The organism is Microbacterium testaceum (genome assembly GCF_006539145.1).
In the GTDB taxonomy this organism is placed as follows: domain Bacteria; phylum Actinomycetota; class Actinomycetes; order Actinomycetales; family Microbacteriaceae; genus Microbacterium; species Microbacterium testaceum.
Genome location: NZ_BJML01000010.1, coordinates 1 through 57671, shown reverse-complemented (window position 1 = coordinate 57671; position 57671 = coordinate 1). Strand labels below are relative to the sequence as shown.

General features: G+C 69.7%; 46 protein-coding genes and 2 tRNA genes (1 of these 48 running past the window's edge). 23 read left to right on the top strand and 25 right to left on the bottom strand.

The features are described from left to right. A protein-coding gene (locus MTE01_RS13990; protein ID WP_141378099.1) for a LysR family transcriptional regulator crosses the window boundary here: on the bottom strand, positions 1 to 545 show its 5' portion. It extends 379 nt beyond the left edge of the window; 545 of the gene's 924 nt are visible here — the first part of the coding sequence; it begins with the start codon at positions 543 to 545; its stop codon lies beyond the left edge, outside the window. Positions 546 to 616: 71 nt separating this feature from the next. On the opposite strand from MTE01_RS13990, the gene MTE01_RS13985 reads away from it, so the two are divergent. Next, entirely contained in the window at positions 617 to 1594 is a 978-nt protein-coding gene (locus tag MTE01_RS13985; protein WP_141378098.1) for a DMT family transporter, read from the top strand. Here MTE01_RS13985 and MTE01_RS13980 read toward each other — a convergent pair. The 3 genes from MTE01_RS13980 to MTE01_RS13970 are packed head-to-tail and all read right to left on the bottom strand — an operon-like array spanning position 1542 to position 3426. Continuing rightward, the gene (locus MTE01_RS13980; protein ID WP_103208369.1) at positions 1542 to 1802 is read right to left on the bottom strand and encodes a hypothetical protein; all 261 of its coding nucleotides are present in this window, start codon (positions 1800 to 1802) and stop codon (positions 1542 to 1544) included. The genes MTE01_RS13985 and MTE01_RS13980 overlap by 53 nt on opposite strands. Next, a complete protein-coding gene (locus MTE01_RS13975) occupies positions 1799 to 2809 on the bottom strand; it encodes a WxL protein peptidoglycan domain-containing protein (RefSeq protein WP_141378131.1) in 1011 nt (336 codons plus the stop codon). Before MTE01_RS13975 ends, MTE01_RS13980 begins: the two co-directional genes overlap by 4 nt. An 8-nt stretch (positions 2810 to 2817) precedes the next feature. Then, the gene (locus tag MTE01_RS13970) at positions 2818 to 3426 is read right to left on the bottom strand and encodes a hypothetical protein (protein WP_103208373.1); all 609 of its coding nucleotides are present in this window, start codon (positions 3424 to 3426) and stop codon (positions 2818 to 2820) included. A gap of 461 nt (positions 3427 to 3887) precedes the next feature. Between MTE01_RS13970 and MTE01_RS13965 the strand changes: the two genes are divergently transcribed. From MTE01_RS13965 to MTE01_RS13945, 5 genes are all read left to right on the top strand, one after another. Continuing rightward, on the top strand, positions 3888 to 7235 hold the full coding sequence (locus tag MTE01_RS13965) for a 3-keto-alpha-glucoside-1,2-lyase-like domain-containing protein (protein WP_141378097.1): 3348 nt from the start codon (positions 3888 to 3890) through the stop codon (positions 7233 to 7235). A gap of 72 nt (positions 7236 to 7307) precedes the next feature. Beyond that, positions 7308 to 9461, top strand: a complete 2154-nt coding sequence (locus MTE01_RS13960) for an MMPL family transporter (RefSeq protein ID WP_170210713.1) — start codon at positions 7308 to 7310, stop codon at positions 9459 to 9461. 85 nt (positions 9462 to 9546) lie between these two features. Then, entirely contained in the window at positions 9547 to 10596 is a 1050-nt protein-coding gene (gene lplAB / locus MTE01_RS13955) for a lipoate-protein ligase LplAB (protein WP_103208378.1), read from the top strand. After that, positions 10593 to 11546: a DNA-methyltransferase gene (locus MTE01_RS13950; RefSeq protein WP_246078315.1), complete on the top strand. Its 954-nt coding sequence runs from the start codon at positions 10593 to 10595 to the stop codon at positions 11544 to 11546. The genes lplAB and MTE01_RS13950 overlap by 4 nt, the downstream gene beginning before the upstream one ends. Before the next feature lie 154 nt (positions 11547 to 11700). Beyond that, positions 11701 to 12684 (top strand): LLM class F420-dependent oxidoreductase, encoded by a 984-nt coding sequence (locus tag MTE01_RS13945; protein ID WP_141378095.1) that lies wholly within the window; start codon positions 11701 to 11703, stop codon positions 12682 to 12684. A 250-nt stretch (positions 12685 to 12934) separates the two neighbouring features. Here MTE01_RS13945 and MTE01_RS13940 read toward each other — a convergent pair whose 3' ends face one another. From MTE01_RS13940 to galT, 3 genes are all read right to left on the bottom strand, one after another. Continuing rightward, positions 12935 to 14395, bottom strand: coding sequence for a carboxylesterase/lipase family protein (locus MTE01_RS13940; protein ID WP_141378094.1), 1461 nt, complete (start codon positions 14393 to 14395; stop codon positions 12935 to 12937). 253 nt (positions 14396 to 14648) lie between these two features. Beyond that, on the bottom strand, positions 14649 to 15812 hold the full coding sequence (galK, locus tag MTE01_RS13935; protein ID WP_103208384.1) for a galactokinase: 1164 nt from the start codon (positions 15810 to 15812) through the stop codon (positions 14649 to 14651). Further along, positions 15809 to 16900: a galactose-1-phosphate uridylyltransferase gene (galT, locus tag MTE01_RS13930; RefSeq protein WP_246078317.1), complete on the bottom strand. Its 1092-nt coding sequence runs from the start codon at positions 16898 to 16900 to the stop codon at positions 15809 to 15811. The genes galK and galT overlap by 4 nt, the downstream gene beginning before the upstream one ends. Before the next feature lie 146 nt (positions 16901 to 17046). On the opposite strand from galT, the gene MTE01_RS13925 reads away from it, so the two are divergent. Continuing rightward, positions 17047 to 18000, top strand: a complete 954-nt coding sequence (locus MTE01_RS13925) for a LacI family DNA-binding transcriptional regulator (protein WP_170210712.1) — start codon at positions 17047 to 17049, stop codon at positions 17998 to 18000. Beyond that, positions 17997 to 18248, top strand: a complete 252-nt coding sequence (locus tag MTE01_RS13920) for a CGNR zinc finger domain-containing protein (RefSeq protein ID WP_141378093.1) — start codon at positions 17997 to 17999, stop codon at positions 18246 to 18248. Before MTE01_RS13925 ends, MTE01_RS13920 begins: the two co-directional genes overlap by 4 nt. A 13-nt stretch (positions 18249 to 18261) precedes the next feature. Here MTE01_RS13920 and MTE01_RS13915 read toward each other — a convergent pair whose 3' ends face one another. From MTE01_RS13915 to MTE01_RS13885, 7 genes are all read right to left on the bottom strand, one after another. Beyond that, the gene (locus tag MTE01_RS13915) at positions 18262 to 18702 is read right to left on the bottom strand and encodes a cupin domain-containing protein (RefSeq protein ID WP_103208398.1); all 441 of its coding nucleotides are present in this window, start codon (positions 18700 to 18702) and stop codon (positions 18262 to 18264) included. Then, positions 18699 to 19268, bottom strand: coding sequence for a pyridoxamine 5'-phosphate oxidase family protein (locus tag MTE01_RS13910; protein ID WP_141378092.1), 570 nt, complete (start codon positions 19266 to 19268; stop codon positions 18699 to 18701). The genes MTE01_RS13915 and MTE01_RS13910 overlap by 4 nt, the downstream gene beginning before the upstream one ends. Before the next feature lie 193 nt (positions 19269 to 19461). Then, positions 19462 to 21183, bottom strand: coding sequence for a glycoside hydrolase family 35 protein (locus tag MTE01_RS13905; RefSeq protein ID WP_141378091.1), 1722 nt, complete (start codon positions 21181 to 21183; stop codon positions 19462 to 19464). Between the two features lie 13 nt (positions 21184 to 21196). Beyond that, positions 21197 to 22717 carry an alpha-N-arabinofuranosidase gene (locus MTE01_RS13900; RefSeq protein ID WP_141378090.1) on the bottom strand — a complete coding sequence of 507 codons (1521 nt, stop codon included), beginning with the start codon at positions 22715 to 22717 and terminating at the stop codon, positions 21197 to 21199. 74 nt (positions 22718 to 22791) lie between these two features. Continuing rightward, a complete protein-coding gene (locus MTE01_RS13895) occupies positions 22792 to 24132 on the bottom strand; it encodes an ABC transporter substrate-binding protein (protein WP_103208619.1) in 1341 nt (446 codons plus the stop codon). A 143-nt stretch (positions 24133 to 24275) separates the two neighbouring features. Next, complete coding sequence (locus tag MTE01_RS13890) at positions 24276 to 25211, bottom strand: carbohydrate ABC transporter permease (protein WP_371861627.1); 936 nt, start codon at positions 25209 to 25211, stop codon at positions 24276 to 24278. Next, the gene (locus tag MTE01_RS13885; RefSeq protein WP_056224355.1) at positions 25208 to 26131 is read right to left on the bottom strand and encodes a carbohydrate ABC transporter permease; all 924 of its coding nucleotides are present in this window, start codon (positions 26129 to 26131) and stop codon (positions 25208 to 25210) included. Before MTE01_RS13885 ends, MTE01_RS13890 begins: the two co-directional genes overlap by 4 nt. Positions 26132 to 26242: 111 nt before the next feature. Between MTE01_RS13885 and MTE01_RS13880 the strand changes: the two genes are divergently transcribed. The 3 genes from MTE01_RS13880 (at position 26243) to MTE01_RS13870 (ending at position 32557) form a co-directional block, all read left to right on the top strand. Continuing rightward, positions 26243 to 27289, top strand: coding sequence for a LacI family DNA-binding transcriptional regulator (locus MTE01_RS13880; RefSeq protein ID WP_170210711.1), 1047 nt, complete (start codon positions 26243 to 26245; stop codon positions 27287 to 27289). 180 nt (positions 27290 to 27469) lie between these two features. Further along, positions 27470 to 31330 carry a glycoside hydrolase gene (locus MTE01_RS13875; protein ID WP_246078314.1) on the top strand — a complete coding sequence of 1287 codons (3861 nt, stop codon included), beginning with the start codon at positions 27470 to 27472 and terminating at the stop codon, positions 31328 to 31330. A 180-nt stretch (positions 31331 to 31510) separates the two neighbouring features. Further along, on the top strand, positions 31511 to 32557 hold the full coding sequence (locus MTE01_RS13870; protein ID WP_141378089.1) for an NAD(P)-dependent alcohol dehydrogenase: 1047 nt from the start codon (positions 31511 to 31513) through the stop codon (positions 32555 to 32557). A gap of 403 nt (positions 32558 to 32960) precedes the next feature. On the opposite strand, the gene pgm is transcribed toward MTE01_RS13870, so the two are convergent. Further along, positions 32961 to 34607 (bottom strand): phosphoglucomutase (alpha-D-glucose-1,6-bisphosphate-dependent), encoded by a 1647-nt coding sequence (gene pgm / locus MTE01_RS13865; RefSeq protein WP_103208430.1) that lies wholly within the window; start codon positions 34605 to 34607, stop codon positions 32961 to 32963. A gap of 101 nt (positions 34608 to 34708) precedes the next feature. On the opposite strand from pgm, the gene pheA reads away from it, so the two are divergent. Further along, positions 34709 to 35671 (top strand): prephenate dehydratase, encoded by a 963-nt coding sequence (gene pheA, locus MTE01_RS13860; protein ID WP_141378088.1) that lies wholly within the window; start codon positions 34709 to 34711, stop codon positions 35669 to 35671. A 195-nt stretch (positions 35672 to 35866) separates the two neighbouring features. Here pheA and MTE01_RS13855 read toward each other — a convergent pair whose 3' ends face one another. Continuing rightward, positions 35867 to 36904: an LLM class flavin-dependent oxidoreductase gene (locus MTE01_RS13855; protein ID WP_174799704.1), complete on the bottom strand. Its 1038-nt coding sequence runs from the start codon at positions 36902 to 36904 to the stop codon at positions 35867 to 35869. A gap of 169 nt (positions 36905 to 37073) precedes the next feature. Between MTE01_RS13855 and MTE01_RS13850 the strand changes: the two genes are divergently transcribed. Beyond that, on the top strand, positions 37074 to 37496 hold the full coding sequence (locus MTE01_RS13850; protein WP_103208438.1) for an Asp23/Gls24 family envelope stress response protein: 423 nt from the start codon (positions 37074 to 37076) through the stop codon (positions 37494 to 37496). Between the two features lie 92 nt (positions 37497 to 37588). Here MTE01_RS13850 and MTE01_RS13845 read toward each other — a convergent pair whose 3' ends face one another. Both MTE01_RS13845 and MTE01_RS13840 read right to left on the bottom strand, forming a co-directional pair. Continuing rightward, positions 37589 to 38959 (bottom strand): cryptochrome/photolyase family protein, encoded by a 1371-nt coding sequence (locus MTE01_RS13845; protein WP_141378087.1) that lies wholly within the window; start codon positions 38957 to 38959, stop codon positions 37589 to 37591. Between the two features lie 170 nt (positions 38960 to 39129). Then, positions 39130 to 40419 carry a diacylglycerol/lipid kinase family protein gene (locus MTE01_RS13840; RefSeq protein WP_174799703.1) on the bottom strand — a complete coding sequence of 430 codons (1290 nt, stop codon included), beginning with the start codon at positions 40417 to 40419 and terminating at the stop codon, positions 39130 to 39132. A gap of 175 nt (positions 40420 to 40594) precedes the next feature. On the opposite strand from MTE01_RS13840, the gene serS reads away from it, so the two are divergent. Both serS and MTE01_RS13830 read left to right on the top strand, forming a co-directional pair. Then, positions 40595 to 41860 (top strand): serine--tRNA ligase, encoded by a 1266-nt coding sequence (gene serS, locus MTE01_RS13835; RefSeq protein WP_103208442.1) that lies wholly within the window; start codon positions 40595 to 40597, stop codon positions 41858 to 41860. Further along, the gene (locus tag MTE01_RS13830) at positions 41857 to 42756 is read left to right on the top strand and encodes an HAD family hydrolase (protein ID WP_174799702.1); all 900 of its coding nucleotides are present in this window, start codon (positions 41857 to 41859) and stop codon (positions 42754 to 42756) included. The genes serS and MTE01_RS13830 overlap by 4 nt, the downstream gene beginning before the upstream one ends. A gap of 66 nt (positions 42757 to 42822) precedes the next feature. Here the strand turns inward: MTE01_RS13830 and MTE01_RS13825 are convergent, their stop codons facing one another. Then, positions 42823 to 43113, bottom strand: a complete 291-nt coding sequence (locus tag MTE01_RS13825; protein WP_103208444.1) for a PLDc N-terminal domain-containing protein — start codon at positions 43111 to 43113, stop codon at positions 42823 to 42825. Between the two features lie 129 nt (positions 43114 to 43242). After that, positions 43243 to 44502, bottom strand: coding sequence for a DUF2254 domain-containing protein (locus tag MTE01_RS13820; RefSeq protein WP_141378086.1), 1260 nt, complete (start codon positions 44500 to 44502; stop codon positions 43243 to 43245). A gap of 229 nt (positions 44503 to 44731) precedes the next feature. Here MTE01_RS13820 and MTE01_RS13815 point away from each other — a divergent pair, with 229 nt between their 5' ends. The 4 genes from MTE01_RS13815 to MTE01_RS13800 all read left to right on the top strand — a co-directional run bounded on the left by MTE01_RS13815 (position 44732) and on the right by MTE01_RS13800 (position 49368). After that, entirely contained in the window at positions 44732 to 45478 is a 747-nt protein-coding gene (locus tag MTE01_RS13815; protein WP_170210710.1) for a cohesin domain-containing protein, read from the top strand. A 41-nt stretch (positions 45479 to 45519) separates the two neighbouring features. Beyond that, on the top strand, positions 45520 to 47343 hold the full coding sequence (locus MTE01_RS13810; protein WP_141378085.1) for an amidase family protein: 1824 nt from the start codon (positions 45520 to 45522) through the stop codon (positions 47341 to 47343). Between the two features lie 96 nt (positions 47344 to 47439). After that, positions 47440 to 47527: transfer RNA gene (locus MTE01_RS13805), tRNA-Ser, on the top strand. Between the two features lie 263 nt (positions 47528 to 47790). Then, positions 47791 to 49368 carry an LA2681 family HEPN domain-containing protein gene (locus MTE01_RS13800; protein WP_141378084.1) on the top strand — a complete coding sequence of 526 codons (1578 nt, stop codon included), beginning with the start codon at positions 47791 to 47793 and terminating at the stop codon, positions 49366 to 49368. 237 nt (positions 49369 to 49605) lie between these two features. Here MTE01_RS13800 and MTE01_RS13795 read toward each other — a convergent pair whose 3' ends face one another. Continuing rightward, positions 49606 to 50529: a hypothetical protein gene (locus MTE01_RS13795; protein WP_170210709.1), complete on the bottom strand. Its 924-nt coding sequence runs from the start codon at positions 50527 to 50529 to the stop codon at positions 49606 to 49608. 22 nt (positions 50530 to 50551) lie between these two features. Continuing rightward, positions 50552 to 51067: a hypothetical protein gene (locus tag MTE01_RS13790; protein WP_141378082.1), complete on the bottom strand. Its 516-nt coding sequence runs from the start codon at positions 51065 to 51067 to the stop codon at positions 50552 to 50554. A gap of 488 nt (positions 51068 to 51555) precedes the next feature. Between MTE01_RS13790 and MTE01_RS13785 the strand changes: the two genes are divergently transcribed. Together MTE01_RS13785 and MTE01_RS13780 are read left to right on the top strand one after the other, a co-directional pair. Next, positions 51556 to 52845, top strand: coding sequence for an LCP family glycopolymer transferase (locus MTE01_RS13785; RefSeq protein ID WP_141378081.1), 1290 nt, complete (start codon positions 51556 to 51558; stop codon positions 52843 to 52845). A 95-nt stretch (positions 52846 to 52940) separates the two neighbouring features. Next, positions 52941 to 53029 (top strand) — tRNA-Ser (locus MTE01_RS13780). Between the two features lie 198 nt (positions 53030 to 53227). Here MTE01_RS13780 and MTE01_RS13775 read toward each other — a convergent pair. After that, positions 53228 to 53959 carry an FAD-binding oxidoreductase gene (locus tag MTE01_RS13775; protein ID WP_141378080.1) on the bottom strand — a complete coding sequence of 244 codons (732 nt, stop codon included), beginning with the start codon at positions 53957 to 53959 and terminating at the stop codon, positions 53228 to 53230. Then, on the bottom strand, positions 53956 to 54546 hold the full coding sequence (locus tag MTE01_RS13770; RefSeq protein ID WP_116239384.1) for a molybdopterin-dependent oxidoreductase: 591 nt from the start codon (positions 54544 to 54546) through the stop codon (positions 53956 to 53958). The genes MTE01_RS13775 and MTE01_RS13770 overlap by 4 nt, the downstream gene beginning before the upstream one ends. 251 nt (positions 54547 to 54797) lie before the next feature. Between MTE01_RS13770 and MTE01_RS13765 the strand changes: the two genes are divergently transcribed. Then, positions 54798 to 55685 (top strand): DUF808 domain-containing protein, encoded by an 888-nt coding sequence (locus tag MTE01_RS13765; RefSeq protein ID WP_141378079.1) that lies wholly within the window; start codon positions 54798 to 54800, stop codon positions 55683 to 55685. An 81-nt stretch (positions 55686 to 55766) separates the two neighbouring features. On the opposite strand, the gene MTE01_RS13760 is transcribed toward MTE01_RS13765, so the two are convergent. Then, positions 55767 to 56330, bottom strand: coding sequence for a flavin reductase family protein (locus MTE01_RS13760; protein WP_141378078.1), 564 nt, complete (start codon positions 56328 to 56330; stop codon positions 55767 to 55769). Positions 56331 to 56577: 247 nt separating this feature from the next. Here MTE01_RS13760 and MTE01_RS13755 point away from each other — a divergent pair, with 247 nt between their 5' ends. Continuing rightward, positions 56578 to 57561: an ABC transporter substrate-binding protein gene (locus MTE01_RS13755; RefSeq protein WP_103208477.1), complete on the top strand. Its 984-nt coding sequence runs from the start codon at positions 56578 to 56580 to the stop codon at positions 57559 to 57561. The last annotated feature ends 110 nt before the right edge of the window (positions 57562 to 57671 follow it).

Here is a 57671-nt window from a genome sequence, read left to right as displayed (position 1 = left end):
TCGTCGCGTCGGGCCAGCGGGTGGTCGGCCGGCAGGGCGATGTCGAGCGGCTCCTCGAGCAGCGGCACCGTGACCACGCGGTCCACGGGCCACGGTTCGTCGTGCGCGAGGCGGTGTGCCACGACGATGTCGTGGTCGGCCGTCAGTCCCGGAAAGTCGCGGTGTGCCACATCGGCGTCGGCGAGGCGCAGCGGTGGCGTGCCGTCGAGCTCGCGCAGGAGATTCCCGAAGAGCGCGAGAGCGGCACTGTGGAAGGCCGAGACGCGCACCGGGCGGTCGCTCGTGTCGAGGAAGGCGCCCACGGCCTCTCGGGCCGAGACCAGGGCCTCGTCGACCCGCGTCCCGGCGGCGGCGAGGGCCTGGCCGGCGGGTGTGAGGGCGAGGGTGCGCCCGCGCCGGGTGGTCAGCGGAACGGGTACGTGCGCCTGGAGCGCCGAGAGCTGCTGCGACACCGCCGACGCCGAGACGTGCAGCGACTCCGCCACGGCCGCCACGCTTCCCCGGTCGCGGAGTTCGCGCAGCAGGCGCAAGTGGGCCACATCCATAAGGGAGAACTTACGTCACAGTGAAGAAAGTGCCCGTTGATCTTCTGTCTGCAGCCAGCGACGGTAGGCGTATGGCCCGCCGCGTCCCCGAAATCGTCGTCGACCTCCTCCTCGTCGCGGTCGCCGCGGTCTGGGGTGCCAGCTTCCTCGCCGCGAAGGAGCTGGTGGCCGAGACCGGCGTCGCCTCCGGCGTGGCGCTGCGCTTCGTCGTGGCCGCGATCGCCCTCGGCATCCTGTGCCTGATGAGACGGGAACGGATGCCGCGGGGGCGCGGCCTCGCGATCGCCGCTCTGCTCGGCTGCTCGCAGGCGGCGATCATCGGGCTCGAGACCGCGGGCGTGCACCTCACCTCGGCGACCAACGCCGGGCTCCTCATCAGTCTCGCCCTCGTCTTCACCCCGGTGCTGGAGAGCGTCGCCGCGCGCTCGTGGCTCCCGCGGACGTACTTCGTCGCGGCCGTGGCTGCGGTGGTCGGCGTGGCCCTGCTCGTCTCAGAGGGCGGCCTCCGTACCCCCAACCTGGGCGACGCTCTCGTCATCGCCGCGGCGGTCGTCCGCGCCGTGCACGTCACCGCGAGCGGGCACCTCACCCGCGGCCGACACGACAGCACCCTCGCCGTCGTCTTCGTCCAACTGGTCGTGTGCGCCCTGGCCTCGTCGGCCGTGGCCGGCGCCGACCTGCCGCGTGCGGCCGCGGGGCTCTCGGCATCCGGATGGGTCGACGTGCTCTTCCTCGGACTGCTGTGCTCGGTCTTCGCGTTCGTGGTGCAGTTGTGGGCGGTGCGGCGCACCTCGGCGACCCGCGCGAGCATCCTCATGGGTACCGAGCCCGTGTGGGCGCTCGCCGTGGGTGTCGCCATCGGCGGCGAGGCGGTCGGCGCGCCCGGGATGATCGGCGCCGTGCTCATCATCGCCGCGTCGTACGCGGGGCAGGCGATCGAACGCCGACACCGCCGCTCGCGTGACGAAGCGAGCGGCGGCGCCGGCGACGAGCCGGTCAGTTCCGGTCGGGCCTCGGTCGCCGCCATCGCGCCCACACCGTCGCCGTGAGTCCCGCGGCCACGAGCGCCGCGGCGAGCAGGATCGAGGCGATGTCGCCACCGGTCATGGCGAGCCCGCCGCCCGGGGATCCCGGGCCCGCGCCGGGCGGCGGGGAGCAGTCCACGGTGCAGGTGGCCGTCGGCTGAGGGGTGATCTCGACGGTCACGCCGACGCCGTCGTCGGCGACGGCGGCGCTCAGGAACACGACGTCGCTCATGAGAGCGTCACCGCCTCGCGCCGACCCTCTTCGCGCGCCTGCGCCACGAGGTCGTCGAGGCGGCGTCGCGAGCGACGGCGACCCGAGGCGACGGCCGCGACGATGAGGGCGACCCCGATCGCCGCCGCGAGGTGCAGCCACGGCACCGCCCAGACGGTGACGCTGTGCGTCACGGGGGTCGCGGTGAGTGTCGCGTCGGGCACCGCGGCATCCACCGTCACGTCCTTCGCAAGCAGGAAGGTCGGCCACGCGGGCTGCGCCTCGGTGTGCACCTGACGCGATTCCCCGGGGAGCAGCACGCCGCGTTCCCCGGTGGCCCCATCGATCACGTCGGTCACGACGAGGGCGGTGTTGCCGGTGTTCTCGGCGGTGTACGAGTACGCCAGCGACCCCGGTGCGAAGAGGTTCCACGACGGCGTGTACTCCGCGCGGACCTCGCCGACGCCCACCGCGGGTGCGAGCTCGCCCGTCACCCGGGTCGAGACGCGGAAGCCGACCCGGCTGTCGACGCCCACCTTCGTGCCGTCGTTCCCCGCGGAAGTGGATCGAACCGAAGCCGAGACCCCGGCCGCGTGATCGCCCGGGGTGGCGTTGTTCGGAACCGCGATTTCGAACGCGACGATCCGCGTCTCGTTGGGGGCGAGGGTGACCGACGGTTCGACGGCGATCCAGGTGCCCGCGTCGACCGAGGTGCGGTCGGCGGGGAGCATCGTGAAGCGCCCGGTCTCGGTGTAGTAGCCGTCCGCCGCGGTGAGGGCGAAGGTCGCCTCGCGCTCGCTGAAGTTCTTGACCGCGAGGTGCTCGGTCGTCCGCTGACCCGGATCGAGTTCGACCTGCATGACGCGACGGCCGTCCGCCCCCTCCGCTGAGGCCGGGGTCACCGACCAGGTGACCGCCGCGTCGGCGGCGTCGTCCGCCGTGGCGGGAGGCGCCGAGACGAGTGCGGCCGCGACCCCGAAGAGCACCGCCAGGGTGGCGGATCCTCCTCGCGCGACCGTCGTCCTCATCGTGACGCTCACCCCTCGAGGAGGGTCAGGGTGATGGTGGCCGAGTAGGAGCCGGGTGCGACCGTGGCCGGGGTCTGCAGCAACAGGCCCGCCGAGGCCGAATACGACCCGCCCGCGGCGGCGGCGGAGGTGTCGGCGTTGGCGAGCAGTTCGGCGTCGACGAAGCCGCCGATGCCCGGGTCGACGTCGTCACCGGGCGCCACGAGGCTGCTGTCGCCCGCGACGATGGTGGGGTACCAGCCGAAGCTGTCGGCCGACGAGATCGCGGGCTGACCTGCGGTGCCGGTGAAGTCGCTGATGGCGCCCATGACGTACCAGTACGCCTCGGGGTCGACGTTCTCGGCCAGGCGGGTGTCGGTGACGGTGACCGTCGGCAGGGTGCCGGTGAAGGTGCGGTCGGTTCCCGACGGCTCTCCCTCCGTGAGGGCGGTGGCCTCACCGGCGACGGTCAGGGCGAGCACTCCGGGCTCGGCCGCCGGGGCGATCTCGACCTGCACGTCGACGGTGTCCTCGTCGGCCGCGAACGCACTGCCGCTACCCGCGGCGGCCAGGATGCCGACGCCGAGGGCTGCGACTCCGATGCGGGCCGACAGGCCGCGACGGGAGGTGGGGGACATGGGTGCTCCGTTCTTCCACCGCGAGGGGTGGAGTCGTCGGCGGGCGCCGGCGGGTGGTCGGGACGACCGGCGTCCAGCCGATCGGTGAACGTGGGATGCCGTCGTTTCGAGCGGGCGCGGCGGACTCGGGGGAGCCTCGTGGCGGCGCTGTCACGGGTCGGTTCTGCGGGTTCGTTGCGACAGTAGTGCGGCTTCCGCGGGTCGTCAAGCAAAAGTTGCACGGTGCTCGGACTGCTTCTCGTTCGCTCTTTTATTGCCCTCATCGGGAAATTTGGTACGTCTCGCGGGCGCTACTGTCTTCGGTGGGCCGTGCGTGGGCCAGATTTCAGCAGTTCTTCACGCAAATTAGTCAGGTTTTGTAGACGTATCGACAAAAGACTCCTACAGTGACCACGGTCGAGGGCGACCTGTGCGGTCCGAGCGGACGCCGTCACCCCCGCCGCTGATCCGAAGGAGCAATGATGCCCGTACCCGCTGTCTTGTCCGGCCCCCGCTGGCGCAGCACCCGCGTCGCGAGAACCCTCGCGGCCGGTCTCCTGGGCGGAGCACTGGTGGCCACAGGAGCGATCCTGCCCGCCGGTGCCGCCGTCGCCCCCGCCGTCAATACGCCGGCGGACCTGCCCAAACAAGAACCGGGGGTGACGCTTCGCACGTACTCCACCCCGCCCCTCACCGAGCTCTGCACGCTCAAGTCGGGCCAGACCCCCAACGTCGACAAGCTCATGTCGACCATCGACTGGAGCACCGACGAGCAGTTCGGCGCGGGCGACAACTTCATCACGCACGCCCTGGCCAATCTGACCATCAGCACCCCCGGTCAGTACGTCTTCCGCCTGACGAGCGACGACGGTTCACGCCTCACGCTCGACGGCACGCAGCTGATCGACAACGACGGCCTCCACGGAGCGGAATCCGTCGAGGGCACCGTCACGCTCGACGTGGGCGTGCACGACCTCTTCGTCGAGATGTTCGAGGCCACCAACGGCCAGCAACTCACCGTCGAATGGAAGGTCCCGGGCTCCTCGAGCTTCACCGTCATCCCCAACAGCGTGCTCAGCACCGAGGCGGGTGTCGTCCGCGTGACCGCCCCCGGGACGAAGTACTGCGAGGGCAGCACCGACTCCGCCGGAGACGGTCTGCGCCTGGATGCCGTGAACCCCGACTACACGCTCGTGAACCTGCGCCCCGAGGGCTTCACCCCGAAGGTCTCGGGTCTGGCCTTCCTCGGCAACGGCGACCTCGCCGTGCTGACCACCGGTTCGGTCAACTCCGGCGGGTGGGACACCTCCACCCCCGGCAAGGTCTTCGTGCTCAAGGGCGCCCAGGCGGCCGACGGCCCCGAGGACGTCACCGTCGTCGAGGCGGCCGGCGGTCTGCTCAACCCCATGGGCATCGATGTCATCGACGACAAGATCTACGTCTCCGAGCGCTACCAGCTCACCGAGCTCAGCGACACGAACGGCGACGGCTCGTACGAGACGAAGCGCAAGGTCGCGGAGTACCCCTCGGGCAACAACTTCCACGAGTTCGCCTTCGGCCTGATCCACGACGAGGACAACTTCTACGTCAACCTCTCGGTGGCGATCGACAACGGCGGGGCCACCACCAACCCGCAGCCCGCGAAGAACCGCGGCACCTCAGTGAAGATCGACCGGGCCACCGGAGCGATCAGCTACGTCGCCGGGGGTCTCCGCACGCCCAACGGCGTGGCCTTCGGCCCCGAGAACGAACTGTTCGCGATGGACAACCAGGGTGCCTGGCTGCCCGCGAACAAGCTCGTCAACATCAAGCAGGACCGGTTCTTCAACCACTACACGAACCCCGCCGGGCCCTTCGACGCCAACCCGGTGACCCCGCCGGTGGTGTGGATCCCGCAGAACGAGATCGGCAACTCGCCGAGCACGCCCATCATGCTGAAGGACGGCCCCTTCGCCGGCCAGATGATGTTCGGCGACGTCACCTACGGCGGCCTGCAGCGCGCCTTCCTCGAAAAGGTCGACGGCGAGTTCCAGGGGGCGGTGTTCCGCCACTCCGCGGGCTTCGAGGTCGGCGTGAACCGCGTCATCGAGGGCCCCGACAAGTCGCTCTACATCGGCGGCACGGGTGAGGGCGGCAACTGGGGCGAGGCGGGCAAGCTCACCTACGGCCTGCAGAAGCTCGTCCCGAAGACCACGCAGAACACGTTCGACATGACCTCGATGAAGGTCGTCGAGGGCGGTTTCGAGATCGAGTACACCCAGCCCCTGTCCGACGAGACGGTGGCGAACCTCGCCACGGCATACCGCGCCGAGCAGTGGCGCTACCTGCCGACCTCCACCTACGGCGGTCCCAAGGTCGACGAAGAGATCCTTTCGCTGACGAGCGCCACGGCATCCGCCGACCGCAAGACGGTCACAGTGACCTTCGACGGTCTCAAGCAGGGCCGCGTCGTGCACCTGCGCTCCCCGCAGCCCTTCGCCGCCGCCAGTGGCGACAAGCTGTGGAGCACCGAGGCCTGGTACACGCTCAACTCCCTGCCGGGCTACGTCTCGCCGGCCGACCAGGGCTGGTACGAGGCCGAAGAGGCCCGCCTGATCGGCGGTGCCAAGTTCGACGTGGAGCACAGCGGCTACTCGGGTGCCGGTTTCGCCGGTGGCCTGTGGCAGGCCGGTTCCGCGTTCGAGTTCACGGTGAACGCCGAAGCCGCGGGCACCGTTCCGGTCAACGTGCGCTACTCCAACGGGCCGAACCCCGCGCCCGGCACCAAGGATGTGAACCTGTACGTCAACGGCCAGAACCTCGGCAAGTGGGACTTCCCCTCGACCGGTGACTGGAAGACCTGGGCCACGATCACGCGTGACATGCCGCTGGTCGCCGGGGCGAACACGATCGCGCTGAAGTACGAGTCGGGCAACAAGGGCAACATCAACGTCGACGTCCTCTCGATCGGCACCGCCGACATCTGCGCTCCGGCGCAGGTCGAGGACGGGTACCGCTCGCTGTTCGACGGCACTCTCGAGAGCCTGAACGCCGGCTGGCGCATGGCGGGCCCCGGGGGCTTCGGTCGACAGAACGACTGCAGCATCCGCGGCGAGGGGGGAATGGGTCTGCTCTGGCACAAGGCGCAGGAGTTGAACGAGTACAGCCTCAAGCTGGACTGGAAGCTCATCGCCGATCACAACGGCGGCGTCTTCGTCGGCTTCCCCGACCCGCAGAACGACCCGTGGGTCGCGGTCAACCAGGGCTATGAGATCCAGATCGACGCCACCGACGCCGCCGACCGCACCACCGGTGCGATCTACACCTTCCAGGGTGCGGATGCCGCGGCGGTCGAGGCTGCGCTCAAGCCCGTCGGCTCGTGGAACGCGTACGAGATCGTCGTGAAGGGGCAGACCATCAAGATCTACCTCAACGGCACGCTGGTGAACGACTTCACCAGCACCGATCCGGCGCGTGACCTCTCGCAGGGCTTCATCGGCCTGCAGAACCACGGCGGGGGCGAAGCGGTGTCGTACCGCAACGTTCGGGTCAAGGACATCGACGAGCCGGCACCCCTCGCGGTGACGGCCTCCGCCGAGGTCCGTTGCATGGCGAAGAAGGCGACGCTGACGGTGCGCGCGACCAACACCGACACGGTGCCGGTCGACGTGACCCTCACGACGGCGTGGGGCGAGCGGGTCATCCCCGCCGTCCAGCCCGGGGCGACGGTGTTCCACACCTTCACCACCCGTGCCGTCTCGGTCCCCGCCGGCGAAGCGACGGTGTCGGCGACCGGCGACGGTCGCACCGGAGAGGCCACGGCCTCGTACGCGGCCAAGAGCTGCGGCTGATCCCCCCGGCGCCCCCGGCGGCGGACTCGCGTCCGTCGCCGGGGGCGCTCCCTCATGTCCCAGAGGTTCCCCATGCTGTTCTCCCTCGGTCGCCGCGTCAGCCGGCATCGCCTGTTCGTCCTCCTCGTGTGGGCAGTGCTGGTCGTCGGCGGTGGTGCCCTCGCCGGCGACGCCTTCGACCGCACGGTCTCGGTCGCCGACGCTCCCGCCGGGAGCGAGTCACTGCGCGCGAGCGACCGCCTCGATGCCCTCGACCCCGAGGGCGAGATCGTCACCGCCGTCCTCCGCGGGGAGGACTTCTTCTCCCCGACGCTGCGCGACAGCGCGACCGCGGCGATGTCGTCCATCCGCTCCCTGCCCGGGGTCGCCGAGGTCACCGACGCCTACACGGCCGGCGGGGCGATCGGCGACGACGGACGCTCGTCGCTGGTCGTCGTCGAACTGGCCGTCGGCCTCAGCGGCGACGAGGCCGTCGCCACGGCATCCGCCGTCTCCGGCCTGCTGCACGGGATCGACGCTCCCGAGGTGCTCGTCGGTGGCCCTCTGCTGGCCGAAGAGGCCTTCGTCGACCGCGCCACCGCCGACGCCGCCCTCGGTGAGGGCGCCGCGATCCTCGTCCTCGTCGTGCTGCTCACCCTCGCGCTCGGGTCGCTGCGCATCGCGATGATCCCCGTGGTCGCCGCCCTCGCGGCGATCGCCCCGACGCTGGCGGCCCTGGGCCTGCTCGCCCGCGTCGTCGACGTCAACGAGTTCGCGGTCAACGTCGTCACGATCCTGGGTCTCGGCCTCGCGGTCGACTACAGCCTCCTGGTGGTGCTGCGCCTCCGCGAGGAGCGCACCGCCGACCCCACCGTCCCCCTCGACGAGCTGATCGCCCGCACCGTCGCCGGCGCCGGTCGCGCGGTGCTCGTGTCGGGTCTCGCCGTGACGGTGGCCCTCGTCGGCATCCTGGCGCTCGGCGACCCGCTGTTGTCGGGCATGGCGCTCGGCGGAGCCGTGGTCGTCGTCATCTCGACCCTCGCGGGCCTCACCCTCGTTCCCGCCACGCTCTCGCTCCTGCACCGCGCCCTCCCCTCCGCCGAAGCGCGCACCTGGGCTCGCCCCTGGGCCGGTCGCGCCGCGCGCGAGGGCGTGCTCGTTCGTTCCACGCGCTTCGCGCAACGGCGCCCGGGCGTCGCCGCCGTCGCCGCCGCGGCTCTGCTGATGCTGTTCGCCGCTCCCGTGGCATCCCTCGCCCTCGACGACTCCGACATCCGTTCTCTCCCCGCGGCCGCGGAGGAGCGCCGGGCGTACGAGGCGACGACGACCGGCTTCACCGGGATCGGGATCGAGCCCGTCACGGTCGTCCTCGATGGAACGATCCGGGATGCCGCGGTCACCGGCGTCCTCGATCGGATCGCCGCCCTGCCCGAGGTCGCCGACGCCGACGTGGTCCAGGGCCTGCCGCCCGAGGTCACCGCGGTCGCCTTCACGCCCACCGGCGACAGTGCGACGGGGCCGGCGGCGCAGAGCCTCGTGCACGCGGTGCGCGGTCTGGACTCCCCGGTGCCGCTCGAGGTCACGGGTCCCGCCGCTTCGCTCATCGACACGCGCGACCACCTGGCCTCGCGCCTGCCGTGGGCGCTCTTCATCGTCGCCGCGGCCAGCTTCGCGCTGCTGTTCGCCCTCACCCGCTCCGTCGTCGTGCCGGCGAAAGCGCTCGTGCTCGCCGGCCTCACCGTGGCCTCGACCCTGGGCGTGCTGACCGCCGTCTTCGGGTGGGGCTGGGGCGCGCCCCTGCTCGGGTTCGAGCCGACGGGCACGCTCGATGTCACCACCCCGCTGCTCATCGGACTCCTCGCCTTCGGCCTGACCATGGACTACGAGGTGTTCCTGCTCGCCCGCATCACCGAACGCTGGCGCGCGCGCGACCTCTTCGCCGACCCGCGGTCCGCGAACGCCGAGGCCGTGCGCCACGGCATCGCCCGCACGGGTCCGGTGGTGACGCTGGCCGCCGTGGCCATCTGCATCGTCTTCCTCGGCTTCGCGTTCGGCGAGCTCGTGGCGATGAAAGAGATCGGGGTGGGGATGGTCGTGGCCGTGATCCTCGACGTCACGGTCGTGCGCGGGCTCCTTCTACCCGCTCTGATGACGCTCCTCGGCCGCGCGAACTGGTGGCCGGGCGCGCGCTCGGTCCCCCTCGTGATGCCCGAGGGCCTCCCGAGCCTCGAGACCGCCTCCCGCTGACGCCTCGGCGCCGAGCGGCACCGTCTCGCGCTCCGCGCCGTCTTGGGCCGCCGCGTGTGCGGCCGCACCGCCGTAGGCTGGAGCCATGCACGGCGAGTACAAGGTCCCCGGGGGAAAACTGGTCGTCGTCGACCTCGAAGAGCGCGAGGGCCGTATCCACGGCTTCCACCTCGCGGGCGACTTCTTCCTCGAGCCCGACGACGCCCTCGACGACATCGACGCGGCCGTCAACGGTCTTCCGGTCGAGTCCGACGTCCCCACGATCGCCGCGGCGATCCGCGCGGCCCTTCCCGAGGGGGCGCAGCTTCTCGGCTTCACGCCCGAATCGGTGGCGACCGCGATCCGCCGCGCGCTGGTGACCGCTCCCGGCTGGGCCGACTTCGAGTGGGAGGTCGTGCACGACGAGCCCGTCTCGCCCCGCATGAACCTCGCCCTCGACGAGGTGCTCACCACCCGCGTGGGCGCGGGGCTGCGCAAGCCCACCCTGCGCCTCTGGGAGTGGGACGAGAGCGCCGTCGTCATCGGCTCGTTCCAGTCGCTGCGCAACGAGGTCGACCCGGCGGGCGCCGAGAAGCACGGCTTCGACATCGTCCGCCGTATCTCGGGCGGTGGCGCGATGATGATGGCGGCCAACTCGATCGTGACCTACTCGCTGTACGTCCCGGCATCCCTCGTCGCCGGTATGACCTTCGCCGACTCGTACGCGTTCCTCGACGACTGGGTGCTCCAGGCGCTGCGCTCGCTCGGCATCGACGCGGTGTACCAGCCGCTCAACGACATCGCGGGTCCCCACGGCAAGATCGGCGGCGCCGCCCAGAAGCGCCTCGCCAACGGCGGGGTGCTGCACCACGCGACCCTCAGCTACGACATGGACGGCCAGGTGCTCACCGAGGTGCTGCGCATCGGCCGCGAGAAGCTCAGCGATAAGGGCACCGTGTCGGCCGCCAAGCGCGTCGACCCGCTGCGCAGCCAGACCGGTCTTCCCCGGGCCGAGGTCATCGAGCGCTTCATCCAGACCTTCACCACGCTGTACGGGGCGACCCCGGGGCACATCAGCGACGAGGAGTACGCCGAGGCCCAGGCGCTCGTCGACTCGAAGTTCGCCACCGACGCGTGGCTGCAGCGCGTCCCGTGAGCGCCGAGATCCCCGCCGACGCGCCCGCTCCGGGCGGCGTCGAGATCCACCACGCCGACAACCTCAGCGTCACCCCGAACTATCCCGATGGGTCGTTCGCGCTCGTCTACCTCGATCCGCCCTTCAACACCGGGCGCACGCGTTCGAAGGCCGTCGAGTCGGCGACGCGCCGAGCATCGGTGGAGGAGGCCCCGGATGCCGCCCCGCCCGAGGCCGCGGCATCCCTCGACGATCCGAACATGCTCGAGTTCCCCGAAGAGGAGCCGCCCCCGCCCCCGGTGGTCCAGCGCGGCTTCCACGGGCGCGAGTACGCGCGCCTGCGCGGCGATCTGCGTACCTACGACGACCGTTTCGACGACTACTGGGGCTTCCTCGAGCCGCGGCTCGTCGAGGCGTGGCGCCTGCTCGCCGACGACGGCACCCTCTACCTGCACCTGGACTACCGCGAGGTCCACTACGCCAAGGTCATGTGCGATGCACTGTTCGGGCGCGACAAGTTCCTCAACGAGCTGATCTGGGCGTACGACTACGGCGCCAAGACGAAGCGTCGCTGGCCCACCAAGCACGAGACGATCCTGGTGTACGTCAAGAACCCCGCGAAGTACTTCTTCGACTCGGACGCCGTGGACCGCGAGCCGTACATGGCCCCGGGTCTCGTCACCGCCGAGAAGGCCGCGCGCGGCAAGATGCCCACCGACGTGTGGTGGCACACGATCGTGCCGACCACCGGTCGCGAGAAGACGGGGTACCCGACGCAGAAGCCCGAGGGCGTCCTGCGCCGCATGGTGCAGGCGTCCTCGCGCCCCGGCGATCGCGTCCTCGACATGTTCGCCGGCAGTGGCACGCTCGGCGCCGTCGCCGCCCCCCTGGGCCGGCACTCGGTGCTCATCGACGACAACGCCGATGCCGTGGCCGTGATGCGAGGGCGCCTGGAGCCGTTCGCCGGCTGAGCCGTCTTCGGCGTCGCTGTCGTCGGCCGGCCCGGCTGCCTCCGCGCGCATCGCGCCGCACCGCGTCAGGGCGCGCGCCGCGCATCGTGCCCCACCCCGGGCGGGTTCCGCACGAACGGCCCGCGATGCCGGCGCCCCCGCCTAGGGTGAGCCCATGGACTTCGGCATCTTCGTTCCGCAGGGCTGGCGCTTCGACCTCGTGGGGATCGACCCCGCGGAGCACTGGCGGGTGATGAACTCCCTCGCCCAGAGCGCCGACGACGGTCCGTGGGCCTCGCTGTGGGTGTACGACCACTTCCACACCACGCCGGTTCCCAGCACGGAGGCCACCCACGAGGCGTGGACGCTCATGGCTGCCTTCGCCGCCGCGACCGACCGCGTCCGCCTCGGCCAGATGTGCACGTGCATGGGCTACCGCAACCCCGCGTACCTCGCCAAGGTCGCGGCCACGGTCGACGCGATCTCGGGCGGCCGCGCCGAAATGGGCATCGGCGGCGGCTGGTATGAGCACGAGTGGAAGGCCTACGGCTATGGCTTCCCGCCCATCGCGGAGCGTCTCGGGCGACTGCGCGAGGGAGTCGAGATCATGCACCAGGCCTGGACCACCGGCGAGGCGACCCTGTCGGGGAAGTACTACGAGGTCGACGGCGCGATCGTGCAGCCGAAGCCCCTTCAGCCCGGCGGCATCCCGCTCTGGATCGCCGGCGGCGGCGAGAAGGTCACGCTCAAGATCGCGGCGAAGTACGCCTCGTACACGAACTTCGGCGGCTCGCTCGAGGAGTTCGACCACAAGTCCGAGGTGCTGCGCGGGCACTGCGAGACCCTCGGTCGCGACGCGTCGGAGATCACCCGCTCGACGAACTTCAACACGATCGTCGCCGAGACCGAGGCCGAGGCATCCGACCGTCTGGCCGCCGTCGTCGCGCGGCTGCGCCCGCACGTGGGCGACGAGCGGGCGGATGCCATCGAGGCCGATTACCGCTCGTCCGACGCTTTCGGCACGCCCGCGCAGATCGTCGAGCGCCTGCGCGAGCGCGCGGATCACGGCCTCGGCTACGCGATCCACTACTTCCCCGAGGCTGCCTACGACACCTCCGGCATCTCGCTCTTCGAGCGCGAGGTCATTCCGCACCTCTGACCCTCCGGCGCCCCGCGCGGCCCCGGCGGGCCGATCAAATGCGGGTCGGCGCACCGGAATCGGGCTGCCGCAGCGTGCCCGGATCCACGGGCGTGCGGCATCACGGATGCAGGCCGACGCACCGGAATCGGATCACCGCACCGAAATCGGATCCACGGGCGTGTGGCATCCGATTCTGCTGCGTTTATCCGATTCCCGTGCGCCCCGCGCGCCCGCGCGCGGACCGCGCAGACCAGCGCCCGCGCAGCGTTCAGACCAGCGGAGCGACCTCGGCGTAGGCGTCGGTCTCCACGGCGGTGGCGGATGCCGGGGCATCGAACACGCGCGCGCGCCGTGCCGTGGCATCCCAGGTCGGCCACCCCGGGTCTCGGTCTCGCGCGAACGACACGGCTGCGCCGTGCATCTGCGCGGCCAGGTCGGCCGGAGGGGTGCCCGCGATCGTGGCGACCCCGTCGGCGTCGAGGTGGTCGAACCAGAACGGCACGTCGAGGCAGTGGCACGCGACGCCGATGGACGGCACGGGCGACGCCCAGGCGAAGCGATACAGCCAGGTCTGAGCCGCGCCCCGCACCCGGGCCGTCTTCAGCACGGTCGAGCGGATGACGCGGTCGGTGAAGAACCCGCCCAGCACGGCTACCGCTCCGCGCCGGCGGGTGCGGTCGAGGTAGGCCCGTCGTCGCGTGCGCCGAAGGCCGAGCACCGCCAGGGCGAGCGGCACGGGGACGAGGCGAAGGACCCCGGCGAAACGGGCGGTGAGAGCCGTGAACTCGTCGTCGGTCGATCCGATCACGAGCGGGACGTCGGACGAGGCGCTGTCCGAAAGAGCGTCGAGCGGATGCCGCGGCAGCACGTCTCCGTCGACGACCGGTCCGAGCGGCAGACCGTCGTCGAGCAGGGTCGCGAGCGACGAGCGCGCACGGACCAGGTGCGGCGCGAGGGCGCTCCTCTGCGCCGCGACGATGCGCTCTTCGGGCACGGAGGCGAAGCCCGCGCGGTCGGCGCGGACGCCCGCACGGGCGGCGACACGAGCGGCGAACGCCCCCGCGGCCTGCCGCGAGACGGCACCGATCGCCGGCGAGACGGCCATCGCCGCGGAGAAGAGTCCGGATGCCATCGGGCTCGTCATCAGCGCGAGCACCGACCCGCCGCCCGCCGACTGCCCGGCCACGGTCACCCGGGCGGGGTCGCCACCGAACGCGCGGATCTCGTCGCGCACCCACTCGAGGGCGGCGATCTGGTCGCGCAGGCCCCGGTTGGCGGGGGCGCCGTCGATGAGGCCGAAGCCGTCGAATCCGATCCGGTACGAGATCACCACGGTGATGATCCCGTCCCGCGCGAACGCATCGCCGTCGTACCAGCGACTGGCGGGGGAGCCCGAGGTGAAGCCGCCGCCGTGGATCCACACGAGCACCGGGAGGTCGGCATCCGGGGCTGCATCCGCGGGAGCGAAGACGTTGACGTTCAGGGTCGCGTCTCCTGGCACGCTCGGCTCCGGGATGAGCGTGATGCCCGCGTCGCCCCGTTGCGCGGTCGGCCCGTAGGCCGTGGCGTCTCGCTCGCCTCCCCAGGGCTCGAGCGGGACCGGAGCCGCGAAGCGCAGCGCCCCGATGGGCGGCCGGGCGAACGGGATGCCGAGGAAGACGGCGGTGGCGCCGCGCCGAAACCCGCGGACGTCACCCTTCGACGTGTGCGCGAGCGGAGCGGCATCCATGCCCTCATCCTGCCCTCGCGAAGCGGCGATGTCCCGCCCGTGCGGCACGCGTCGCGCGAAGTCGCGGCCGGCGGCACCTCGACCCACGCATAAACGCGATCGGCGCGCAGAAACGCGAGCAGAGCGCGTTTATACGTGTGGATCGCGTTTATGCGTGGGAAGCGAGCGGGGCGGGCCCGTTGCGGGGCGAGCTGGGCAAGCCCGTCGCGGGTCGCGCGCGGTCGCCGACGTCGCGGCCGAAACCGCCGGAGGGTCAGACGTCGCGGCGCGCGCCCGCCGACGGGGTCACCGTGAAGATGTTTGGAGCGCGGAAGCCGGATGCCGCGAACGCGGCGCGAAGGGCTGCCGTCGCCGCCGGGACGAGTCCGGTGGGAATCAGGGCGATCGCCGCCCCGCCGAAGCCGCCGCCGGTCATACGTGCCCCCAGGGCGCCGTTCGACAGCGCCGTGTCGACGGCCAGATCGAGCTCGGGGACCGAGATCTCGAAGTCGTCGCGCATCGAGGCGTGCGAGGCGACGAGCAGGTCGCCGATCGCGGACGGGCCGTCGGCGTCGAGGGCGGCGACCGTGTCGAGCACGCGCTGGTTCTCGGTGATCACGTGGCGCACGCGGCGGAAGGTGACGTCGTCGAGGATCTGCTCGGCGCGCGGGAGGTCGTCGACGGTGAGGTCGCGCAGCGACGAGACGCCGAAGGCTGCGGCTCCACGCTCGCATGCGTCGCGGCGTTCGCGGTATCCGCCGGTGGAATGCGCGTGCTCGACCAGCGTGTCGGTGACGAGGATCGACAGGCCGGCGTCGGCGAAGCCGAGGGGCACCGCACGCGTGTCGAGCGATCGGCAGTCGAGGAAGGTGGCCGCATCCGCGACGCCCAGCATCGAGGCCATCTGGTCCATGATCCCGGTCGGGGCGCCCACGGCGTCGTTCTCGGCGACGCGGCCGACGCGGGCGAGGGCGACCTTGTCGAGACCGGCGTTCCATACGTCGTTGAGGGCGGATGCCACGGCCCCCTCGATCGCGGCCGACGACGACAGTCCCGCGCCCACCGGCACATCCGAGGCCAGAGCGATGTCGACGCCCCGGGTCTCGGCATCCGGAGCCGCCTGGCGCAACGCCCACGCGACACCCAGGGGGTAGCCCGCCCAGTCGAGGCCGCCGGCGGCGATCGCCGCGTCGAGCCCGGCGAGCGAGACCTCCACGGCGTCGGGGGAGAAGGTCGAGCGCACACGGATCACGTCGTCGTCGCGCAGGGCGACGGCGGCCGCGGTGCGCTGGGCGATCGCGAAGGGGAAGACGAAGCCCTCGTTGTAGTCGGTGTGCTCGCCGATGAGGTTGGCGCGACCGGGGGCCGACCACACCCCCACGATCGGGGCATCCGTCAGCGAGGTGAGCAGGGCGCGGGCGTCGTCGACGGCGGTCATGCCGTCACCTCCGGAACGGTGTCGATGGCGGCGCGCAGGCGTTCGGCCTGCGACTCGGGGGTCACGTCGCCGATCCAGGCGCCCATGGCGGCCTCGGATCCGGCGAGGTACTTCAGCTTGTCGGCGGCGCGACGCGGAGACGTGATCTGCAGGTTGAGGCGCACGGCCTCGCGTCCGCGGCCGACCGGCGCCTGGTGCCAGGCGGCGATGTAGGGGGTGGGGGTGTCGTACAGGGCGTCGATCCCCCGCAGGAGGCGCAGGTAGAACGGGGCGAGCTCGTCGCGCTCGGCGTCGGTCGTCTCAGCGAGGTCGGCGACGTGACGGTGCGGCAGCACGTGCACCTCGATGGGCCAGCGGGCGGCGAAGGGCACGTACGCCGTCCAGTGCTCTCCGCGCAGCACGACGCGTTCGCCGGCCTGCTCGAAGGCGAGGATGCGGGCGAACAGGTCGTCGGAGGTGCGCGAGATCGTGTCGAGCAGGCGGTGGGTGCGCGGGGTCACGTACGGGTAGGCGTAGATCTGCCCGTGCGGGTGGGGGAGGGTGACCCCGATCTCCTGTCCGCGGTTCTCGAAGGGGAACACCTGACGGATGCCGGGCAGAACCGACAGCGCCGCGGTCCGGTCGGCCCACGCTTCGATGACGGTGCGGGCGCGCGTCCGCGAGAGCGAGCCGAACGATCCCTCGTGCTGGGGACTGAAGCACACGACCTCGCAACGGCCCACCGAGGTGCGGGTGCGGCCGAGGCCCAGGTGTTCGAGGTCGTCGTCGCTGCGGGGCGGGTCGACGGCCGCGGGGGCATCGCCGACCGCGGCGTCGAGGGCGGGCCCGAACGAGGGCGACTTGTTCTCGAAGACGGCGACGTCGTAGAGCGAGGGGATCTCGGACGGGTTGCTCGGGGTCTGCGGCGAGAGCGGGTCGAGGTGCGCGGGCGGCAGGAACGCGCGGTTCTGCCGATTGGATGCCACGGTGATCCAGTCGCCGGTCAGCACGTCCTGCCGCATGGTGGCGGTGGCGGGGCGGGGGTCGAGGGTGCGGGCGTCGACCGAGCGGTCGGCGCCGAGCGTCGTGCCGGGGTCGTCGAAGTACATCAGCTCGCGGCCGTCGGCCAGGCGCGTCGAGCGTTTGACGACGCCGGCGCCCAGCGGCTGGGCGGTGGGACTGTCCGTGTTCACGATAACACGCTACATCTGGCGCGTGATATCGTCAACATGGAGGGGGCGTGATGCGCGTATCCATGGCCGATGTGGCCGCTGAGGCCGGGGTCTCGGCGCAGACGGTGTCGCGCGTGGCGAACGGCAGCCCGCGCGTCGATCCCGCCACCCGAGCCCGGGTCGAGAGGGCCATGGCCGATCTCGGCTACCGCATGCACCGGGCCGCGCGTGCTCTGCGCACGGGGCAGACCTCCACCATCGGACTCGTCGTGTCGACCCTCGCCTCGGTCGGAAACTCCCGCATGCTGCAGGCCATCTCCGAGGCCGCCGCCGCTCGCGACTACGCCCTGGCCGTGGTCACGGTCGGAGAACGCGGCATCCACGAGGCTTTCGCCCGACTCCGCTCCCAGGGCGTCGACGGTGCCGTCGTGCTGAACGAAGCGACCGAGCTCGCGCGCGACGCCGAACCCCCCGCCGACCTGCATCTCGTCGTCGTGGACTCTCCGCCCGACGAACGCTTCTCGATCGTGCAGACCGACCACGCCGGGGGAGCCCGCGCCGCCACCGCGCACCTGCTCTCGCTCGGCCACGCGACCGTTCATCACGTCGCCGGCCCCGCCCGCTCCTTCGCCGCGGCCGAGCGCGAGCGCGGCTGGCGCGACGCCCTCGCCGGCGCCGGCGCCGCGATCGTCGAACCCGTTCGGGGCGACTGGACCTCGGCATCCGGTCATCGTGCGGCCGCGGGGCTCGACGCCGCCACCGCCGTCTTCGTCGCCAACGACCAGATGGCGCTCGGCGTTCTGCGGGCTTTCGCCGACGGGGGTCGGGGTATCCCCTCCGACGTCGCCGTTGTGGGCTTCGACGACATCGTGGATGCCGCGGAGTTCCGGCCTCCGTTGAGCACTGTGCGCCAGGACTTCGACGCCCTCGGCGGCCGCGCGGTGGCCGCTCTGGTCGCGGCGATCGAGGGGGGAGCCCCCGTCGTCGAAACGGTGCCCGCGGCCCTCGTGGTGCGTGCGAGCAGCGGGAGCAGGTGACGCAACGGGCCGGTGATCGGTGGCGCTGGCATCCGCCCGCCGATCTGACCGGTCCGCGCGCGGCGATCGCCCTTCTCGCTCACGACCTGCTGACCTCGGACCTGCGCGCGGCGCGGCAGTGCGGCGACGACGCGTGCGGCTGGGTGTACCTCGACACCTCCCCCCGGCACAACCGCATCTGGTGCACCGCCGCCGGCTGCGGCAACCGCAACCGCGTCAAGCGCCACCACGCGAGATCGCGCGTCTGAGGCGAGACCGCCGTCAGGCCACGTCACCCCACGGCATCGGCCGTTCGGGATCGCGAGAACTGTCGTCGGGCAGGGGCGGAAGAGCCTCGCCGCCCGCGCGGATGCAGAGCCACCGCAGCTCGCCCTCCCCGTCCGGGGTCGCGCGCCAGGTGCGCCAGACGTTCTGCCCGACCCGCACGACGCTGCCGGGACCGACGTCGATCACGTCGTCGTCGAGGCCCATCTGGCCGCGCCCCTCGAGGAAGACGTACAGTTCCTCGACCCGGGTGTGCGTGTGCCAATAGCCGGCCTCTTCTCCGGGCAGCAGGGCGTTCGCCGTCATCCCGATGAACTGCATGGTCAGCTCGTGGTCGACGACGCGCCGCCCGTCGCGGGAGCGCGCCGGGGCGAACCCCCCGAAGTGGTCGCGCCAGTCGTCCAGCCCGCCGATCTCGGTGACCTCGTAGTCGCTCATCGGTTCTCGCTCTCGTTCGCGGGTTCGGTCAGCTGCCAGCCCTCGGCGGTGCGCCGGTAGATCGTGCGCAGGTGCCGGCGGTCGGGGGAGCCGTGCCAGAACTCGACCCGGTCGGGGACGAGTCGCCAGAGCACCCACCCGCCCGGCTCGATCCCGTCGCGGGCGGCGGCGGACCGGGCGGCGAGGTCGGCCGCGCTCTCTTCGGCCGAGGCTTCGACCACTCGCCCGCGCACGCGCACGGCTCGCAGGACCGCCGGCCACCAGAAGTTCAGCGCCGCGGCGGGTCGGGCCGCGAGTTGCTCACCCTTGGCGGAGGCGCGCGGACCTGCGAAGGCCCACCCCTCCGGCCCCAGGTCCTTGAGGATCAGCGTGCGGGCGTCCGGGATTCCGTCGGCGTCGACCGTCGCGAGGGTGGCGCCGTGTGCTTCGACGACGCCGGCGTCGACGGCCTGGCGCAGCCACCGCTCGAACAGCGCCTCGGGTGCGTCGGGGAGCGGCTCGGCATCCCGGTCGGGGGGAGTCCCCGTCAGCGAGGGGAGCGACCGGAGCCAGGGAGCCATCGTCATGCCCCCATCCTGCTCCTCCCGGGCACGCGCCTCGCCCGTGTGAGGCGCCAAGAATCGTCGCTTCCGGCGCTCGGGAAGCGACAAAGACGGGTGCCTCACGCGCGGGCACCCGGGCGGGAGGGATGCCACGAGAACAGGCCGATCCGCGCGGAATCGGCCTGTTCTCGGCGCACGCGCCCGTGCTCGTGACGGACTACTCCTCGAGCTGCCCCAGGGACGGCTCGGCGACGAAGCGGGCGACGGCCTCGACCGCGTGCTCCAGTTCGAGGACGACGATCTCGTTCGCTCCCGCGCGCGTCGCGGGACCCGGGACGTACAGGGTGTTCTGCGGCACGTTGTTCCAGTACCGGCCGAGGAAGAAACCGTTGACGAAGGCGAAGCCCTTGCCCCACGACGTGGTGTCGAGGAACAGATCGGCGGACGCGTCCAGGTCGAAAGAACCGCGCAGCAGCACGCGGCCCACCGAACCGGCTCCCGTTCCTTCCGCGGCTTCCAGGGCGACGGGCGTCGCCGTCCAGCCCGTGAGCGGCTCGCCGTTCAGGGTGACGGGTCCGAACAGGCCCTTGGCCTCGCCGAGGCGGTCGGCGTAGTTCACGCGGCCCTGGTCCTCGACGAGGACCGTGAGCCGAGCGCCCGCGGGGATCGTGAGGGCGCGCTCGTGCAGCGTCCGCGAGAGCCGACCCACGGGAGTGTCGTCCACGTGCACCCATGCCAGATCCCGCACCTCGGCGAACACGAGCGCCGCAGGACCCGCGAACGCGGGCAGCTCCACGTCGTACCGCACGAGCGGGCCGAGGTGCGCGATCTGCTCGAAACTCGGCGGATCGTCGGCGATCGCGACGGGGGTGGGGGCCGGCATCCAGTCGCCCTCGCCCGACAGCGCCACCTCGAAGGCGGGCGCCTCCGGGCGGGGCGCGGGCACGAGCTCGGGAACGGGGGCGTACTTGGCGATCACCTCGCGGAACGCGTGGAACTTCGCCGTCGGGTGCCCCGACTCGTCGATCGGCGCGTCGTAGTCGTACGAGGTGACGATCGGGTCGAACCGGCCCTTGTCGTTGGCCCCGTTCGTCGTGCCGAAGTTCGTGCCGCCGTGCACCATGTAGATGTTCACCGAGGCGCCGGCGGCGAGCAGCACGTCGAGGTCGTGGGCGGATGCCGCGGGGTCGGTCGTGTGGTGGATGCTGCCCCACCAGTCGAACCAGCCGTCCCAGAACTCGCTGCACATGAGCGGGCCGGTGGGCTGATGCTCGCGGAGGGTAGCGAGGCGCTCCTCGGACCGCGATCCGAACGACCCGGTGAGGTGCAGCCCCGGCAGGCTTCCGGCCTCGAGCATCCACGGCATCGGCTGGTCGACGGTGGTCAGCGGTACCGTGATGCCGGCGTCCTCGGTCACGCGCACGAGCTCGCGCAGATAGGTCTTGTCGGAGCCGTAGGCGCCGTACTCGTTCTCGATCTGCACGAGCACCACATTGCCGCCACGATCGATCTGGCGGGGTGCCACGATCTCGTAGACCCGGCGCAGGTACTCCGACACCGCGTCGATGAACTGCGGTTCCGAACGCCGGATGCCGATGCCCGGCGTCGAGGTCAGCCACACCGGCAACCCGCCGTTGTGCCATTCCGCGCAGATGTACGGGCCCGGGCGCACGATCGCGTGCAGGCCTTCGTCGGCGATCAGGTCGAGGAAGCGTCCGAGGTCGTTCCACCCCGTGGCATCCCACTCCCCGCGAACGGGCTCGTGGGCGTTCCACGCCACGTAGGTCTCGATGGTGTTGAGCCCCATGGCCTTGGCGGTGCGGATGCGGTCGACCCAATGGTCGGGGTGGATGCGGAAGTAGTGCAGCGTTCCGGAGATGACCTGGTGGGGCTTCCCGTCGAGCAGGAAGTCGGTCTCGCCGATGGAAAAAGTCGTCACGATGTCTTTCGGGTCAGTCGATGAGGCGAGCGGTCAGACGCACCCAGGCGAGGGCGGGGAGGGTGAAACGCAGGATGCCGTCGTCGCCCACCTTCACGGGCAGGTCGAGGGGAGCGACGGGCTCGCCGTCGGCGGAGTTGGTGGTGTGGCGGTCCCCGCCCTCGGGGATCGTGATCACCAGGGCCTCGACGTCGGCGACGCGGCCGAGGTCGAGCTCGACCGGGGTCGGGGCCTCGAGGTCGCGGTGCGCGAAGAACACCGAGACCGTGTCGCCGTCGATCGTGGCGATCGAGTCCACGGCGTCGACCGGTCCGTGGCGCGGGGTGTCGATCGTGCCGCCGTCGACGCTCGGGACGACCACACGACCGGATGCCGCCGTGGCGGTGAGGGCGAAGGGGTGGAAGATCGTCTGTCTCCAGGCCGTGCCGCCGTCGGGCTCGGTGCGAATGGGGGCGATGACGTTCACGAGCTGTGCGAGGTTCGCCATCGACACGCGGTCGGAGCGGCGGAGCAGCGTGATCAGGAGCGAGCCGACGACGACGGCATCGGTGACGGTGTAGTCGTCTTCGATGAGGCGCGGCGCGATCGGCCAGTCGCCCGTGAACACGCGCGGCTTGTCGACCTCGTTCCAGCGGGTCTGGTTCCAGACGTTCCACTCGTCGACGCTGATGCCGATCGGGCGGCCGTCGGGAGTCGTCGCCCCGACCTCGTCGATGATGTCGGCGACCTCGCCGATGTAGCGGTCGAGGGCGACGCCGCTGGCGAGGAAGCTGGCGGGGTCGGCGGGGTCTTCTTCGTAGTACGCGTGGACCGAGATGTGATCGATCAGTCCCGCGGTGTGACGCAGCACGGTGCGCTCCCACTCGCCGAAGGTCGGCATCTCGTGGTTCGAGCTTCCCGCGGCCACGAGCTCGACCGTCGGGTCGATGAAGCGCATCATGCGCGCGGTCTCGGCGGACAGACGGCCGTACTCGTCAGCGGTCTTGTGGCCGATCTGCCAGGGGCCGTCCATCTCGTTGCCCAGGCACCACAGGCGGATGCCGAAAGGGTCTTCGCGGCCGTTGTCGCGGCGGCGGTCGCTCAGGGCGGTGCCCGAGGGGTGGTTGGCGTACTCGAGCAGGTCGGCGGCCTCGGCCACGCCGCGCGTACCCAGGTTCACCGCCTCCATGACCTCGAGGCCCGCGGCATCCGCCCACTCGGCGAACTCGTGCAGGCCCACCTGATTGGTCTCGGTGCTGTGCCACGCGGCATCCAGCCGAACCGGACGCTCCTCGCGCGGGCCCACGCCGTCCTCCCAGCGGTAGCCCGACACGAAGTTGCCGCCGGGGTAGCGCACGACGGTGGCGCCCAGCTCGCGCACGAGCTCGAGCACGTCGGCGCGGAAGCCCTGGCCGTCGGCGGTGTCGTGCCCGGGGGAGTGGATGCCGTCGTACACGCAACGGCCCATGTGCTCGACGAACGAGCCGAACAGGCGGCGGGGGACGTCGGCTCCGACGGCGGTGCGGTCCACGACGATGCGGGTGGGGGAGGTCATTCGGGTCTCTCCTGGCGAGGGAAGGGAAGGGGCGGGCCGCATGCGTGCACGCGGACCCGCCCCCGGGGAACTGCTTACTTGTTGACCGAGAAGCCCTGGTCGTTGCCGTACTGGACGAGCTGGTCCTGCCACGCGGTGAGGCCCGCGTTCAGGTCGCTCTTCTTCGAGTAGGCCTGGCCCACGGTGTCGCCGTAGATGCTGTTGGCGTACACCTGGAAGGGCAGGTAGCTCCACCCCTCGCGCACCTCGCTCGAGGCCTGCGTGAGCACCTGGTTGATCTGCTGGCCGCCGAAGTAGTCCGACTTCTTGTCGACGAAGGCGGGGTCGCTCAGCTGCGCGGTGGTCGAGGGGAAGCCACCCGACTCGGCGAAGATCTTCAGGCTCTCGTCGTCGTTGTTGAGCCACTTGAGGAAACCGGCCGCGAGCGCGGGGTTCTTGCTCTGCTTGGTCACGGCCTGGCCGCCGCCGCCGTTCTCCGCCGTCACGGCCTTGCCGTCGTAGGTCGGGATGGGGGCCACGGCCCACTTGCCCGAGCCGTCCTTCACCGAGGACTCCAGGACGCCGGGCATCCACGCGCCGATGACGAGAGAGGCGATCGAACCGTCACCGAGGCCCTTGAACCACTCGTCGCTCCAGCTGGGGGTGTTGGAGATCAGGCCGCCTTCGATGAGACGGTTCCAGTTGTCGGCGAACTTCTTCGAGCCCTCGTCCTGCAGGTCGATGGTGACGTCGGTGCCCGAGGTCTTGAAGGGCGTGCCGCCGGCCTGCCAGATCATGCTGGTGGTGAAGCCGGAGTCGCCGTTGTCGGCGGTGATGTACTTCGTCGGGTCGGCGGCGTGCAGCTTCTCGGCCGCCGCGACGTACTCGTCCCACGTGGTGGGGACGGCGATGCCGTACTGGTCGAAGACCGACTTGTTGTAGAAGAGGGCCATGGGGCCCGAGTCCTGCGGCAGGCCGTACAGCTTGCCGTCGAAGTTGACCGAGCCCCACGGGCCGGTCGCGTAGTCGTCCTTGAGGTCGGCGAAGCCGTACGACGACAGGTCGACCAGCGAGTCCGAGAGCGCGAACTGCGGGAAGGCGTAGTACTCGATCTGCACGACGTCGGGAGCGCCGGAGCCCGCCTTGATGGCGTTCTGGAGCTTGGTGTACTCCTCGGTGTTGGTGCCCGCGTTGACGTAGTTGACCTTGACCTTGGGGTACTTCGCCTCGAAGGCCTTGACCTGGGCCTCGGCCGAGGGGGTCCAGGACCAGTACGTGATCTCGCCACCGGCCTCGAGGGCCTTCTCGATGTCGTCGGCCGATCCGCCGGCGGCGCCGCCGGCGTTACCGCCCGAGCACGCGGTCAGGGCGCCCACCGTCAGGGCGGTGGCGGCGACGGCGAAGACGGCCCGCCGAGCGGCGGTGCTCTTGCGCATGAATGTCATCGGTTCCTTCACTTCGTTGTTGTGGAGTCGGGGCGGGAGCCCCGGGGTGTTGTGGTTTCCGGGGCAGGACGCTCCGGTGGTGCGGTGTTGCGGGTTTCCGGGGCGATGCCCCGGTCAGGGGGAGCTCGGGTGGATCACTCCTTGACGCTGCCGGCGGTCAGACCCGACTGCCAGAAGCGCTGGAGCAGCAGGAACGCGGCGACGATCGGGACGATCGAGAGCAGCGATCCGGTGATCACGAGGTTGTAGATGGGCTGCGCGGCGACACCGGTCGCCTGCGCGTTCCACTGGTTGAGGCCGACGGTGAGCGGGTACCACGCGGGGTCGCTCAGCATGATCAGCGGGAGGAAGTAGTTGTTCCAGGTCGCCACCACCGCGAACAGCAGCACCGTGACGATGCCGGGCGTGAGCAGGCGGATCGAGATGGTGAAGAAGGTGCGGAATTCTCCGGCCCCGTCCATGCGGGCGGCCTCGAGCAGCTCGGTGGGGATGGCGTCGGTCGCGTAGACCCAGATCAGGTAGAGGCCGAACGGGCTGATGAGCGACGGGATGATGATCGCCCAGGGGGTGTTCGTGATCCCGAGCTGGCTGAACAGCAGGAAGGTCGGCACGGCGAGGGCGGTACCGGGGACGGCGATCGCACCGAGCACCACGGCGAACACCGCCTTGCGGCCGCGGAAGTTGTACTTCGCCAGGCCGTAGCCCGCGAGCGTTGCGAGGAGCGTCGCCCCGCCGGCGCCGACGACGACGTAGAGCAGCGTGTTGCCGAGCCAGCGCAGGAAGATCCCGTCGCGGTAGGTCAGGGTCTGCGCGATGTTGTCGAACAGCGCGAAGCTGTTGCCCGGCCCGAGGCCGAAGGTGCTGAACAGGTCGGGCTGGGTCTTGGTGGCGTTGATGACCAGCCACGCGAGGGGCACGAGCGTGTATAGCAGGTACAGCGCCATCACGATGGTGAGGACGACCGATTTCTTGCTGTGCGTGGGCGAGGTGCGCGCGAAGCGGCGGCGGGCGCCCTGTCGCTCGGTGGTCACGGCGACGGTGTCGGTACGGGGTGCGGTCGCGGTGGTCATCGCGCCTCCTGACGGGAGCCGCGCAGCTGCACGACGTAAGCGATGACGGCGGTGATGACGCCCATGATGATGGCGATCGTGGCCGCGTAGTTGTACTGCTGGCCGGCGAACGAGAGGTTGTACGCGTACATGTTCGGCGTGAAGAACGTCGAGATCACGTTGGGTGCGAGCGGCTTGAGGATGTTCGGCTCGTTGAAGAGCTGGAAGCTGCCGATGATCGAGAAGATGGTCGCGATGACGACCGCGCCGCGGACGGCGGGGATCTTGATCGAGAAGATCGTGCGCCAGGCGCCCGCTCCGTCGATGGATGCCGCTTCGTACAGCTCGTTGGGGATGGTCTTCAACGAGGAGTAGAAGATCAGCATGTTGTAGCCGACGAACTGCCACGTGACGATGTTGCCGATCGACAGCAGCATCCATTCGGGCAGGAAGGGCTGCACGAACTGTCCGCCCAACAGGTCGTTGAGGTTGCGCGTCAGGCCGAACTGGTCGCCGTAGATGTAGCCCCACATCAGCACGGCCACGACGGCGGGCACCGCGTAGGGGAGGAAGATCACCATGCGGTAGAAACCGGCCGCGTGAAGCCGTGCGCTGTCGATCGCGAGGGCGGCGCCGAGGGCCAGCAGCAGCATGATCGGCACCTGTACGACGAGGAAGATCAGGACGCGCCCGAAGCCGTCCCAGAACTTCGCGTCGCCGAAGGCCGCGATGTAGTTGTCGAGACCGACGAAGGCGTTGCCGCCGATGAGCTGGTCGCGGAACAGGCTCAGGTAGACCGAGTACGCCAGCGGCGCCAGGAACACGAGGGCGAAGACGAGGGCGAACGGGGCGACGAACAGCCAGCCGCGGTCTTCGATTCGGGAGCGCCGCTTGCGCTGGGGGGTGCGCAGGGCGGGCGGGGGTGCCGCAGTGGTCGTCATCGTCCGGTGCCTCTTCGTTGGTGCGCATCTCGGTCGGGTTGGCCGAGATGTTGACGTAAACATAACTCGGCCCCGCTAGTGTGTCAACGTCAACATCCCGAGGGGGCACGCATGAGCGAGACGACGACGACGTCGACCGCGATTCCGACGCGCGAGCGTCGACGCGAGGTGTCGATGGCCGACGTGGCCGCGGCCGCGGGGGTGTCGGGACAGACCGTCTCCCGCGTCGCCAACGGCCGCGCGAACGTCGACCCCGACACTCGACAGCGAGTGCTCGACGCGATGTCCACGCTGGGGTACCGCCCGAACAGTGCCGCTCGGGCGCTGCGGTCGGGACGTTTCCGCAGCATCGGCGTCATCATGTTCTCGCTGAGTTCGTACGGCAACACGCGCACGCTCGACGCGTTGGCGTCGATGGCCGCGGCATCCGGGTACTCCATCACCCTCATCACGGTCCAATCCGCCTCGCAGTCCGACGTGTCGGGTGCCTTCCTCCGCCTGCACGAGCACGCGGTCGACGGCATCGTGATCCTGATCGAGACCCACCGTCTCGGTGAGAACGAGCTCTCGCTGCCCACCGGGCTGCCGGTCGTGGTCGTCGATTCGAGTGCCGACTACCCCTACGCGGTCGTCGACAACGACCAGGCTCAGGGCGCCCGCCTGGCGACCGAGCACCTGCTCGACCTCGGCCACGAGACCGTGTGGCACGTCTCGGGTCCGCCCGAGTCGTTCGCCGCGGAACGTCGCCGCGACGCATGGCGTTCGGCCCTCGAGGATCGCGGATGCCGTGTGCCCGAGGTGCAGATCGGTGACTGGACGGCCGACTCGGGGCATCGGATCGGACAGGCGCTCGCGAAGGACCCCGCCGTCACTGCCGTCTTCGCCGCCAACGACCAGATGGCGCTCGGCGTGATCCGCGCCCTGCACGAGGCGGGACGGGTCGTGCCGCGAGATGTCAGCGTGGTCGGCTTCGACGACATGCCCGAGGCGGCGAACTTCTGGCCGCCGCTGACGACGGTGCGGCAGCGATTCGAGCGCGTCGGCGAAGAGGCGATGAGCGCTCTGATCGCCGACATCGAGGGCGACGGCGGCGAGCACGCCCGCACCCTCGTCCCCACCTCGTTGGTGGTGCGCGCCAGCTCGGGTCGGCGTTCCTGACCGGCGGAGCGCCGTTCCCGGCGAGCCGCGCATCCCGTTCGGGGCAACCGTTGCGGTGATCCATAGCGTTCCCTTAGGCTCGGTGTTGACGTCAACATGTTGACGTCAACACCCCCCCACCTGAGGTCGCACCGTTGCGGCCGGATCGGAATGACGATGAAGTCAGCTCGACTGTTGTCGATGACCTGTGCCGTGGCGCTGGCCGCCGGCGCGATCACCGCCACGGCCGCCGTGGCACCCCCGTCCGCCGAGGCGGCCGCCGCCGCTCCCGTGCGCATCACCCCCAACCCCGCCACCGCCTCCGAGAAGCCGTTCGAGGGCTGGGGCACGAGCCTGGTGTGGTTCGCCAACGCGACCGGCAACTACCCCGCCGACGTGCGCCAGAAGCTGTTCGACGCCGTCTTCGGCGACGACGGGCTCAATCTCAACATCGCGCGCTACAACATCGGCGGCGGCAACGCCTCGGACGTCCCGTCGTACCTCCGCCCCGGTGGCGCGGTACCCGGTTTCTGGAATCCGGAGCTGAACGCGACCGACGCGGACGGGGCGATCACCTCGAACTACGCCGATCGCGCGCGCTACAAGGCGGCCTGGAACCCCGATGACCCCGACGCCTACGACTTCACGAAGGATTCCGCCCAGCGCTGGTGGCTCGACGCCCTCAAGGACAAGGTCACCCACTGGGAGGCCTTCAGCAACTCCCCGCCCTATTTCCTCACGCAGAGCGGCTACGCCTCGGGCGGCATCAACAACGCCACGAGCGAGCAGCTCGCGACCGAAGACATGGACAAATTCGCCGGGTATCTCACGGCCGTCGTCGACGAGCTCGAGAAGGAGCACGGCATCCGGTTCGACACGATCGATCCGTTCAACGAGCCGAACACCAACTATTGGCAGACGCAGATTCCGAACGGCGCCACTTGGCCGACCGGCGGGCGCCAGGAGGGCGCCCACATCGGACCCCAGGCGCAGGATGCCATGGTCAAGGCGCTCGCCGCCCGGCTCGCGCAGCCGAGCACGACGACCGACGCCGTCATCTCGGCGATGGACGAGACCAACCCCGGCATCTTCGCGACCAACTGGAACGCGTGGTCGGCGCAGTCCAAGAGCCTCGTCGATCAGCTGAACGTGCACACCTACGGCACCGACGGCCGTCAGGTCGTGCGCGACATCGCCAAGGCGGCGGACAAGCCGCTGTGGATGAGCGAAGTCGAGGGCAACTGGACCGCCCAGAACAAGGGCTTCGTCACCGACGACATCGACAACGGTCTCGGCATGGCCCAGCACATCGTGGGCGACCTGCGCGAGCTCGAGCCCGACGCCTGGGTGTTCTGGCAGCCCGTGGAAGACCTCTACAACATGCAGAAGGTCGAGAAGCTCAACTGGGGCAGCGTCTTCATCGACTTCGACTGCAACGCGCAGGGGCAATCCGAGCGTCGTCTGAAGGACGGCGACGCCGACCCCTCGTGCCAGGTGCTGACGAACGAGAAGTTCAACACCGTGCGCAACTTCACGCACTACATCGCCCCCGGTGACCACCTCATGGCGACCGACAACGCGCAGTCGACCGCCGCGATCGACGCCGACGGCCAGGGTGCGACGATCGTCCACGTCAACGCCGAGGCGACCGAGCGCACCGTGCAGATCGACCTGCGCGACTTCGGCACCGTCGCCCCCGGTGCGACCGTGACCCCGATCGTCACGACGCAGTCGACGGCGGATGCGCCGTCGGTCAACGCGCTGAAGAAGGGTCAGCCGGTCGCCGTCGACGCGGCATCCAAGACCGCCACGCTCACCATCCCGGCCAAGTCGGTCGTGACGTTCGAGATCGACGGCGTCTCGGGGGTCTCTGCCGACGCCGCCGCGTTCCGCAACGGTCAGACGGTGCAGCTGACGGGTCTGCAGAGCGGCCTCGCCCTCGACGGCGCCTCGACGCTCGCCGTGCGCACCCTCGCCACCACCCCCGACGCTGCCCGCGCCCAGTCGTGGACGATTCGCACGATCGATGGTGAGGGCACGAACCGTCACCGGTTCACGCTGCAGAACGGGACGGGGAAGTTCCTCGCCTCGAGCGGCACGGGCACGGCTCTCGTGGATGCCGACCCGGCTGCGGCCGCGACCGATCCGGCATTGCAGTGGATGGCGTCGACGACCGACGGGACGTACTTCTCCCTGTTGAACGTTGCGAGCGAACGCGTGCTCGACGTCAACGGGGCGAGCACCACCCCCGGTGCCTCCGTGGGACTGTGGACCTCCAACGGCGGCGGAAACCAGCAGTGGCGCATCGCCGGGACCTCGGTCATCGGGGCCGAGCCGGTGTCGGTTTCGACGGGCGTGGGCGTGAGCCCCACCCTGCCCGGTACCGTCACCCTGCGCTACGCCGGACGTACCCTGCGCAGTGCCGCGGTGAGCTGGCAGACCGACGGCGTGGACTTCTCGCGCCTGGGCACCGTCCAGGTGCGCGGGACCGGCACCGACCTGTTCGGTAACGCCTTCGAGGCCACGGCCACGGTCGAGGTGGGCCCGTACACCGCCACCCGGCCGGCATCCGTCACCGTTCCCGCCGGCAGTGCGCTCGACGTGGTGCGGAGCCAGGCCGACGGCAGCGTGCAGGCCGAGCTCAGCCCCTCGGGCTCCGGCTTCTGGGTTCCGGTCCAGTGGAGCTGGGACGGGCTCACCGACGCATCCTTCGCTCAGACGGGGACCGTCGAGGTGACGGGCATCGCAACCGGGCCCAGCGGCGAGAGGCTCGACGCGCGCCTGACGGTCATCGTCACCGCGGCGTCGGAGCGCAACGTCGCCCCGCAGAGCCAGCCGTCGGCGACCTTCACCGAGAGCTCGCAGTACGGCGTCGCGAACACCATCAACGGCAGTTCGACCGACAAGGGCTGGTCGAACTGGCGCTCGGGCACGAAGAACGAGCAGGACACGCTGAGCTACGCGCTGAAGCAGCGCGAGACCCTCACGCACGTCGCCGTGCAGTTCTACCGCGACGGCAACACGATGAGCTGGCCCGCGACGATGCGTGTGGACCGTCGCGTGAGCGGCGGGGAGTGGATCCAGGGCGATCTGGTGACCGTGCCCACCCCCTCGAGCGGTGCGCCGAAGGTCGATGTGCCGGTCACCGGCGCTGCCGACGAGGTCCGCGTGGTCATGAACGCCCGTTCGCAGACGCACATGATCGTGTCCGAGGTCGAGATCTTCGCGGCGGCTCCGGCTCCCGCGGGGATCGCCGATCTCGCCCGTCTCACCGTGGGCGACCGGTCGGTCGAGGGCTTCGCGCCCGACGTGCTCGAGTACACCGCCTCGTCCACGGGGGCGGCTTGGCCGACCCTGCACGCCCTGGCCGTCGATGAGGACGCGAGCGTCGTCATCACCCAGCCCGGTGCGTCCGCGGCGAACGACACCGCGCGCGCGGCAGCCCTCGCGACGGCGGGCAACGTCGGAACCGTGCAGGTCACCGCTCCCGACGGAACGTCGCGCATCTACTCGGTGACCGTGAACCGGGCTGTCGGCGTCACGAGCGTCACGGTGACGGGCGAGCCCCGCGTGGGGTCCACCCTGAGGGCAGCGGTCGTGACCGACCCGGCCGACGCGACCGCGGCCTACGTGTGGATGCGTGACGGCGTCGCCATCGACGGCGCCACCGCCGACACCTACGGGCTGACCGCGGCCGACGAGGGGCGTCAGATCACGGTCGAGGCGACCGCGAGCGCCGCCGGCTTCGCGACGGGCACCGCCCGATCGGCGGCGGTCGTCCCCACGGCAGCGGTGTCCGACCCGGGGACGGGCGGCGGAACGGACGGCGGATCGGGAACCCCGGGCGCGGGTTCCGGCTCCACCGGACCGGGTGCCGGGGCAGGCAACGGCTCGCCGGCGGGCTCCGCGAACACCGGTGCGGGCTCTGCGGCGAACGGCCGTGACCTGGCCACTACCGGTCAGAACACCGAAGGCGTGCTCGTCCTGAGCATCGGCGGGCTCGTCCTGCTCCTGCTCGGAGCCGGCGCGGTCGTGCTGCGACGTCGCCGCTCTCGCGTGTGACTCTTTGAAACCGAAGGCCGTGTCGGTCGCCTCCCCGCGACCGCCACGGCCTTCGGCGTTGCCGAGGGACCGGGGTGCCGGCATCCCTTCCCCTTCGCGCACATCCGTGCAACCCCGAGCCCTGCGGCCCCGACCCGGGGGAGGATGGATGCATCCGCATCGACCCCTCTGAGGAGAACCATGCACGTCAACGCCTACGCGGCGTCGTCCGCGACCTCGCCCCTCGAGCCCACGACCATCGAGCGTCGTGACGTCGGCCCGAAGGACGTCCTCATCGACATCGCCTACGCCGGCATCTGCCACTCCGACATCCACACCATCCGCGGCGAATGGGGTGACGTGCCCTACCCCCTGACCGTCGGCCACGAGATCGTCGGCACGGTCGCCGAGGTCGGCGCAGACGTCACCAGCCACAAGGTCGGCGACCGCGTCGGCGTGGGCTGCATGGTCAACTCCTGCCGCGAGTGCGAGAACTGCCTCGCCGGGGAGGAGCAGTACTGCGAGAAGGGCAACATCGGCACCTACGGCGCCAAGGACGTCGACGGAACGATCACCCAGGGCGGCTACAGCGAGAAGATCGTCGTCGACGAGCACTTCGTGCTGCGCGTTCCCGAGTCGATCCCCTACGAGAAGGCCGCGCCGCTGCTGTGCGCCGGCATCACGACCTACTCGCCCCTGAACCACTGGAACGCCGGCCCCGGCAAGAAGGTCGCCGTCGTCGGCCTCGGCGGTCTCGGCCACATGGCCGTCAAGATCGCCCACGCCATGGGCGCCGAGGTCACCGTGCTCTCGCAGACGCTGAGCAAGAAGGACGACGGCCTGAAGATGGGCGCCGACCACTACTACGCGACGAAGGACGAAGAGACCTTCGAGACGCTCAAGAAGAGCTTCGACCTCATCATCAACACCGTCAGCGCCCCGCTCGACCTCAAGCAGTACCTGGGCCTGCTCGCCCTCAACGGCACGATGGTCAACGTCGGCGCCCCGCCGGAGCCGCTGCCCATCCAGGTCTTCACGCTGTTCACCAACCGTCGTTCCTTCGCGGGTTCGTCGATCGGCGGCATCCGCGAGACCCAGGAGATGCTCGACTTCTGCGCCGAGAACGGCATCGCGCCCGAGACCGAGCTCATCTCGGCCGACCAGATCAACGAGGCCTACGAGCGCGTGCTGAAGAGCGACGTGCGCTACCGCTTCGTGATCGACGCGAAGACCTTCGCTCCCGCCTGATCCTCGCCCGCTGAGGTCCGGATCATCCCGGATGCCACGGCCCCGACGTTCCCCGAACGCCGGGGCCGTGGTGTTCCCGCGACCGCCGTGGTGTTCCCGCGCCCGCCGTGGTGTTCCCGCGACCGCCGGGGCGGCTCCCGGCGGTCGTCGCGTCGGTCCCGCGATCCTGTGGTCGGGCGCCACCGACGCATAAACGCGATCCGCGCGCATAAACGCGTGTTCCTCGTGTTCATGCGCGCGGATGCCGTTTATGCGTGCACCGGCCACCCCAGCACGCCCCGAAGCCGCGGGACCCCGCCCCTCGACCCCGTGAGACCGCCGGGTCGCGCACCGGTCGCCCGCCGCCCGCCCACGCGAAAGCGGCGCCACCCCTCGGGGCGACGCCGCTTTCGGCTGCGGAGACTCAGGCCTGGCCGAGCGCGGCCGAGACGACCGCTCGTGCTTCTTCCTGCACCGCGCGCAGGTGCTCCTCGCCGCGAAGAGACTCGGCGTACAGCTTGTAGACGTCTTCGGTGCCGGAGGGGCGTGCGGCGAACCACGCCGACTCGGTCTGCACCTTGAGCCCGCCGATCGCCGCGCCGTTGCCGGGCGCGTGCGAGAGCTTCGCGGTGATCGGCTCACCCGCGAGCTCGGTGGCGGTCACGGCATCCGGAGACAGCTTCGACAGAGCCGACTTCTGCGCGGGCGAAGCCGGGGCATCGACGCGCTGGTACGCCGAGGCGCCGAACTCGCTCTCGAGCTCCGCGTAGCGCTGCGAAGGAGTCTTGCCGGTGACGGCGAGGATCTCGGCGGCCAGCAGGCAGAGCAGGATGCCGTCCTTGTCGGTGGTCCAGACGGTTCCGTCCTTGCGCAGGAACGACGCGCCGGCCGACTCCTCGCCGCCGAACGCGACGGAGCCGTCGAGCAGACCGGGCACGAACCACTTGAAGCCCACGGGGACCTCGAGCAGCGTCTTGCCGAGTGAGGCGGCGACGCGGTCGATGATCATCGACGACACGAGCGTCTTGCCCACGGCGGCGTCGGCCGGCCAGTGCGGGCGGTGCGAGAACAGGTAGTCGATCGCGACGGCGAGGTAGTGGTTGGGGTTCATGAGCCCCGCGTCGGGGGTGACGATGCCGTGGCGGTCGGCATCGGCGTCGTTGCCCGTGAGGATGTCGTACTCGTCGCGCGCGGCGACCAGCGACGCCATGGCCGAGGGGGAGGAGGGATCCATGCGGATCTTCTCGTCCCAGTCGAGGGTCATGAACTTCCAGGTCGGGTCGACCTCGGGGTTGACCACGGTCAGGTCGAGTCCGTAGATCTCGGCGATGAGCGCCCAATACTCCACCGATGCGCCGCCCAGCGGGTCGGCGCCGATGCGCACGCCCGCGTTCTTGATGGCCTCGATGTCGATGATGGATGCCAGATCTCGCACATACGCGTCGCGGAAGTCGTACTGGCCCAGGCCGTCGAGGTCGATGTCGGCGTGACGCGTGCGCTTCACGCCCTCGAGCCCCGCCGCGATGAGCTCGTTGGCGCGGTCCGCGATCCAGCCGGTGGCGTCGGTGTCGGCGGGGCCGCCGTGCGGCGGGTTGTACTTGAAACCGCCGTCGCGGGGCGGGTTGTGCGAGGGGGTGACGACGATGCCGTCGGAACGGCCCGGGTCGTCGGCGGCGCGGCCGCGGTTGTACGTGAGGATCGCGTGGCTGAGAGCCGGCGTCGGCACCCAGGCGTCGCGCGCGTCGACGCGCACGTCGACGCCGTTGGCGACCAGCACCTCGATGGCGCTGCGCTCGGCGGGAAGCGACAGCCCGTGGGTGTCGCGACCGAGGAAGAGCGGGCCGGTGATCCCCTGAGCGGTGCGATAGTCGACGATCGCCTGGGTCGTGGCGAGGATGTGGTCCTCGTTGAAGCTGGTGCTCAGCGACGATCCGCGGTGACCGCTGGTGCCGAACGCGACACGCTGCTCGGGCACCGTGGCATCCGGTTTGCGATCGTAATACGCGGCGATCAGTTCGTCGACGTCGATGAGATCGGATGCCTCTGCGGGCTGCCCTGCGCGACTGCTCATGCGCCCAGTCTGCCTGCTCCCTCCGACATGCGCACACGCCGTGACGCATTCAGAGCGAATCCGTCGACAGGCGGCCTCGGCGACGCGGCTAGGCTGAGCCGGTGCTGCCCGACACAGATTCCGCGCCCGCCCGCCGTACCTACAGCTACCTGGGGCCGGCCGGAACCTTCACCGAGGCCGCCCTCGCCCAGGTGCCGGAGGCGCGTGACCAGATCTGGCGGCCCGTCCGCAACGTCGGCGAAGCACTCGCCGATGTGGTCGAGGGCCGTTCGGATGCCGCGATGATCGCGATCGAGAACTCGGTCGACGGCGGCGTCTCCACCGCGCAAGACGCCCTGGCCACCGTGTCCGGGCTGCGCATCGTGGGCGAGTACCTCGTGCCGGTGAACTTCGTGCTCGTCGCACGCCCCGGTGCGACCCTCGCCGACGTGTCGCTGATCGCCGCGCACCCCGTGGCCTACGCGCAGTGCTTGAAGTGGCTGAGCGAGAACGTCCCCGCCCACGCCCACCTTCCTGCCGAGAGCAACGTCGCGAGTGCCCTCGGCGTCCTCGACGGGACGAGCGCCGCGGATGCCGCGATCGCCGCGCCCGGAATCGTCGCCCACCACGACCTGACGGTGCTCGCCGAGACCATCGGCGACAACCCCAACGCCGTGACGCGCTTCGTGCTCGTGAGCCGCACCGTCGCTCCCGCGCCCCCCACCGGCGCCGACAAGACGTCGCTCATCGTCGAGCTGCCCGAGGACCACCCGGGCGCGCTTCTGGAACTGCTCGAGCAGTTCGCCACGCGCGGGATCAACCTGAGCCTGTTGGCATCCCGCCCCATCGGCGACGCTCTCGGCCGCTACCGCTTCGTCATCGATGCCGACGGGCACGTCCTCGACGAGCGCATGGCCGACGCCCTGCTCGGCCTCCGCCGCTTCAGCCCCAAGGTGATCTTCCTCGGCTCGTACGCCCGCGCCGACCGCGCCATCGTCCGGTACCCGCAGCGCTACAGCGACGATGTGTTCGTCGAAGCGCGCGACTGGCTGCGCGGCCTGCTCAGCGGCGAACCCGAGGCCTGACCCAGAGCCTCTGGAGTCGCCCGTGATGTGCGCGGCGTGGGCCCCTTCGTCGCGAAACCGCATCTCGCTGACGATTCGGTAGCAAGATGACGCCTCTTTGTCAGCGAGATGCCGTCTCGCGAGGCGGTGTCGTGCCCCCGCCCCCGCGCCCGGGACGCGGAAACGGACACGTCAGGCCGTGACGGTCAGGGCGTGTCAGGCCGCGATGGCCGCCGGAGCCGCGAGCAGCTCGAGCGTCTGCGCGCGCCCCTCCGACGTCTCGCCCTCGTACGCGCCCGCCACGGGCGACACCATGATCTCGTCGACGCCGTGCTGCGCGGCGAAGGCGCTGAGCTGCGCGCGCACGTCGTCGCCCGTGCCGACGAACCACTTCTGGCGGGTCGAGGCCATGATCGACTCCGTCATCGCGTCGAACGGATCGGCCTGGGCGGTCTCGATCGTCTCGAGCGGCGTGAGGGGGCGGTTGCTGCGCAGTCGTGCCATCATGCGCAGCTGCGGGATCGCGCGCTCCTCGGCCTCTTCGGAGGTGGGGGCGGCGACGACGTTCGCGGTGACGAAGGTGCGGGGACCCTCACCCGACTCGTTCGGCACGAACTGGTCGCGGTAGAGACGCAGGGCGTGCTCGAGGCCCTCGCCGGCGAAGTGGTTGGCGAACACGTAGGGCAGGCCGAAGCTCGCCGCGAGCTGCGCGGAGTAGTCGCTCGATCCGAGGAGCCAGACCTGTGGCATTCCGGATGCCGCGGGCGTGGCCTTCACCTGGTACTCGGTGCCCGAGGTGAAACGGACGGTGGCGCCCTCGGGAGAAGTGAGCGCCATGATGTCGGTGACGTGGTCGGGAAAGCGCGAGACGTCGCTCGTGGTGCCCGAACGGTTCAGCAGCTGGGTGATGACGGGGTCGCTGCCGGGGGCGCGCCCGATGCCGAGATCGATGCGGCCCGGGGCCAGGGCCTCGAGAGCGGCGAACTGCTCCGCGACGATGAGCGGCGAGTGGTTGGGCAGCATGACGCCACCCGAGCCGACGCGGATGCGCGAGGTGCGCGCGGCCGCCGCGGCGATCAGCACCGGGGGAGTGGTGGATGCCACGGAGGGCATGTTGTGGTGCTCGGCGAACCAGTAGCGGCGATATCCGAGGCGGTCGGCGCGCTCGACGAGATCGAGGGCCGAACTCACCGCCTGCGCGCTGGTCTGTCCCCCGCGAACGGGGACGAGGTCGAGAACGGAGAGGGAGGGCATAGCGTCGTTCACCTCGGCTGGAACGCCGTGGCGGCATCCGCTATTCCGTCGTTCGCGCCGCCATCCTCAGGCTTCTCTCAGCAAGAGGGCGTGACGAAGGCGCCGCCCGTCGCGTCTCACTTATGACATCGCGGGACACACGGTCCCGGAACGACGGAAGGAAGCGAACATGGCCGAGAACACCACCACCGCCACGACCACCCCCGCCACGAAGGACGGCGGCTCGACTGTCATCGTCGACGCCGTCGTCGCCAAGGTCGCCGGCATCGCCGCGGCCGAGGTTCCCGGCGTCCACGCCCTCGGCGGCGGTGCCGCTCGCGTCATCGGCAACATTCGCCAGGCGGTTGGCGCCAAGGACCACGCGCAGGGCGTGAGCGTCGAGGTCGGCGAGACGGAGGTCGCCGCCGACATCGCGATCCAGGTCGACTACCCCGAGCAGCTGCAGCGCGTGGCCTCGGACGTCCGTTCGGCCGTGCACCAGGCCATCACCGAGCTCGTGGGCATGAAGGTCGCCGAGATCAACGTGACCGTGGTCGACGTCTTCATCCCGGGTGACGACGAGGACGACGCCGACGAGCAGCGCGTCAACTGACACCCGTCTCGTGAAGGGGCGTCACCGTGAGGTGGCGCCCCTTTCGTGTGCCCGGATGCCGGGACCCGATCACCCGTGGGGCGGCCGGAACCTCAGCCCCCGTGCCGCACCTGCGCGTACGCGTCGAGCGCGCGCTTGCGGGTCTCGCCGAGGTCGACCATGGGCTCCGGCGGGTTGTCGCCGAGGTACTCGGGCGCCCACGCGCGCACGTACTGGTCGTGGGAGTCGAACTTCTTGCGTTGCGTCTCGGGATTGAACACGCGGAAGTAGGGAGCGGCATCCGCGCCGGATCCCGCGACCCACTGCCAGTTGAAGGGGTTGCTCGCGGCATCCGCATCGACCAGGCAATCCCAGAACCACTGCTCACCGTGTCGCCAGTCGATCAGCAGGTTCTTGATGAGGAAGGATGCCGTGACCATGCGCACGCGGTTGTGCATGACGCCGGTGTGCCAGAGCTGGCGCATCCCGGCATCGACCACGGCCACCCCCGTCTTGCCCTGCTGCCAGGTCTCGAGGTGGGAGCGGTTCAGCTTCGGCCAGGGGAAGTCGTCGAAGTTTCGGCGCCAGTTCACCGTCGCGATGTCGGGCGAGTGGAACGTGACGTGCCAGGCGAACTCCCGCCACACCAGCTCGGACAGGAAGCCGCCCGCGCTCTTCGCATGCTCACCCGATCCCTTGTGTTCGAGGGTCTCGTGCCACACCTGGTACGGGCTGAGCTCGCCCCAGCGCAGGCGCGGGGACAGGTTCGAGGTGGCACCGCCGGCGAACTCGTCGCGATACGTCGAGTAGTCGCCGAGGTCGTCGTCGAGGAACTCCTTGAGACGCGCCTTCGCCGCCGGTTCCCCCGGCTCCCAGGTCTCGCGCAGACCTCCGGCCCAGTCGGGCTTCGACGGCAGCAGGCTCCAGGACGACAGGTCGTCGGAGTCGACGGATGCCGACACCCCGGGCACCTTGCGTGCCTCGGGCATCGGTGGACGCGGGGCCGCAAGCTTCTGCACCGCCCGGGCGAACGGGCTGTAGACGCCATAGGGCTTGTCGGACTGCGTACGCACCGTCCACGGTTCGTACAGCAGGTTGGCGGCGAACGAGGCGACATCGACCCCCTCGTCGCGCAACTTCTCTTTGAGGCCCGCGTCGATCTCGCGCTCGGCCCCGCCGTAGCGCCGGTTCCAGAACACCGCGCCCGCCCCGACCTCTTCGACCACGGCCGGGAGGACCTCGGATGCCGCGCCCCGGCGAAGCACGAGGGTGCTCCCGCGTTCCTCGAGGCGCTCGCCGAGCGACGTCAGCGACCCGTGCAACCACCACCGCGCCGCCCCGCCGATCGCGCGAACGCCATCGGACTCCTCGTCCAGCACGTAGAGCGCGATGATCGGTTCGTCGCGGTCGAGGGCGGCTCGTAGTGCCGGGTTGTCGGTCAGGCGCAGGTCGTCACGGAACCATACGATCGAGGGCGAAGCCATTCCCCGACGCTATCGATCGCGGCATCCGGCTCTCCGGGCTTGACACCCGCCGTGCCGTCGCGCCGCCCGCCGCTCGGCTGGACCAACGAGATCACGTGACCTCGCCGATGCCACGCGCCGTGGCGCGTGCGTTCGGCCAGATCACGTGATCTGGCGCGAACCCCGCCCGGTCAGAGCGTCGAGGTGTCGTGGCCCTTCGGCAGCGCGACCACGAGCCCGCCGGCGATGATGCGGGTGTAGATGCGCGTCGCCTCACCGAACTCGTCGCCGTCCAGCTCGATCGGCTGCGCGGGGGCCGTGGCCAGTTCGATGCCGGTGCCGCGGAGGTAGCGCACCGAGGTGTCCTTGCGGCGCTCGAGCACGCGGCGTCCGGCGCGGAACTTGCGCAGCACCGAGTTGTCCCACACGATGCTGCGCCACACGCCCAGCCACCCCAGCACACCGCTCGGCTGCAGGACGGCCACGTCGAGTCGACCGTCTGCGACGGACGCATCGGGGATCAGCGCCACGCCGCCCTGCAGGGCCCCGCAGTTCGCGAAGAGCACGCTCTGCACCTTCGCCGAGTGCAGGCGGTGTCCGTCCAGCTGGTACATGACGCGGAACGGCTTCGCCGAGACGAGCGAGCGTGCCGCTCCGTCGACGTAGGCGACCCAGCCGACCTGCTTCTTCAGATCGTCACGCGTGTTCTGGATCATCGCGGCGTCCAGGCCGATGCCGGCCATGACCGAGAACCCGTGCTCTTCGACCTCGCCGTCGACGCGTCGGATGCGGGCGATGCCGGTGTCGATGGAGAGGATGTCGCCCTCGAACGTCGCGCGGATCATCGCGTCGGTGTCGGTGAGCGGAAGGTTGAGATTGCGGGCGAGCAGGTTCCCTGTGCCGCTCGGGATGATCGTCAGCGGGACGCCCGTCGAGGTCAGAGCCTCGGCCACCGCGCGCACCGTGCCGTCGCCGCCGGCCACGAGCACGGCGTCCACCTTCTCGTCGAGAGCAGCGCGGGTCGCGTCGTCGCCGAGGTCGTCGACCGTCGTCTCGTAGAACAGGGGCTCGGCCCACTCGGCGGCGGCCGCGAGCTCGGCCACGCGGGCGCGCAGCGTCTCGGGCTCGACCTTGGTGGGGTTGTAGACGAGGGCGGCGCGCTTGTTCTGGGTCGGCTCGGCATCCATGGGTGCCTCGTCGCCCTCGGCGTCGACGCGCTGGGTCTTGCCCGGCGTCTCTTCCGAGGTGTCGGGGGCGACGTCCTCGGGCTGGTGGATGACGTCGTCGGGCTCGGCCGCGTCTTTCGGGTCGGGCACGTCCTTGCGCGGGCGGTCGCCGACGTCGTCGCCCAGGCGTGCGGCGTGGAAGTGGTCGTCGGAGCCCTCGGCTGCGGCGGCATCCGCCTTCACCTCGGCGGGGGCATCGGCGGAGACTGTTTCGGGAGCGTCCGCGTCGTCACGCGGCTCGTCAGGGGCGGCCATGGCTCCACCATAGGACCGCGGTGGATCCCGATACGCGCGGCAGAGGCGGGCTTGACGGGGGATGCCGAAGACCCATGCGCCCCGAGAATGAGCCCGTCGTTCCGCGGTCCGGTGCTCACCACGCGGGGTCGTGGCGGCGCAGGATCGGCCCCGGCGGCGACCATAGGATGGACGCGTGATCGACCTGACTCTGCTGCGTGAAGATCCCGAGCTCGTGAAGCGCTCCCAGATCGCCCGCGGGGAGTCGCCGGATTCGGTGGACGAGGCCCTCGCCGCCGACCGCGACCGCCGCGCCGCCATCACCGCCTTCGAGGAGTTGCGTGCCGCGCAGAACGCGCACGGCAAGCGCGTCGCCCAGGCGCCCAAAGACGAGAAGGCCGCGCTCGTGGCCGAGGCGAAAGAGCTCAGCGAGCGCGTCAAGACCGCTCAACACGCCGTCGCCGAGGCCGAGGCCGCCGCCGACGCCGCCCTCGGCAAGATCGAGAACATCGTCCTCGAGGGAGTGCCCTCGGGTGGCGAAGAGAACTTCGTCACACTCCGCACCCACGGCGAGATCCCGTCCTACGACTTCGAGCCGCTCGACCACCTCGCCCTCGGCGAGAAGCTCGGCGCGATCGACATGGAGCGCGGCACGAAGGTCTCGGGCAGTCGCTTCTACTTCCTCACCGGCATCGGTGCGCGACTCGAGCTCGCGCTCATGACCCTCGCCCTCGACCGGGCGCTGCAGGCGGGCTTCACCCCGATGATCCCCCCGACGCTCGTGCGTCCCGAGGTCATGCGCGGCACCGGGTTCCTCGGCCAGCACGCCGACGAGGTGTACCACCTCGACAAAGAGGACCTCTACCTCGTGGGAACGAGCGAGGTCCCCCTCGCCGGGTACCACATGGACGAGATCCTCGATCTGGAACGCGGTGCGAAGCGCTACGCCGGGTGGTCCACCTGTTACCGCAGCGAGGCGGGCTCGTATGGCAAGGACACCCGCGGCATCATCCGGGTGCACCAGTTCAACAAGCTGGAGATGTTCGTCTACACCGATCCCGCCGACGCCGAGGCCGAGCACGAGCGCCTCGTCGCGATGCAGGAGAGCATGCTGCAGGACCTCGGTCTCGCCTACCGCCTGATCGACGTCGCCGCCGGCGACCTCGGCTCGAGTGCCGCGCGCAAGTTCGACATCGAGGCGTGGGTGCCCACGCAGGGCGCCTACCGCGAGCTCACCAGCACCTCGAACTGCACCACGTACCAGGCTCGTCGCCTCGATACCCGTTTCCGTCCGGACGGCGGCAAGACCCAGCCGGTCGCCACCCTCAACGGCACTCTCGCCACGACCCGGTGGATCGTGGCCCTGCTCGAGACGCATCAGCGCGCCGACGGGTCGGTGACGGTGCCCGAGGTTCTGCGTCCGTACCTCGGCGGGCTCGAGGTCATGGAGCCGATCGCGTGACCGACGAGGCCGCCTTTCCCCAGACCGGTGCCGTCGAGAGCGCGCCGAAGCAGGAGGCGGCCGATCTGGTCGCCGACCTCGCCGACGAGAAACCCGCGGAGCGCATGCTCATCGCGCTCGACATCGACGGTACGGTTCTGCTCGAGGACGACTCGCTCAGCCCGGGCGTCGCCGAGGCGGCGGTGCGCGCGCAGCACGCCGGTCACGAGGTGATGCTCGCCACCGGTCGCAGCTGGGCCAGCACCCACCCGATCATGGATCGCCTCGGCATCCGTCCCGAGTACGCGGTCTGCTCGAACGGGGCGATCGTCATGCGCCGGGTCGGAGACGCCGACGCCGCCGTGTACGAGCGTGCTCACGTCGAGACGTTCGACCCCACAGAGGTGCTGACGCTGCTCGGCGAGCACCTGCCCGATGCGCACTTCCTCGTCGAACTGCCCGACGGCTCGCGACTGTTCACCGATTACCTCGACGACTGGAATCTCCAGGGAGCGAACAAGGTGTCGTTCGCCGAGCTCTCGCTGCAGCCGGTCTGCCGGGTGGTCGTGGTGGCGCCCGAGCAGACCGACCAGGACTTCCTCGAGCTGGTCGAGCGCATCGGCCTCAATCAGGTGTCGTACGCGATCGGATGGACCGCGTGGCTCGACATCGCCCCGCAGGGGGTGGACAAGTCGACCGCCCTCGAGCTCGTGCGCGGCTGGCTCGACATCGCGCCCGAGAACGTACTGGTGATGGGCGACGGCCGCAACGACATCGAGATGATGCAGTGGGCGGTCCGCAACGGCGGCCGCGCGGTCGCGATGCACCAGGGTCCGCCCGAGGTGCACGCCGCGGCGGGCGAGGTCGGCCTCTCGGTCACCGAGGGCGGTGTCGCCGCGATTCTTCGCGCGCTCTGACGCCGTGCGGGCGGCCCGCGGGCCCGGCGTGACCGGACCCGCGCGGGCTCACGCCCGGCGTGGGGGTCAGACTCGCGCGGAGCCGCTGGCGACGTGTGCGGCGCGGTCGGCGAGATAGGCGGTGCGGTCGACGACGGTCACGGGTCGGTGCGCCGCCCGGTGGTCGACGACGCGCGCCGCCTCCCACGCGACGAGACCGACCGGCGGCAGCAGCAGCAGGGCGGTCGCCCAGGCGGCCTTGAGTCCGGCAGACGCCTGCGGGTCGCGCAGGGCGACGATGGCGGCGAAGACGGATGCCGCGTAGACGAGCGCGAAGACGGCGAGAACGACCTGCGCTGACAGCGTGGTGACGAGCATGATGACCTCCTCAACTCGAACGGCCCGGCGGGTCGTGGGGTGATGTTCTCGGTCTACGCCGGTCACCGGAGCGGTTCAACGTTTTCGCCCGCGAACGCAGCAACTCCATAGCCGCGGCGTATCCCGCACTCAGAGACCGCGGGGACTCCACGCCCCTCGGGTGGCGGCACGCAGGGTGCGCGCGTCGGTGCGGTCCAAGGCGCGCCGACTGCGCTCGAGGGCCGCGCGGGCGGCATCCCGGAAGACCTCCGCCCGGTCGGGAGCGGATGCCGCGAGCGAGGCGAGGCACTTCTGCAGCCGCACCTGCACCTCGACGTCGGCCGCACCGTCACGCGCCAACGGCCGGAAGGCGTCGTCGACCAGGTCGGCGAGGCGCGGTGCGGGGAGGAACACCCCCTCGAAGTCCACGGACGAATCGGTCTCGACGGCGAATGCTCGGGAGAACACCCGCTGCAGCGCTGCGATCACCTCGATCGCCGTCCCCGGATCGTTCGTGGCGGCCGACAGCGCGCGGCTGCCGATCTCGGTGAGGGCGATGACGCCGAATCGCGGATCCTGCTCGAACGTCCGGTGGTGTTCGATGCGGAACGCCCGGCGCACCGCCGTCTCTACGGCGCCGTCGACTCGGCCGACGACGAAGGCGACGGGCACGCGCGCATCGGCGATGCGTCCCGGCGTGGCGTGCACGTGCACCTCGAGGTCGTGCTGGCGGGCGATGCGGTCGAGTCCCGCGACGTCGACATGAGTGACGTAGCCCACCTCGTCGGCGTGCACTCCGACGGCCCCCGAGGGCGGCGCGGTCGAGGCGCGAGCCCCCAACGTCGGCCGCTCAGCATGCCATTCCAGAGAGGCCGTGGCCGCTTTCTCCACACGATCGATGACGTCGGCCATCCGGCCGAAGGTCGAGAGGTGCGAGATCCACCGCAGCAGGGTGAACACGACGATTCCGATGATGACCAGTGTGCTGACGAAGAGGATCGCCCGCCCTTGCGGGTGGTAGTAACCCGTCGACAGGGCGACGATCCCGACGAGCGAGAAGGTGAAAGCGCCGACGAAGGTCGACACGGCGTTCTGCGAGGTCGTGTCCGCGATCAGCAGGGGCGTCGACCGGGGCGTCGCGGTGGTCGTCGCCGACGAGAACGCCGTGACCATCGCCGTCACCGAGAAGGTGCTCACGGTGAGCATCGCGGTCGCGATGATCTGCAGCAGCGAGCCCACGGCATCCTGGCCCAGCTCCAGACCGAACTCGAACGGCAGCAGTGGCCCGAGCAGACCCGCTGCGAGGGCGACGATCACCCCGATGACGGTGAACAGCGCCGCGCGCACCCACACCTGCCTGCCGAGTCGGAGGAAGAAGGATGCCAGGGGGCTGCGGGTCGTCAAGGCCATGCTCCGACGCTATCCGGCGTACTGTGCCGGAGCCCGGGGCTGGACGACGACCTCGGGCGGCTGAAAACGGCCTCTCATTCGCTTATGGATATGCGATGGAAATGTGCCGCAACTTGTCCGACATGCCGCTCTGGCAGGGTCGGGTCGCCCCCCACGACCGACGGACGCCGAGAGGCCCACGCGGATCCCGGTCGTGCTCGTTCCATCACCCGAGGAGCTTGACCCACGCATGACTGCCCACAGCCCCGCCTCACGCCCGAGATCGGCACGCCGTCTCGGCGCCGCCCTCGTGGCGGCCCTCGCCCTTTTCGGGCCGCTGGCCGCCGCGCCCGCGGCGCATGCCGCCCTTCCCACCGCGACCCTCTCGCTCGAGATCGACCCGGCCGAGGTCACCGCGGGTGACCCGTTCGTCGTGACCGTCACGGGTGCGGCGGTGAGCGACCTCTACTCCTACGACCTGGAGCTCACCTACGACCCCGCTCTCGTCGAGCCCGCCACCGACGCGCCCACCGGTCCCGCGGGCGGCTTCACCTCGACCGTCACGGGGCCCGGCACGCTGACCGTCTCGCACACGCGCCTCGGCACCTCGCCCGGGCTGTCGGGCACGAGCGATGTCGTCCTGGCATCCATCCCCCTCCGTTCGCTCGCGGCAGGGTCGGCCCTCGTCCAGCTGTCGTCAGTGCGTCTGGTGTCGTCGACCGGAGAGGTCGTGACGGCGAACGATGTGGCATCCGGAACCGTCGTCATCGAGGCCGTCCCCGTTCCCGAGCCGCAGCCGTCCGACCCGTCGTCGCCGTCGCCCTCGGTGTCCGCGTCGGCCACGGCCGCCCCGGCGCCCGCAGCCCAGGGCCCGAACGACCTCGCGACGACGGGCGTCGACGCAACCCCGTGGTTCGTCTCCGGCGCCCTCGGTGTCGCCCTCCTCGCCGGAGGCACGTTGCTCGTGCTCCGCCGTCGTCAGGCGGTGCGCGAATGACCGCGTCCCGCTCGTCCGTCCCGTTTCGCGAAGGATCCGTCATGACCCCCCTGGCCCGCCGTGTTCTGGCCGTGTCCGCTTCGCTCGGTGTCGTCGTCGCCGGGGCCGTCGTCGCCCCGGCCGCCGCCCTCGCCGCCCCCGCGCCGTCTCCTGCGGCAGCTCCCTTCCTCGCGCCGTACTACACCGAGCTCGACGTCACGGGCGATGCGCAGGTGACCACGGCCGACCTCGAGGCCCTGGCCCCGTACCTGGCAACGACCTCGAGCGATGCCGGATGGGCGGATGCCGCGCGGTTCGACCTCGACGACGACGGTGCCGTGACGGCATCCGATCTGGCCCTGCTGTCGGAGCGCATCATCTACGACGACGGCCCCTTCCAGATCGTCGAGGCCGACGCGGTGGCGATGCAGGCGGCGATGAACGCCGGGGTCATCACCTCGGTGTCGCTGACGCAGCAGTACCTCGACCGCATCGCGGCCTACGACAAGGTCGTGCGTCCCGCGGGTGTGCGCCCGCTCAACTCGATCATCTCGACGAGCGAGGTCGCGCTCAAGGCCGCCGCGGCCGCCGACGCAATCCGCGCTGAGAAGGGCATGACGGGGATGCTGCTCGGCATCCCGGTGGCTCTGAAAGACAACTACAACACCGCCGACATGCCCACCACCGCCGGCTGCGGCTGCTGGGCCGGCAACCAGACGTCGACCGACGCCACGATGGTCAAGGGTCTGCGCGCCGACGGGGCGGTCATCGTCGCCAAGGCGTCGATGGACGAGTTCGCCATCAACCTGTCGTCGCAGTGGTCGGCCTTCCAGCCCAACGGAACGGCGCTGACCGTGTCGAGCCCCTACGACACCGCCCAGACCTCCGGCGGCTCGAGCGGGGGAACGGGAGCCGCGATCGCTGCCAACCTCGCCGGCATCGGATTCGGCACCGACACCGGTGGGTCGATCCGCATCCCCTCGACGTACAACCAGCTCGTGGGTGTGCGTCCGACGGTCGGCCTCGCCAGCCGCGACGGCATCGTGCCGCTCGCGCTCTCGCAGGACACCGGTGGTCCGATCGCCCGTTCTGTTCAGGATGCCGCGATCGCCCTCGACGCCGTCGTCGGCGAAGACGCGGGTGACCCCGTCACCGCGCGTCAGGCCGGCAAGGTGCCGGAGACGTACACGTCGTACCTCGACAGCGGGTCGCTGAAGGGCAAGAGGATCGGCTATCTGACGACGATGCTCGGCTCGAACCCGATCACGCAGCGTCTCTTCGCCGACGCGAAGGCCGCCATGGAGGCGCGGGGCGCGACGGTCGTCGCGCTCACGCCGCCGGACGGCTTCTCGGCCATCGTGGGCGAGGGCAGCGGCAGCGGGCCGGAATTTAACCACGACCTGCAGAACTACATCAACGCCTACCTGAACCCGTCGGTGAGCGCACGGAGCCTGCTCGCGATCTCGCAGTCGCCGAACATCGTCCCCGGCCGCGCGAACAACCCCTACGGCCAGCGCGCCGCCATCACCGAGTCGGCTTACCAGGCCTGGGCCGGTCCGCAGGGATCGCACACCCTGCAGCTCGCAAAGGGCAAGCAGATCATGACGGCCTTCATGGACGACCAGAAGCTGGATGCCGTGGTCTACCCGACCGGCAACCCCTACGGCACCATCGGGACCAACATGCGCCTGAGCCCCAACACGGGTCTGCCGGCCGTCACGGTGCCCATGGGCCAGGGGCTGTCGACCGAGGCTTCGACCGGGGGAGTGAACCTGGAGTTCCTCGGCCGCGACTTCGCGGAGGGCCCGCTCCTGGGCCTTGCCTACGACTTCGAGCAGGCCACCCACGCCCGCACGACGCCCGCGGCGTACGGACCGCTCGGCTGAGCTCCGGCGGCGGCCCCCGGGAGCGAGTTCGCCCGGGGGCCGCCGTCCATCGCCGTGTCGCGCCGCGTTCGCGGCTCGGTAGACTCGGTGCGTTCAGGAGGGTTGTCCGAGCGGCCGATGGACCTGGTCTTGAAAACCAGTGGGCAGCAATGTCCCGTGGGTTCGAATCCCACACCCTCCGCCAAACATTTCGTCCTCGAGCCCTGCTTATCGACGAGGTGCGTAAGTTCATGTCGTTTTCGAGACGAGCGTGACGTGAACAGCTCGCGAGTGCCGGTGCATAGCAGTGCGGTTCATTCAGGAGGCTGACCGTCGACTCCTCGGCGTGCCGTACCTCCCTTGGTTAGCACTTCTCGCAGCATGGTGCTGCCAGAAACCGGTTGGACTGAACGATGGCTGCACCACAGCCGTCGGAGACTGCACGGGGAGCTCGACGCGAGGGGTGAGATGAACTTCAGCATGCGAGATATCCACGGTGAGCTCGACCGGCTCGCACAGCTGCCCGACCAAGCGCGAATGCGCGTCCTCACGGGAGTGCAGGAGCAAATTGCGCGACTTCGTCAGCTCCATGCACCCACCGAAGTCTCCACGGAGGACTACTACGAGGTGCTGTGTCGCGCAGCGGGGATGATGAGCGACGCGATCCCGCCCGGGAGTCGAGATGACGTGCTTGTCGATGCAGAAGAATCTTTCCGAGAGGTCATGGCGGCAGACGTCTCGGAGTCTCTGAAGGCTTGGGCGGCGTACAGTCTTGGGACGACTGTGTCCGAGCAGATCGATGTGGCTGAGCGTCGGCGATGGGCGTCGAAGGACGGTTACGATCCGGAGGAGCAGCCCTTGCGCTGGTCCCTCCGCGAGCGGCTCCGAGAGACTCGGCTGCTCCTCGCCGGAACCGGCCACTCACCTTACGTTGAGCCCATCCTTCGATCGAAGGCGCTGTGTAATCTGGGCAACGCTCTCGACACTTCGGGCAGGTGGCTCGAAGCCTACGAGGCCTACCAGGATTCCCTCACCGAGTACCCAAACAACGGCAATGCCGCGGGGAACATCGCTGAGCTGCTGGCATCGCGGATCCGGCTTCGCCGTGGTCAGCCCGGCCACTACGCAGCGCTTTTTAATAGGTACGCGCGCCTAGCGAAGCGGCTGCGCGAACACACAATCGGAATTTCGAGCGAGGCGGCGGCCGATGGCTGGGATGCTCTCCGGGAAATTGATGGGGTTGGTCACGAGTCCCACGACGGAGACTCCGGTGATTTCTACCAGCGATGGGTAGCGCAGAACCGCCTGGCTCTGTCAGTGGCAATGGAGGGTCTCGGATCCGAGGGGCCCCGCTGGGATGACGCGGACGTGGAGGCTGCGCTCATTCCCACTGATTCGCCGACACCGTTGGCGATCTTCGCAGCGGTCAATGTCCTGAAGTCCGAATACCTGGTGGCTCGTCGGCTTGCCTACGACGGCATCGTCGAACTTGCGGACGGCGCCACTGACGAAAGCGGTACCTACGCCGAGACAAACGACAACTCGGTGTTCGGCCAGCCCGCGGCCAAGATTGTTCTCGCACAGCGCGCGACCCTGGACGTACTAGACAAGATCGCCGTCGTCGCGAATCTTTACTTCGAAGTTGGAGACCCGGCGGACCGAGTCAAATTCCGCACCTTCTGGACCAATCGAAAGACATCTGAGTTGCGGCCCGAGCTTCCTCAGTTCAAGCCGTGGCCAAACTACAGATTCGCGCTCGCAGAGCTTGCCTACGATGTCGACGAGAACGGTCTATATGCTGACGCCCAGCTCCTGCGAAACGCCGGTACTCATCGCCTCGTTCACGTCAAGCGAGACGGTTACACGGGGCCTACCCGTGACGCGATCGTCTCCGTTGGTGAGAAGGACCTTGCGTCAGCGTCTCTCCAAGCTTTGCGCGTCGCACGCGCCGCGTATCTGTATCTTCTCGATTTCATTGCCGAGGACTACCTGGCTTTTGGGGATGAAGACCAACCCACCACACTGATCGAGACGCGCCTCTCTTGATGCGCGCGATCTTGGGCAACGCGAGCGTAAATGCCGCGCGGAGGTACGGTCGACTATTGCTGACTGCTCGCTAAAGCTGCCGCTCAGACTCCGAGGCACTGCCTTCTCCAAACTGTCCAGCACTTGCGATCCCGCAATCGACTGGCGGTGCCGGCAGCGCGTTGGGTGCGACAGGGGCCGCTCGCCCGCCCTGCGTGCTGCTATCGAAGAAACTGCGCTCGCGGTTGGATAAGGGTGCTAGAACAAGTCGATCTCCTGCGCCTCGTCCTCATCAGAGGACGACGCGCTCTTCACGTCCCAGTCGGACATCTCATTAAATCCTTTGCAGGGACCGAGGTCTCCGTCGCAGTTAAGCACGCCTCGCCTTGCGGCGTCGCGAACTCGTGGATCTTCGCCGGCCCGCCCTAGGTCAAATGACTTCTCGACCATTCTTGCGAGCGGGTAGCGAGGGCGTGCAACCATAGACACTTCGTTTGCCTTGACGTTACGAGCGCTCGCCCATGCCTCGACCAGGACGGTCTCACCGGCGCGGTGGTCGCACTCTGTCTCGTTGCAGATGGTGCACTTGCCTTCACCGTCGCGTTCCGCGACCTTCGGGTAGTACTGACGCATCTCATGGTCGCAGTCTTCGACCAGCTTGCCGCAGATGGAGCACTCGAAGTCGCTCACGAGTCCGGCTGAGACTCCCATCCTTAGGTGGGAGATGTTGATGGGGCAATCCGTCCAGTAATCCCCGTCGTCGCGATAGGTAATCGGGCAGCCGAAAAGCCCGCGCTTCACAAACGCCGCGCGGTGAATCGCTCCGTGAGCGGCCTCGCGGAGCGGGTGGTCCTCGAGATAGTTCAGCGCATCCATCGCAGCAGAGACTGATTTCCGAATGTGCGGCTCAATCTCATCGAGCAGTTTAGTGTGAATGGTGGATTGGAACGCGAGCCACTCGGCGCGTTTCTGGCGCTGGGTAGCGCGTCGTGCACGGTCGTCGTTCTCAACCAGGTCGAAGTCGAGTGCTGGAATGTGTGCCGCGTCGGTACCGAGAAGCCTCATCACTTCGTCGTACTCGTCCTCCGCAGTCTGCAGCGACGCCCGACCGAAATGATCGAGGTACCGATCGCGGTGGGGGCCGCCCGAGGGCGGAATCGGTCCCCATTGCAGAATGAGCATCTTGAACTGCTGCCCTCTGCGGTCAGTCACGCGATTCGCCCTGTTCACGCTTCTTGGCTTCGGCCTGCAGCACCTTGAGAGCCTCGATCACATCGGTACCGCTGCCTTCGAGCTCGATGTCGCGCCCCGTCTCGGTCTCGGCGACGTAGACCCGCAACGGCAATTCATGCGCCTCCTCGTTTGTCCAACCCTGATTGTCTGCTCGCTGAGAAATGAACAGACTCACGGCCAGAATGAGCCAGTCGCTGGCAATCGTCAGCATCGCCAGTCCCAGCGACCACATCTCAGGGTCGATACTGAACTCTTGCAAGTAGTGCCGCTCGCCCTCAGGCTGCGAGAACTCCAATGGCAGGCCCTGGGCTCGAGCAGCCTTCGGGAGATATCTGACGTTGTCCGTGTAGTAGAGCTCCGGCTTCGCTCCTTCCGCGGTCTGGCCAGCGGCGCGGGTGGGGATGACATAGATCTTGTCTGCGTCGAGGGTCTCGGGTAGGGCACCGTCCAGCGGAGTCCAGCCGTGCTCATTGATTCGGGCTGTCATGGCGTGAGCATAGTGGGCCCTTCCCACGCCTCGTCGAGAACGGGGCTGATTCGAGAACGTCGCTGATTCAACAACGTAGGGGGTGGCCAGCTTGGTGCCCCGGGTTTGTCTTCACTGATCAGGCGTTCGAAGTCGCTCGGTCATCGTCGGGTTTCGATCCACTTGAGCAGCCGCTGCGTCTCCCAGGAGGGGTTCGAAAGCCATCGCGCAGGTTCCGCAACGACGAAGCGGGCCCCGCAGGGGTCCGCTTCGTCGTTATGGCCGGCTGAGCGGGATGAGAACGTCGTTGGGCCCACGCCGCGCGACTCGTCGACCCGGGTCGTCTCGATCACGCACCGTCGGGACGCGTCCCGCACCCCGCCCCCGGCGAAACGCCCGATCCTCACGGCATTCACAGATCGCGGTCCCTAGTATTACCCCGACCTCTCGCCGATTCGTCGAGGTCGACGTGCTGCCGGGCCGGTGGCATCCGTCTCGAAAGGACACGAGTGAGCAAGACCTCCACCCCGCGCGGTCAGCGAACCGTCGCGCGCCACGGGCGACTCACCTCGCCGGGCCCCCTCGCGCAGTTGTTCCGCGGCGTTGCGATCGCTCTCGCCGTCCTCCTGGTCTCGGGCGGTGCTGTCCTGGCCTACGCGGCGGTCGATCTCACCCAGAGCTTCACCGCCGACGCCGTCGAGCTGAAGGGTCAGCCGGCCGTCCCGCCCGACCTCGGTGAGCTCAAGGGCGGCGTGAACATGCTCCTCGTCGGCACCGACGAGTGCGAGCCGAGCTTCGCCCAGCTCTTCGGCGATCGCTGCACGGGCGCCGACTCCGAGGGCAGCCTCAACGACGTCAACATGCTGGTGCACATCTCCGATGCTCCTCGCCGGGTCACCGTCATCTCGTTCCCGCGCGACCTCATGGTGCCGATCCCCTCGTGCACCGACAAGGACGGCAACGAGACATCCGCGATGAGCAAGCAACAGATCAACTCCGCGTTCTCGTATGGCGGCCTCTCGTGCGTCGTGCAGACCATCTCGGAGCTGAGCGGCCTCGAGATCCCCTTCGCCGCGAAGGTCAGCTTCGGCGGCGTCATCAACATCACCGACGCGATCGGCGGCGTCGACGTCTGCATCGCCAACGGAATCAAGGATCGCTACACCGGCATCGACTGGCCCGCCGGCATGCGCACGGTACAGGGTCTGGACGCCCTGCAGTTCCTCCGCACCCGTCACGGTGTCGGCGACGGCGGCGACCTGGGTCGCATCTCCAACCAGCAGCAGTACATGTCGCGACTGGCGAACAAGCTGAAGAGCCAGGACGTGCTGTCGAACCCGGCGACGCTCTACAAGCTCGCCTCGACGGCGCTGCGCAACGTCGACCCCTCGACGTCGCTGACGAACCCGCTGACGCTCGTGCAGATCGCGTCCGCGGTCAAGGACGTGCCGTTCAACGAGATCGTCTTCATCCAGTACCCGACCTACACCGACCCCTCCAACCCCAACCGCGTCGTGCCCGACCGCACTGACGCCGACACGCTGTGGGCCGCCCTCGCGGCGAACCAGCCCCTCGAGCTGTCGGGCAACCTCAGCGACGGGAACGGTGTGGTCGTCGATGCGAACGCGACGCCCGCTCCCACCCAGACGCCCGCCCCGGTCAACACCGCCAGCCCGGCGCCGACCGAGACCGCTCAGGCCTCGCCCGCGCCCACGTCGGACGCGATCCAGCTGCCGAGCGGCATCGCCGGGCAGACCGCCGCGCAAGCGACCTGCTCGAATGGAAACGTCCGCGGTTGAGCCTCGCCGCCCGGCATGCCGAACGTGGTTCGAATGCCGGGCGGCATCCGGTTAGTATGGACCGGTGTGTTCGCGCCGCAGGGCGTCGATCACCTGGAGACGTCGCATAGTCAGGCCTAGTGCACCACCCTGCTAAGGTGGAGTCCCCGTAAGGGGACCGAGGGTTCAAATCCCTCCGTCTCCGCAGAAAAAGCCCCGGTTCGCCGGGGCCTTTTGTGATGCCCGGGCCGCTGCCGGTCTCCTCGGGCTCGCGAACACGACGACCGCGGCCACGCCTTCCGCGGGCCCGCGTCGGGAGCATGAGACGTGGGATGCCGTGGCATCCCACCCCAAGAAAGCTCGACGAACGGACCGCTCGGGGCATCGCCGTCGCGCGGAGTCGTCAAGCGCCGCCGAACCGCTCAGTCCTCACACGGACGGGGTCGTGCCCGGCGTCGACGAGCCATCCCGCAACGGCCTCGACGAAGGGGGTGGGGCCGCACACGTAGATGCGCGGGCGCTCGAGCGGCGAGAACACGGCGTTCCGCAGGCGTTCAGGGGTCAAGCGACCGGGCGGCTCTGGCCACGCGGGCGGGGTGCGGCGGGTGTAGACGGTGTCGAGACGGAAGCGATCGTCGGCGAGGGCGGACACCTCGTCGGCGAAGAAGACATCCTGCGGAGAGCGAACCGAGTACAGCAGGCGGAACGGCGCGGGGTCATCGCTCGCGGCGTGAGCCGACGCCATGGCGAAGAGGGGCACGACGCCCGAGCCTCCGGCGATCAGTTGCACGGGCGAGGGATCGTCGGAGGGATGCCAGATGAAGAACGCTCCGAGGGGTCCGTGAACCTCGATCTGGTCTCCCGCGCGGAGGTCGTGCACGAGGAAGGGCGACACTTCTCCCTCGGGCACCTCGTCGACGGCGAGCACGAGCCGCGTGCCCGCGCCCGACGAGGCGAGCGAGTACGACCGCGACGCCTGATAGCCGTCTGGCGCCGTGAGGCGGACATCGACGTGAGCGCCCGCGTCATTGCCGGGCCAGGTGGGCACCTCGAGCTCGATGCGGCGCGCCGTCGTGGTCTCGGGGCGCGACTCGACGACGGTTGCGACGTGCCAGGCGGGGGAGCGGCGGGTCACCCGTAGCGCTCTTCCCGCCACGGGTCGCCGTGCGGGTGATACCCGTTCTGCTCCCAGAATCCGGGTTTGTCGCTCGGCATGGTGACGAGCCCCTGCACCCACTTCGCGCTCTTCCAGAAATACAGGTGGGGCACGAGCAACCGCGCGGGTCCCCCGTGCTCGGGGGTGAGGGGTGCCCCGTCGGCTTCGAAGGCGATCCAGCTCTTGCCGCCGCGCAGGTCGTCGAGCGCGATGTTCGTCGTGTAGCCGCCGAAGGAATGCACCATCGCGTAGCGGTGCGAGGTCTCGACCTCGGCGAAGAGACGGTCGAGCGAGACCCCACGCCACGGCATGTCGAGCTTGGTCCAGTGCGTGACGCAGTGGATGTCGACGGTGACGTCCTCTACCCCGAGCGCCTCGAGTTCGGCTCGTGTCCAGCGATGCACGCCGTTCTCGGTGCCGATTGCGAACTCCCACGTCTCGTCGGCGACGACGGGGGTCGGGCCGGCCGAGAGCACAGGCCAGTCGCCGACGAGCGTCTGCCCGGGCGGGAGCCGCGGATCGCGCTCCCGTCGCCGGCCCGAGAACCCTCGCGTGATGAACGACATACGACCCCCTGCTGCTCGTGTTGGCCTCACCCTAACTTCGGGCGTGCGCGGAACACAGCGCCTGGACGGGAGGAGAATCGGCGAGGGGAGGACCTGGCGCCGTGGAATGTCCTCCGAGCGCACGTTCTCCTCCGCGCGCGAAGTTACCGTGCGCGCCGCCATGCCACCCCCGTCGAGGCGGCGCCCCGGCCCGATAGGGTCGTGCCTGCGGTGCGCATGCGCCGTGCCCCTCGCACCCTCGGGAGAAGCGCATGTCGGTCGGTCTGCTCGCCGTCGTCGATGACATCCTCAGCGCCGCCATGCGCGCGAGCGCGAAGACGGCCGGCGTCGTGATCGACGACGCCGCCGTGACTCCGCAGTACGTGCAGGGGCTCACCCCCGCGCGAGAGCTGCCCGTGGTCTGGAAGATCGCGCTCGGCAGCATCATCAACAAGTACGTGATCATCATCCCGATCGCGCTCCTGCTCACGGCTTTCGCGCCGTGGGTGCTGCCGTATCTGCTCATCATCGGCGGCGGGTTCCTCTGCTTCGAGGGCGCCGAGAAGGTGCTCGAGTGGTTCGGCGTGAGTCACGGCGAGCACGACGCCGACGAGCCGCGCGACGAGAAGAAGCTCGTCCTCGGGGCCGTCCGCACCGACCTCATCCTCAGCACCGAGATCATGCTCATCGCCCTGTCGAGCCTCGACCCCGACTTCAGCATCTGGATGACGCTGGGGGCCCTGCTCGTCATCGGCCTGGCCATGACGGTGGTCGTCTACGGTGCGGTCGCGCTGCTGGTGAAGATCGACGACATCGGCCTGCGGTTCATGAAGAGCGAGTCGCGAGGCGTCCGCCGCTTCGGCGCCCGGGTCGTGGCATCCATGCCCGCGGTCTTCCGCGTGATCAGCGTGATCGGCACCGTCGCGATGTTGTGGGTCGGTGGGCACCTCGTGCTGCAGAACCTCGCCGAGACGCTGTGGTCGGGGCCCTACGACGTGGTCCATCTCGTCACGCACGCGATCGAGGCCGCAGGCCCGGTGGTGGTCTGGATCGTCGAGACCGCGATGTCGGCCGTCTTCGGGCTGATCCTGGGGCTCCTCATCGTGGGCGTCGTGACCGGTATCTCGCGACTGACGCGACGCGGCGCAGCCGCGCACTGACGCTCACCCACGGGCGGTGGAGCAGCTCTCGCCCGGTTCGGCCTTGAGTTCCCTTCCCGGCGCCGTACGCGCCGGCGGGCGTCAGTCGTCGAGGCGCGAGTGCTCGCCGAGGCGGTGCCACGCACGGTTGTGGTACACCAGCGCGGCGCCGGATTCCCCGGGTTCGAGGTCGCGCTCGACGTCGACCTGCAGGGCCTGAGCGGCGATGACGGTGGAGCCACCGGCATCCATGCGGCTGACGACCTTGCACCGCAGCCACGCGCGCACGCCGTGGTAGACGGGCTCCCCGGTGGACAGGCGCGACCAGGTGGTGGTGTCGGCGAAGCGGTCGAGTCCGCTGGTGGCTCCGGCGCGGGCGAGCGAGATGTCATCGGCGTCGAGCAGGTGCACCACGATCGTATCGGCGGCGATGATCGTCGGCGTCGCCGACGACAGGGCCGACACCGAGAAGATCAGCAGAGGCGGGTCGGCGCTCACCGACGACACCGACGAGGCGGTGAGCGCGACGGGGCCGTTCTCTCCGTACGCGGTGATGACGGCGATGCCGCCGGGGTGGCCGCGGAAGGCTCTCTTGAAGTCGTCCGCCGAGACCGAGGTGCCGATGGCGGGAGTGCCCTCGGGGGCGCTGTGCGGAAGCGAAGTCATGACTACGACCGTAGGCGCTCCCGCGGGGGATAGGCCCTCCGGACGCAACACGGCGAAACGCTCCCGGCGATCACGCGATCGACCCCGGCTGTCGTGTGAGGCTTCACATTTATCAATCCGTGATCATCTGTAACGCCGAATTCCTTGACACAAGACGTTCTGTGAGCGCTAACATTCACACACGGCTCACCCGAGGGGCTGCATCACATGACCGGCATCGGAGCCGGCGAAACGAGGAGGTTTCATCATGAAGGCGAACAAGATCATCGCGGGCATCGCGCTCGTCGGAGCGATCGCGTTCACGGCCACCGGCTGCGCCGGTGCGGGCGGCGGCGGAAACGCCGGTGGCGGCAGCGGCGACAAGATCACGGTCGGCTTCGCCCAGACCGGCTCCGAGAGCGGATGGCGCAGCGCCAACACCGAGTCGATGAAAGAGGCGTTCAGCGAGGCCAACGGCTTCAACCTCGTCTTCAACGCGGCCGACAACAAGCCCGAGGCGCAGATCGCCGCGGTCCGCAGCTTCATCAACCAGGGTGTCGACGCCATCGTGCTCGCCCCCATCGTGAGCGACGGCTGGGACGACGTCCTCAAGGAAGCCAAGGACGCCAACATCCCCGTCATCCTCGAAGACCGCACGGTCTCGGCATCCAAGGACCTCTACGCCAGCTGGATCGGCCTCGACTTCAAGAAGGAGGGCGAGACCGCGGGCACATGGGTCGCCGACAACTTCGGCAAGACGCCCACCAACCTCGTCGTTCTCGAGGGCACCACGGGTTCGTCCGCCGCGACCGACCGCGCCACCGGCTTCAACGACGCGATCAAGGGAACCGACATCAAGGTCCTCGACTCGCAGACCGGTAACTTCACCCGCGCCGACGGCAAGACCGTCATGGAGGGCTTCCTGCAGAAGTACGGCTCGCAGATCAACCTGCTCTTCGCCCACAACGACGACATGGGCCTCGGCGCTCTCGAGGCGATCAAGGCGGCGGGCCTCAAGCCCGGCACCGACATCAAGATCGTCACGATCGACGCGGTGAAGGACGGCATGACCGCCCTCTCGAACGGCGAGTTCAACTACATCGTCGAGTGCAACCCGCTCCTCGGTGAGAAGACCGCCGAGGTCGTCAAGAAGGTCGTGGCCGGCGAGTCCGTCGACAAGAGCTACATCGTCGAGGACCAGGCGTTCGACCAGGAGCAGGCCAAGAAGGTCCTGGACAGCCGTCCCTACTGATCCGCACGGATCCGTCGTCGACTCCCCTCGACGGCACCCCGTCCGATCGCCCCGGCATCGACGGACCATCCTCCCCGGCGTGCGGGGTCGGTACCCACCGGCCCCGCACG

Excerpts from the sequence above, each read along its gene's own strand:
- galT (WP_246078317.1), bottom strand. The coding sequence starts at position 16,900 with ATGTACTTCGACGACCCCGGCACGACGCTCGGCGCCGACCGCTCGGTC.
- MTE01_RS13985 (WP_141378098.1), top strand. The coding sequence starts at position 617 with ATGGCCCGCCGCGTCCCCGAAATCGTCGTCGACCTCCTCCTCGTCGCG.
- galK (WP_103208384.1), bottom strand. The coding sequence starts at position 15,812 with ATGACCGCCGTCGACGACGCCCGCGCCCTGCTCACCTCGCTGACGGAT.
- MTE01_RS13925 (WP_170210712.1), top strand. The coding sequence starts at position 17,047 with ATGGCCGATGTGGCCGCTGAGGCCGGGGTCTCGGCGCAGACGGTGTCG.
- MTE01_RS13810 (WP_141378085.1), top strand. The coding sequence starts at position 45,520 with ATGACCCCCCTGGCCCGCCGTGTTCTGGCCGTGTCCGCTTCGCTCGGT.
- MTE01_RS13895 (WP_103208619.1), bottom strand. The coding sequence starts at position 24,132 with ATGCGCAAGAGCACCGCCGCTCGGCGGGCCGTCTTCGCCGTCGCCGCC.
- MTE01_RS13940 (WP_141378094.1), bottom strand. The coding sequence starts at position 14,395 with ATGGATGCCGCTCCGCTCGCGCACACGTCGAAGGGTGACGTCCGCGGG.
- MTE01_RS13855 (WP_174799704.1), bottom strand. The coding sequence starts at position 36,904 with ATGCCCTCCCTCTCCGTTCTCGACCTCGTCCCCGTTCGCGGGGGACAG.
- MTE01_RS13760 (WP_141378078.1), bottom strand. The coding sequence starts at position 56,330 with ATGACTTCGCTTCCGCACAGCGCCCCCGAGGGCACTCCCGCCATCGGC.
- MTE01_RS13880 (WP_170210711.1), top strand. The coding sequence starts at position 26,243 with ATGAGCGAGACGACGACGACGTCGACCGCGATTCCGACGCGCGAGCGT.
- MTE01_RS13960 (WP_170210713.1), top strand. The coding sequence starts at position 7,308 with ATGCTGTTCTCCCTCGGTCGCCGCGTCAGCCGGCATCGCCTGTTCGTC.
- MTE01_RS13910 (WP_141378092.1), bottom strand. The coding sequence starts at position 19,268 with ATGACGATGGCTCCCTGGCTCCGGTCGCTCCCCTCGCTGACGGGGACT.
- MTE01_RS13820 (WP_141378086.1), bottom strand. The coding sequence starts at position 44,502 with ATGGCCTTGACGACCCGCAGCCCCCTGGCATCCTTCTTCCTCCGACTC.
- MTE01_RS13870 (WP_141378089.1), top strand. The coding sequence starts at position 31,511 with ATGCACGTCAACGCCTACGCGGCGTCGTCCGCGACCTCGCCCCTCGAG.
- MTE01_RS13965 (WP_141378097.1), top strand. The coding sequence starts at position 3,888 with ATGCCCGTACCCGCTGTCTTGTCCGGCCCCCGCTGGCGCAGCACCCGC.
- MTE01_RS13755 (WP_103208477.1), top strand. The coding sequence starts at position 56,578 with ATGAAGGCGAACAAGATCATCGCGGGCATCGCGCTCGTCGGAGCGATC.
- MTE01_RS13970 (WP_103208373.1), bottom strand. The coding sequence starts at position 3,426 with ATGTCCCCCACCTCCCGTCGCGGCCTGTCGGCCCGCATCGGAGTCGCA.
- MTE01_RS13840 (WP_174799703.1), bottom strand. The coding sequence starts at position 40,419 with ATGGCCGCCCCTGACGAGCCGCGTGACGACGCGGACGCTCCCGAAACA.
- MTE01_RS13800 (WP_141378084.1), top strand. The coding sequence starts at position 47,791 with ATGAACTTCAGCATGCGAGATATCCACGGTGAGCTCGACCGGCTCGCA.
- MTE01_RS13845 (WP_141378087.1), bottom strand. The coding sequence starts at position 38,959 with ATGGCTTCGCCCTCGATCGTATGGTTCCGTGACGACCTGCGCCTGACC.
- MTE01_RS13815 (WP_170210710.1), top strand. The coding sequence starts at position 44,732 with ATGACTGCCCACAGCCCCGCCTCACGCCCGAGATCGGCACGCCGTCTC.
- MTE01_RS13795 (WP_170210709.1), bottom strand. The coding sequence starts at position 50,529 with ATGCTCATTCTGCAATGGGGACCGATTCCGCCCTCGGGCGGCCCCCAC.
- MTE01_RS13825 (WP_103208444.1), bottom strand. The coding sequence starts at position 43,113 with ATGCTCGTCACCACGCTGTCAGCGCAGGTCGTTCTCGCCGTCTTCGCG.
- lplAB (WP_103208378.1), top strand. The coding sequence starts at position 9,547 with ATGCACGGCGAGTACAAGGTCCCCGGGGGAAAACTGGTCGTCGTCGAC.
- pgm (WP_103208430.1), bottom strand. The coding sequence starts at position 34,607 with ATGAGCAGTCGCGCAGGGCAGCCCGCAGAGGCATCCGATCTCATCGAC.
- MTE01_RS13790 (WP_141378082.1), bottom strand. The coding sequence starts at position 51,067 with ATGACAGCCCGAATCAATGAGCACGGCTGGACTCCGCTGGACGGTGCC.
- MTE01_RS13885 (WP_056224355.1), bottom strand. The coding sequence starts at position 26,131 with ATGACGACCACTGCGGCACCCCCGCCCGCCCTGCGCACCCCCCAGCGC.
- MTE01_RS13915 (WP_103208398.1), bottom strand. The coding sequence starts at position 18,702 with ATGAGCGACTACGAGGTCACCGAGATCGGCGGGCTGGACGACTGGCGC.
- MTE01_RS13770 (WP_116239384.1), bottom strand. The coding sequence starts at position 54,546 with ATGTCGTTCATCACGCGAGGGTTCTCGGGCCGGCGACGGGAGCGCGAT.
- MTE01_RS13890 (WP_371861627.1), bottom strand. The coding sequence starts at position 25,211 with ATGACCACCGCGACCGCACCCCGTACCGACACCGTCGCCGTGACCACC.
- MTE01_RS13945 (WP_141378095.1), top strand. The coding sequence starts at position 11,701 with ATGGACTTCGGCATCTTCGTTCCGCAGGGCTGGCGCTTCGACCTCGTG.
- MTE01_RS13765 (WP_141378079.1), top strand. The coding sequence starts at position 54,798 with ATGTCGGTCGGTCTGCTCGCCGTCGTCGATGACATCCTCAGCGCCGCC.
- MTE01_RS13980 (WP_103208369.1), bottom strand. The coding sequence starts at position 1,802 with ATGAGCGACGTCGTGTTCCTGAGCGCCGCCGTCGCCGACGACGGCGTC.
- MTE01_RS13850 (WP_103208438.1), top strand. The coding sequence starts at position 37,074 with ATGGCCGAGAACACCACCACCGCCACGACCACCCCCGCCACGAAGGAC.
- MTE01_RS13875 (WP_246078314.1), top strand. The coding sequence starts at position 27,470 with ATGACCTGTGCCGTGGCGCTGGCCGCCGGCGCGATCACCGCCACGGCC.
- MTE01_RS13900 (WP_141378090.1), bottom strand. The coding sequence starts at position 22,717 with ATGACCTCCCCCACCCGCATCGTCGTGGACCGCACCGCCGTCGGAGCC.
- MTE01_RS13975 (WP_141378131.1), bottom strand. The coding sequence starts at position 2,809 with ATGAGGACGACGGTCGCGCGAGGAGGATCCGCCACCCTGGCGGTGCTC.